This window comes from Psychrobacillus sp. NPDC093200 (assembly GCF_050280345.1).
GTDB classification, from domain to species: Bacteria; Bacillota; Bacilli; order Bacillales_A; family Planococcaceae; genus Psychrobacillus; species Psychrobacillus faecigallinarum.
Genome location: NZ_JBNNVC010000006.1, coordinates 1 through 57,671 on the forward strand (window position 1 = coordinate 1; position 57,671 = coordinate 57,671).

59 protein-coding genes, 2 riboswitches and 1 other annotated feature are annotated in these 57,671 nt (G+C 36.6%); of the genes, 25 read left to right on the top strand and 34 right to left on the bottom strand.

Going from position 1 to position 57,671, the window contains the following annotated elements; translation table 11 throughout:
• Window positions 1-226 precede the first annotated feature (226 nt).
• From ACQKNZ_RS17835 to plsY, 3 genes are all read left to right on the top strand, one after another.
• The gene (locus tag ACQKNZ_RS17835) at window positions 227-448 is read left to right on the top strand and encodes a hypothetical protein (protein ID WP_427660978.1); all 222 of its coding nucleotides are present in this window, start codon (window positions 227-229) and stop codon (window positions 446-448) included.
• A 206-nt stretch (window positions 449-654) separates the two neighbouring features.
• The gene (locus ACQKNZ_RS17840; RefSeq protein ID WP_427660980.1) at window positions 655-915 is read left to right on the top strand and encodes a hypothetical protein; all 261 of its coding nucleotides are present in this window, start codon (window positions 655-657) and stop codon (window positions 913-915) included.
• Between the two features lie 125 nt (window positions 916-1,040).
• On the top strand, window positions 1,041-1,619 hold the full coding sequence (gene plsY / locus ACQKNZ_RS17845) for a glycerol-3-phosphate 1-O-acyltransferase PlsY (RefSeq protein WP_154310010.1): 579 nt from the start codon (window positions 1,041-1,043) through the stop codon (window positions 1,617-1,619).
• Between the two features lie 1,102 nt (window positions 1,620-2,721).
• On the opposite strand, the gene serA is transcribed toward plsY, so the two are convergent.
• Window positions 2,722-4,308, bottom strand: coding sequence for a phosphoglycerate dehydrogenase (serA, locus tag ACQKNZ_RS17850; RefSeq protein WP_144541201.1), 1,587 nt, complete (start codon window positions 4,306-4,308; stop codon window positions 2,722-2,724).
• Between the two features lie 38 nt (window positions 4,309-4,346).
• Entirely contained in the window at window positions 4,347-5,495 is a 1,149-nt protein-coding gene (locus ACQKNZ_RS17855; RefSeq protein ID WP_144541203.1) for a pyridoxal-phosphate-dependent aminotransferase family protein, read from the bottom strand.
• A gap of 57 nt (window positions 5,496-5,552) precedes the next feature.
• Window positions 5,553-5,778 (bottom strand) — a binding site (T-box leader).
• 370 nt (window positions 5,779-6,148) lie between these two features.
• On the opposite strand from ACQKNZ_RS17855, the gene ACQKNZ_RS17860 reads away from it, so the two are divergent.
• Complete coding sequence (locus tag ACQKNZ_RS17860) at window positions 6,149-7,516, top strand: aspartate kinase (protein WP_427660983.1); 1,368 nt, start codon at window positions 6,149-6,151, stop codon at window positions 7,514-7,516.
• A gap of 100 nt (window positions 7,517-7,616) precedes the next feature.
• Here ACQKNZ_RS17860 and ACQKNZ_RS17865 read toward each other — a convergent pair whose 3' ends face one another.
• The 7 genes from ACQKNZ_RS17865 to ACQKNZ_RS17895 all read right to left on the bottom strand — a co-directional run bounded on the left by ACQKNZ_RS17865 (window position 7,617) and on the right by ACQKNZ_RS17895 (window position 13,980).
• Window positions 7,617-8,060 (bottom strand): SRPBCC family protein, encoded by a 444-nt coding sequence (locus tag ACQKNZ_RS17865; protein ID WP_144541207.1) that lies wholly within the window; start codon window positions 8,058-8,060, stop codon window positions 7,617-7,619.
• Between the two features lie 11 nt (window positions 8,061-8,071).
• Window positions 8,072-9,034 (bottom strand): GNAT family N-acetyltransferase, encoded by a 963-nt coding sequence (locus ACQKNZ_RS17870; protein ID WP_427660985.1) that lies wholly within the window; start codon window positions 9,032-9,034, stop codon window positions 8,072-8,074.
• Between the two features lie 502 nt (window positions 9,035-9,536).
• Window positions 9,537-10,811 (bottom strand): MDR family MFS transporter, encoded by a 1,275-nt coding sequence (locus ACQKNZ_RS17875; RefSeq protein WP_427660987.1) that lies wholly within the window; start codon window positions 10,809-10,811, stop codon window positions 9,537-9,539.
• A 211-nt stretch (window positions 10,812-11,022) separates the two neighbouring features.
• Window positions 11,023-11,340 carry a YbjQ family protein gene (locus ACQKNZ_RS17880; protein WP_144541213.1) on the bottom strand — a complete coding sequence of 106 codons (318 nt, stop codon included), beginning with the start codon at window positions 11,338-11,340 and terminating at the stop codon, window positions 11,023-11,025.
• Window positions 11,341-11,417: 77 nt separating this feature from the next.
• Complete coding sequence (locus ACQKNZ_RS17885; RefSeq protein ID WP_151112867.1) at window positions 11,418-12,698, bottom strand: nucleobase:cation symporter-2 family protein; 1,281 nt, start codon at window positions 12,696-12,698, stop codon at window positions 11,418-11,420.
• Window positions 12,691-13,281 (bottom strand): xanthine phosphoribosyltransferase, encoded by a 591-nt coding sequence (locus ACQKNZ_RS17890; protein ID WP_144541217.1) that lies wholly within the window; start codon window positions 13,279-13,281, stop codon window positions 12,691-12,693. Before ACQKNZ_RS17890 ends, ACQKNZ_RS17885 begins: the two co-directional genes overlap by 8 nt.
• A gap of 135 nt (window positions 13,282-13,416) precedes the next feature.
• Window positions 13,417-13,518: riboswitch (purine riboswitch) on the bottom strand.
• Between the two features lie 171 nt (window positions 13,519-13,689).
• Window positions 13,690-13,980, bottom strand: coding sequence for a hypothetical protein (locus ACQKNZ_RS17895; RefSeq protein ID WP_151112865.1), 291 nt, complete (start codon window positions 13,978-13,980; stop codon window positions 13,690-13,692).
• A 74-nt stretch (window positions 13,981-14,054) separates the two neighbouring features.
• Here ACQKNZ_RS17895 and ACQKNZ_RS17900 point away from each other — a divergent pair, with 74 nt between their 5' ends.
• The gene (locus ACQKNZ_RS17900) at window positions 14,055-14,717 is read left to right on the top strand and encodes an HAD family hydrolase (protein ID WP_342577434.1); all 663 of its coding nucleotides are present in this window, start codon (window positions 14,055-14,057) and stop codon (window positions 14,715-14,717) included.
• Here ACQKNZ_RS17900 and ACQKNZ_RS17905 read toward each other — a convergent pair.
• The 3 genes from ACQKNZ_RS17905 to ACQKNZ_RS17915 are packed head-to-tail and all read right to left on the bottom strand — an operon-like array spanning window position 14,710 to window position 17,766.
• Window positions 14,710-15,618: a methyl-accepting chemotaxis protein gene (locus ACQKNZ_RS17905; protein WP_144541222.1), complete on the bottom strand. Its 909-nt coding sequence runs from the start codon at window positions 15,616-15,618 to the stop codon at window positions 14,710-14,712. The genes ACQKNZ_RS17900 and ACQKNZ_RS17905 overlap by 8 nt on opposite strands.
• A gap of 21 nt (window positions 15,619-15,639) precedes the next feature.
• The gene (locus ACQKNZ_RS17910) at window positions 15,640-16,728 is read right to left on the bottom strand and encodes an NAD(P)/FAD-dependent oxidoreductase (RefSeq protein ID WP_427660991.1); all 1,089 of its coding nucleotides are present in this window, start codon (window positions 16,726-16,728) and stop codon (window positions 15,640-15,642) included.
• Between the two features lie 3 nt (window positions 16,729-16,731).
• Window positions 16,732-17,766, bottom strand: a complete 1,035-nt coding sequence (locus ACQKNZ_RS17915) for a S66 family peptidase (RefSeq protein WP_427660993.1) — start codon at window positions 17,764-17,766, stop codon at window positions 16,732-16,734.
• A 111-nt stretch (window positions 17,767-17,877) separates the two neighbouring features.
• Between ACQKNZ_RS17915 and ypfJ the strand changes: the two genes are divergently transcribed.
• Window positions 17,878-18,729 carry a KPN_02809 family neutral zinc metallopeptidase gene (ypfJ, locus tag ACQKNZ_RS17920; RefSeq protein ID WP_144541228.1) on the top strand — a complete coding sequence of 284 codons (852 nt, stop codon included), beginning with the start codon at window positions 17,878-17,880 and terminating at the stop codon, window positions 18,727-18,729.
• Between the two features lie 151 nt (window positions 18,730-18,880).
• On the opposite strand, the gene ACQKNZ_RS17925 is transcribed toward ypfJ, so the two are convergent.
• Complete coding sequence (locus ACQKNZ_RS17925; protein ID WP_427661131.1) at window positions 18,881-19,420, bottom strand: STM3941 family protein; 540 nt, start codon at window positions 19,418-19,420, stop codon at window positions 18,881-18,883.
• A 171-nt stretch (window positions 19,421-19,591) separates the two neighbouring features.
• Between ACQKNZ_RS17925 and dapF the strand changes: the two genes are divergently transcribed.
• The 6 genes from dapF to ACQKNZ_RS17955 all read left to right on the top strand — a co-directional run bounded on the left by dapF (window position 19,592) and on the right by ACQKNZ_RS17955 (window position 25,050).
• On the top strand, window positions 19,592-20,440 hold the full coding sequence (gene dapF, locus ACQKNZ_RS17930; RefSeq protein WP_427660995.1) for a diaminopimelate epimerase: 849 nt from the start codon (window positions 19,592-19,594) through the stop codon (window positions 20,438-20,440).
• Between the two features lie 176 nt (window positions 20,441-20,616).
• The gene (locus ACQKNZ_RS17935; protein WP_427660997.1) at window positions 20,617-21,174 is read left to right on the top strand and encodes a 3D domain-containing protein; all 558 of its coding nucleotides are present in this window, start codon (window positions 20,617-20,619) and stop codon (window positions 21,172-21,174) included.
• A 132-nt stretch (window positions 21,175-21,306) separates the two neighbouring features.
• Window positions 21,307-21,858, top strand: coding sequence for a helix-turn-helix domain-containing protein (locus ACQKNZ_RS17940; RefSeq protein ID WP_144541236.1), 552 nt, complete (start codon window positions 21,307-21,309; stop codon window positions 21,856-21,858).
• A 126-nt stretch (window positions 21,859-21,984) separates the two neighbouring features.
• Window positions 21,985-23,253: a hydroxymethylglutaryl-CoA reductase, degradative gene (locus tag ACQKNZ_RS17945; RefSeq protein ID WP_427660999.1), complete on the top strand. Its 1,269-nt coding sequence runs from the start codon at window positions 21,985-21,987 to the stop codon at window positions 23,251-23,253.
• 1 nt (window position 23,254) lies between these two features.
• Window positions 23,255-23,698: a hypothetical protein gene (locus tag ACQKNZ_RS17950; RefSeq protein ID WP_144541240.1), complete on the top strand. Its 444-nt coding sequence runs from the start codon at window positions 23,255-23,257 to the stop codon at window positions 23,696-23,698.
• Complete coding sequence (locus ACQKNZ_RS17955; RefSeq protein ID WP_144541242.1) at window positions 23,695-25,050, top strand: tripartite tricarboxylate transporter permease; 1,356 nt, start codon at window positions 23,695-23,697, stop codon at window positions 25,048-25,050. Before ACQKNZ_RS17950 ends, ACQKNZ_RS17955 begins: the two co-directional genes overlap by 4 nt.
• A gap of 96 nt (window positions 25,051-25,146) precedes the next feature.
• Here the strand turns inward: ACQKNZ_RS17955 and ACQKNZ_RS17960 are convergent, their stop codons facing one another.
• A complete protein-coding gene (locus tag ACQKNZ_RS17960; RefSeq protein ID WP_144541244.1) occupies window positions 25,147-25,527 on the bottom strand; it encodes an SET domain-containing protein in 381 nt (126 codons plus the stop codon).
• Window positions 25,528-25,614: 87 nt separating this feature from the next.
• Window positions 25,615-26,244, bottom strand: a complete 630-nt coding sequence (locus ACQKNZ_RS17965) for an NUDIX hydrolase (RefSeq protein ID WP_427661002.1) — start codon at window positions 26,242-26,244, stop codon at window positions 25,615-25,617.
• A 108-nt stretch (window positions 26,245-26,352) separates the two neighbouring features.
• Here ACQKNZ_RS17965 and ACQKNZ_RS17970 point away from each other — a divergent pair, with 108 nt between their 5' ends.
• Entirely contained in the window at window positions 26,353-27,147 is a 795-nt protein-coding gene (locus ACQKNZ_RS17970) for a polysaccharide deacetylase family protein (RefSeq protein ID WP_144541248.1), read from the top strand.
• Window positions 27,148-27,269: 122 nt separating this feature from the next.
• Here the strand turns inward: ACQKNZ_RS17970 and ACQKNZ_RS17975 are convergent, their stop codons facing one another.
• The 4 genes from ACQKNZ_RS17975 to ACQKNZ_RS17990 all read right to left on the bottom strand — a co-directional run bounded on the left by ACQKNZ_RS17975 (window position 27,270) and on the right by ACQKNZ_RS17990 (window position 30,954).
• Entirely contained in the window at window positions 27,270-27,455 is a 186-nt protein-coding gene (locus ACQKNZ_RS17975; RefSeq protein WP_427661005.1) for a hypothetical protein, read from the bottom strand.
• A gap of 471 nt (window positions 27,456-27,926) precedes the next feature.
• On the bottom strand, window positions 27,927-29,138 hold the full coding sequence (locus ACQKNZ_RS17980) for a hypothetical protein (protein ID WP_427661007.1): 1,212 nt from the start codon (window positions 29,136-29,138) through the stop codon (window positions 27,927-27,929).
• A complete protein-coding gene (locus ACQKNZ_RS17985; protein ID WP_340863721.1) occupies window positions 29,131-29,646 on the bottom strand; it encodes a sigma-70 family RNA polymerase sigma factor in 516 nt (171 codons plus the stop codon). Before ACQKNZ_RS17985 ends, ACQKNZ_RS17980 begins: the two co-directional genes overlap by 8 nt.
• A gap of 336 nt (window positions 29,647-29,982) precedes the next feature.
• Window positions 29,983-30,954, bottom strand: coding sequence for a tRNA dihydrouridine synthase (locus ACQKNZ_RS17990; protein WP_427661009.1), 972 nt, complete (start codon window positions 30,952-30,954; stop codon window positions 29,983-29,985).
• A 540-nt stretch (window positions 30,955-31,494) separates the two neighbouring features.
• Window positions 31,495-31,539, top strand: a riboswitch (PreQ1 riboswitch).
• Window positions 31,540-31,545: 6 nt separating this feature from the next.
• On the opposite strand from ACQKNZ_RS17990, the gene ACQKNZ_RS17995 reads away from it, so the two are divergent.
• From ACQKNZ_RS17995 to ACQKNZ_RS18010, 4 genes are all read left to right on the top strand, one after another.
• Window positions 31,546-32,037 carry a QueT transporter family protein gene (locus ACQKNZ_RS17995; protein ID WP_427661011.1) on the top strand — a complete coding sequence of 164 codons (492 nt, stop codon included), beginning with the start codon at window positions 31,546-31,548 and terminating at the stop codon, window positions 32,035-32,037.
• 213 nt (window positions 32,038-32,250) lie between these two features.
• Window positions 32,251-32,736: a DUF4358 domain-containing protein gene (locus tag ACQKNZ_RS18000; protein ID WP_144541258.1), complete on the top strand. Its 486-nt coding sequence runs from the start codon at window positions 32,251-32,253 to the stop codon at window positions 32,734-32,736.
• 6 nt (window positions 32,737-32,742) lie between these two features.
• The gene (locus ACQKNZ_RS18005) at window positions 32,743-34,128 is read left to right on the top strand and encodes an MBOAT family O-acyltransferase (RefSeq protein WP_427661013.1); all 1,386 of its coding nucleotides are present in this window, start codon (window positions 32,743-32,745) and stop codon (window positions 34,126-34,128) included.
• A 13-nt stretch (window positions 34,129-34,141) separates the two neighbouring features.
• The gene (locus tag ACQKNZ_RS18010) at window positions 34,142-35,284 is read left to right on the top strand and encodes a DHHW family protein (RefSeq protein ID WP_427661015.1); all 1,143 of its coding nucleotides are present in this window, start codon (window positions 34,142-34,144) and stop codon (window positions 35,282-35,284) included.
• A gap of 188 nt (window positions 35,285-35,472) precedes the next feature.
• Here the strand turns inward: ACQKNZ_RS18010 and ACQKNZ_RS18015 are convergent, their stop codons facing one another.
• The 3 genes from ACQKNZ_RS18015 to ACQKNZ_RS18025 all read right to left on the bottom strand — a co-directional run bounded on the left by ACQKNZ_RS18015 (window position 35,473) and on the right by ACQKNZ_RS18025 (window position 38,972).
• The gene (locus ACQKNZ_RS18015) at window positions 35,473-36,450 is read right to left on the bottom strand and encodes a ring-cleaving dioxygenase (protein WP_144541264.1); all 978 of its coding nucleotides are present in this window, start codon (window positions 36,448-36,450) and stop codon (window positions 35,473-35,475) included.
• A gap of 125 nt (window positions 36,451-36,575) precedes the next feature.
• The gene (locus tag ACQKNZ_RS18020; RefSeq protein WP_427661017.1) at window positions 36,576-37,559 is read right to left on the bottom strand and encodes an ornithine cyclodeaminase family protein; all 984 of its coding nucleotides are present in this window, start codon (window positions 37,557-37,559) and stop codon (window positions 36,576-36,578) included.
• Window positions 37,560-37,631: 72 nt separating this feature from the next.
• Complete coding sequence (locus tag ACQKNZ_RS18025; RefSeq protein WP_154309993.1) at window positions 37,632-38,972, bottom strand: MFS transporter; 1,341 nt, start codon at window positions 38,970-38,972, stop codon at window positions 37,632-37,634.
• Between the two features lie 162 nt (window positions 38,973-39,134).
• Here ACQKNZ_RS18025 and ACQKNZ_RS18030 point away from each other — a divergent pair, with 162 nt between their 5' ends.
• From ACQKNZ_RS18030 to ACQKNZ_RS18040, 3 genes are all read left to right on the top strand, one after another.
• Entirely contained in the window at window positions 39,135-39,647 is a 513-nt protein-coding gene (locus ACQKNZ_RS18030; protein WP_144541270.1) for a helix-turn-helix domain-containing protein, read from the top strand.
• A gap of 228 nt (window positions 39,648-39,875) precedes the next feature.
• The gene (locus tag ACQKNZ_RS18035; RefSeq protein WP_144541272.1) at window positions 39,876-40,265 is read left to right on the top strand and encodes a hypothetical protein; all 390 of its coding nucleotides are present in this window, start codon (window positions 39,876-39,878) and stop codon (window positions 40,263-40,265) included.
• A gap of 409 nt (window positions 40,266-40,674) precedes the next feature.
• Window positions 40,675-40,971 (top strand): phospholipase, encoded by a 297-nt coding sequence (locus ACQKNZ_RS18040; RefSeq protein WP_229654012.1) that lies wholly within the window; start codon window positions 40,675-40,677, stop codon window positions 40,969-40,971.
• Between the two features lie 68 nt (window positions 40,972-41,039).
• On the opposite strand, the gene ACQKNZ_RS18045 is transcribed toward ACQKNZ_RS18040, so the two are convergent.
• The gene (locus ACQKNZ_RS18045; RefSeq protein ID WP_427661020.1) at window positions 41,040-41,714 is read right to left on the bottom strand and encodes a DUF4097 family beta strand repeat-containing protein; all 675 of its coding nucleotides are present in this window, start codon (window positions 41,712-41,714) and stop codon (window positions 41,040-41,042) included.
• 137 nt (window positions 41,715-41,851) lie between these two features.
• On the opposite strand from ACQKNZ_RS18045, the gene ACQKNZ_RS18050 reads away from it, so the two are divergent.
• From ACQKNZ_RS18050 to ACQKNZ_RS18060, 3 genes are read left to right on the top strand one after another with little or no spacing between them, the layout of a single operon-like run.
• Window positions 41,852-41,998 (top strand): hypothetical protein, encoded by a 147-nt coding sequence (locus ACQKNZ_RS18050; protein ID WP_186318264.1) that lies wholly within the window; start codon window positions 41,852-41,854, stop codon window positions 41,996-41,998.
• A gap of 1 nt (window position 41,999) precedes the next feature.
• Window positions 42,000-42,743 (top strand): MerR family transcriptional regulator, encoded by a 744-nt coding sequence (locus ACQKNZ_RS18055; RefSeq protein ID WP_427661022.1) that lies wholly within the window; start codon window positions 42,000-42,002, stop codon window positions 42,741-42,743.
• A gap of 9 nt (window positions 42,744-42,752) precedes the next feature.
• A complete protein-coding gene (locus tag ACQKNZ_RS18060; RefSeq protein ID WP_151112816.1) occupies window positions 42,753-43,409 on the top strand; it encodes a GAP family protein in 657 nt (218 codons plus the stop codon).
• A gap of 181 nt (window positions 43,410-43,590) precedes the next feature.
• On the opposite strand, the gene ACQKNZ_RS18065 is transcribed toward ACQKNZ_RS18060, so the two are convergent.
• Genes ACQKNZ_RS18065 through ACQKNZ_RS18085 form a run of 5 tightly spaced genes read right to left on the bottom strand, consistent with a single transcriptional unit; the run spans window position 43,591 to window position 48,209 of the window.
• Entirely contained in the window at window positions 43,591-44,367 is a 777-nt protein-coding gene (locus ACQKNZ_RS18065; RefSeq protein ID WP_427661025.1) for an alpha/beta hydrolase, read from the bottom strand.
• A 3-nt stretch (window positions 44,368-44,370) separates the two neighbouring features.
• Complete coding sequence (locus tag ACQKNZ_RS18070) at window positions 44,371-45,168, bottom strand: ABC transporter ATP-binding protein (protein WP_154309991.1); 798 nt, start codon at window positions 45,166-45,168, stop codon at window positions 44,371-44,373.
• Window positions 45,169-45,178: 10 nt separating this feature from the next.
• Entirely contained in the window at window positions 45,179-46,210 is a 1,032-nt protein-coding gene (locus tag ACQKNZ_RS18075) for a FecCD family ABC transporter permease (RefSeq protein ID WP_427661027.1), read from the bottom strand.
• A complete protein-coding gene (locus ACQKNZ_RS18080) occupies window positions 46,203-47,210 on the bottom strand; it encodes a FecCD family ABC transporter permease (RefSeq protein WP_144541284.1) in 1,008 nt (335 codons plus the stop codon). Before ACQKNZ_RS18080 ends, ACQKNZ_RS18075 begins: the two co-directional genes overlap by 8 nt.
• An 18-nt stretch (window positions 47,211-47,228) precedes the next feature.
• Complete coding sequence (locus tag ACQKNZ_RS18085) at window positions 47,229-48,209, bottom strand: ABC transporter substrate-binding protein (protein ID WP_427661030.1); 981 nt, start codon at window positions 48,207-48,209, stop codon at window positions 47,229-47,231.
• A gap of 200 nt (window positions 48,210-48,409) precedes the next feature.
• Between ACQKNZ_RS18085 and ACQKNZ_RS18090 the strand changes: the two genes are divergently transcribed.
• Complete coding sequence (locus ACQKNZ_RS18090) at window positions 48,410-49,864, top strand: phospholipase D family protein (RefSeq protein ID WP_427661032.1); 1,455 nt, start codon at window positions 48,410-48,412, stop codon at window positions 49,862-49,864.
• Between the two features lie 117 nt (window positions 49,865-49,981).
• Here the strand turns inward: ACQKNZ_RS18090 and ACQKNZ_RS18095 are convergent, their stop codons facing one another.
• From ACQKNZ_RS18095 to ACQKNZ_RS18105, 3 genes are all read right to left on the bottom strand, one after another.
• Window positions 49,982-50,134 carry a DUF1540 domain-containing protein gene (locus ACQKNZ_RS18095; RefSeq protein ID WP_144541288.1) on the bottom strand — a complete coding sequence of 51 codons (153 nt, stop codon included), beginning with the start codon at window positions 50,132-50,134 and terminating at the stop codon, window positions 49,982-49,984.
• 75 nt (window positions 50,135-50,209) lie between these two features.
• Window positions 50,210-50,686: an NUDIX hydrolase gene (locus ACQKNZ_RS18100; RefSeq protein WP_427661034.1), complete on the bottom strand. Its 477-nt coding sequence runs from the start codon at window positions 50,684-50,686 to the stop codon at window positions 50,210-50,212.
• A 16-nt stretch (window positions 50,687-50,702) separates the two neighbouring features.
• Window positions 50,703-51,173 carry a YbaK/EbsC family protein gene (locus ACQKNZ_RS18105; RefSeq protein ID WP_427661036.1) on the bottom strand — a complete coding sequence of 157 codons (471 nt, stop codon included), beginning with the start codon at window positions 51,171-51,173 and terminating at the stop codon, window positions 50,703-50,705.
• A gap of 280 nt (window positions 51,174-51,453) precedes the next feature.
• Here ACQKNZ_RS18105 and ACQKNZ_RS18110 point away from each other — a divergent pair, with 280 nt between their 5' ends.
• On the top strand, window positions 51,454-52,590 hold the full coding sequence (locus ACQKNZ_RS18110) for a fused response regulator/phosphatase (protein ID WP_144541294.1): 1,137 nt from the start codon (window positions 51,454-51,456) through the stop codon (window positions 52,588-52,590).
• A gap of 145 nt (window positions 52,591-52,735) precedes the next feature.
• Here ACQKNZ_RS18110 and ACQKNZ_RS18115 read toward each other — a convergent pair whose 3' ends face one another.
• The 3 genes from ACQKNZ_RS18115 to ACQKNZ_RS18125 all read right to left on the bottom strand — a co-directional run bounded on the left by ACQKNZ_RS18115 (window position 52,736) and on the right by ACQKNZ_RS18125 (window position 57,450).
• Window positions 52,736-53,593, bottom strand: a complete 858-nt coding sequence (locus tag ACQKNZ_RS18115; RefSeq protein WP_144541296.1) for a CheR family methyltransferase — start codon at window positions 53,591-53,593, stop codon at window positions 52,736-52,738.
• Between the two features lie 12 nt (window positions 53,594-53,605).
• Entirely contained in the window at window positions 53,606-56,416 is a 2,811-nt protein-coding gene (locus ACQKNZ_RS18120) for a CHASE3 domain-containing protein (RefSeq protein WP_427661039.1), read from the bottom strand.
• 482 nt (window positions 56,417-56,898) lie between these two features.
• Complete coding sequence (locus ACQKNZ_RS18125; RefSeq protein ID WP_154309986.1) at window positions 56,899-57,450, bottom strand: biotin transporter BioY; 552 nt, start codon at window positions 57,448-57,450, stop codon at window positions 56,899-56,901.
• Window positions 57,451-57,671 lie beyond the last annotated feature (221 nt).

Consider the following 57,671-nt stretch of genomic DNA (forward strand, 5'->3'; position numbering starts at 1 on the left):
AGGGCTATTTGTCATGCATAAAATAGTATATCATAAGATTAATAATAATTTTAGAGAAAAATATTGACATCCTATTAGCTGGTTTAGCAAAATATAGCCATCATTTCGGGTGTCTATTTTTATGTCTAAACCATTAAGTTGATTCCAGGTATGTATTGTGAAATGTTACACTTCAACTAACGGGGCAGTTTAGTTGAAGATGATATAATTAAGGAGACAAATGTAATTGGAGTGGAACGAATACAGAATGGATAAAATAAAACGCTATTTAACAGAGCGGAAAAAATCATATTTTTTAAATGCTACATTTTTTGTTTTAATATTTATTATTGTTATTTTTATATTTGGACCTCCGAGGTATTATGTTGTACCAATTTTATCCATGATAATAGGTAACGGTAGTGTGGAGTTTGTCGGATATAAGCTTTGGAAAAAAGATAAATTTTGAATTTATCTTTTTTGAACTAACGACGTGCTTTAGCAAAATATGACCATCATTTCGATGGCCTATTTTTTTGTTCATAACATTAAGTTGATCTCAGATATGTATTGTGAAATGTTACACTTAAACTAAAGCTTCAGTTTAGTTAAACAAAGACTAATTTAAAGAAGAGAGAATAAGTATACAGAGATATACAACTGGGGGGAGAAAAATTGAAGAAAAACGATAGAGGCACTTTATATTTTAATATGTCCATTGGTACACTAGGACTTCTCATTATTATTGTAGGATTATTCAAATATGTTCAAACCGTTGATGGGGATTCTTCATTTGCATTGTTAGGTTTTCCTTTAACAATGATTTACTTAAATTATCTTGAAGGGAAAGCTGGTATAAGTAAAAAAATATTATGGATTAAATCTATCATAGCGATTTCTTTACTGTTTATAATCTACATCTTCTTATTTAGCTAACGGGCGCTTTACTTCAAGAAGGAGTATGTTGAACTAACCCAGCAGGTAATGTAAGAAGGATTGCAGGAAATCATGTGCAATAAATAGAAATACTTACTTAACAAACTATGTAAGGAGATAATACTTTGAACATTTTAACTTTGATTCTAAGTTATTTAATTGGTTCAATCTCATTTGCTTTAGTAATCGGTAAAATATTTTATAAAAAAGATATTCGTGATTACGGTAGTGGTAATCTTGGTGCAACTAATGCTTATAGAGTTTTAGGCATAAAAGCAGGAGTAATTGTTGCAATTGCTGATATATTAAAAGGTACATTTGCTTGTTTACTTCCCCTAATACTTGGTTCTACAGTTAACCCTATTGTATCTGGTTTATTAGCCATATTAGGACACATATTTTCTGTTTTTGCTAGTTTTAAAGGTGGAAAGGCTGTTGCTACAGCAACTGGAGTTTTCTTGTTTTTGACTCCATCAGGTGTTTTTGTTGGTTTTGTTGTGTTTGTGTTAACTTTGCTATTTACTAAGTATGTATCACTAAGTTCAATGTTGGCTAGTATAGCATTATTCATTTACAGTCTTATATTTGAAGATAAAGTTATGATAGCACTTTCTCTACTAATAAGCTTATCAATAATCATTCTGCACAGACAAAATATAAAGAGAATTGTAAATGGAACAGAAAACAAAATAGTTGAAAATTAGTGTTTACTTGTTAAGCTAAAGGGCGTTTTAATTTAATATTCGCTTTCCAAAATTAATGTAATTACATAAGATTTTAAAGTTAATACCATAACATTGGGTTACCAACTATAATGTCACTAGACATTTTGAAACAATACGCCAATGATTTGCTAGAAGCTTGTCTAAATAGTCATCTATACTATTCTCCTAATGTATTGGTTCGTAATTTATTATTCATGAATAAATCCACACTACTACTCCCTTACCGCACTCCATGATTGGAGTGGCAGGCGGCGACTCGGGTGGGATCAGTGAGACAGATAAGACATCACTAACGACGCGCAAGCGGCGGTGATGGCTTATCGCTCACCCCACCGAAAGCGTTCGACTAAAGCGGAAATCTACCATTTATTGTTCATACATATCATATAAAATGTAGTGGATTGATTCTAATAATCATGTAATTTGTTCATGAATAAATCCACACTACTTCTCCCTTTACTTCACACTCCATGATTGGAGCGGCAGGCGGCGACTCGGGTGGGATCAGTGAGAAAGATAAGACATCACAGACGATGCGCAAGCAGCGGTGATGGCTTATCGCTCACCCCACCGAAAGCGTCCGACTAAAGAGGAAATCTACCATTTATTGTTCATACATATCATATAAAATGTAGTGGATCGATTCTCATAATCATGTAATTTATTCATGAATAAATTCACACTACTTCTCCCTTTACTTCACACTCCATGATTGGAGCGGCAGTCGGCGACTCGGGTGGGATCAGTAAGACAGATAAGCCATCACAGACGACGCGCAAGCGGCGGTGATGGCTTATCGCTCACCCCACCGAAAGCGTTCGACTAAAGCGGAAATCTACCATTTATTGTTCATACATATCATATAAAATGTAGTGGATTGATTCTAATAATCATGTAATTTGTTCATGAATAAATCCACACTATTTCTCCCTTTACTTCACACTCCATGATTGGAGCGGCAGGCGGCGACTCGGGTGGGATCAGTGAGAAAGATAAGACATCACAGACGATGCGCAAGCAGCGGTGATGGCTTATCGCTCACCCCACCGAAAGCGTCCGACTAAAGCGGAAATCTACCATCTTACAAATCAATTGGAGTTGCATCATATATATCTGCTAGTGCTTTTAATTTCTCAATTCCCTTCACTTCTACATGTTTGTCAATAGTAAGCATCATGATTGCATCACCACCGACCTCAGAACGTCCAACCTGCATAGTTGCAATGTTGATACCTTCCTCTGCAAGCAGCATACCTACACGTCCAATTGCACCAGGCTGGTCTTTATGACGGATAAACAATAAATACCCAGCAGGCACAACATCTACGATGAAATCATCTACACGAACGATACGTCCACCAAGTCCATTTAATAATGTACCAGAAACTTTTCTTGACCCTGTAGCAGTTTTCACTTCTACAGTAATGAGACTAGTAAATCCTTTTGATTTTGGAGTTTTTAATTCATTTACTGTTATTCCTAGACGATCCGCAAGGAACTTAGCGTTTACGTCATTAACAGATTCACCTAGTTTGCTTTTCAACAGACCTTTTACCGCATTGCGGGATAATGGTCGCGCATCAAAATTAGCGAGCTCTCCAGCATAAGTAATATTTATTTCTTCTGGAGGGCCTTCAGTTAAGTCGCTGAGAAATGAGCCCAACTGTTCAGTAAGATTGAAGTATGGCTCAATTTTTGCTAATACGTCTTTCGGTACAGAGGACAAGTTAACTGGATTTTTGACTATTCCTTCTGTTAAAAAGCTTACTACATCATATGACACGTCTATTGCTACAATTTCTTGTGCTTCTACTGTACTCGCCCCTAAGTGAGGAGTAGCGATGACCTGCGGCAATGTTAAAAGTTTATGTTCTACGAATGGTTCTTCTTCAAACACATCTAGTGCTGCTCCGGCAACCTTGCCTGACAAGATTGCATCGTATAAAGCCTCTTCATCAATAATTCCTCCACGAGCACAGTTGATGATTTGTACACCATCTTTCATTTTTGCAAATGCATCTTTATTAATGAGATGGCGTGTTTCTTTTAGTAATGGAGTATGTATGGTGATAAAATCAGCCGCTTTAATTACATCCTCAACCGTACCAAATTGCACACCTAGCTTTTCTGCTTTTTCGGGAGTTAAGAAAGGGTCATAAGCAATTACATTCATACGTTGACCTTTCGCACGAACCGCAACCTCTTGACCGATTCTACCAAATCCAACGACACCTAATGTTTTGTTCTTTACCTCTACCCCAATATAAGTTTTACGATCCCATTTCTTATTTTTCAATGAATGGAATGCTTGTGGAATCTTACGGGCAAGAGACATTAACATTGCAATAGTATGCTCAGCTGCAGAGTTTGTGTTGCCATCTGGTGCATTAACTACAATAATTCCGCGCTCAGTTGCTGAAGGTAGATCAATATTGTCTACACCCACCCCTGCGCGACCAATAATTTTTAAATTTGTTGCTTTTTCGATGATTTCACGGGTAACCTGAGTTTGACTACGTACAAGCAACGCATCGAATTCACCAATTTTTTCTGCTAGTTGATCGGGAGTTAAGTCTGTATCTACTACTATATTAAAGCCATCTGCTTCTCTTAATGGAAAAATACCATCCTCACTAAGTGGGTCACTGATTAAAATATTGTATGCCATGATCTTCTTCTCCTTTATCTTTGAAATGATTAAGTCTTTTATTGAGCCAAATAGACTTGCTGTGCTGCCGCTGTACCTTTTCCAAGCTCGATATTCTTACCTAGTTTCTTAAGAGCTACCTCAATTGCACTAATGATTTGTAACTGGTCTGCTGGAGAGCAATATCCCATATGCCCAATACGGAAAATTTTGCCGGTTAAATGCTGCTGACCTCCTGCTATAGAAATAGCAAATTCTTTTTTCAGAATCTTACGGAACTCCTCTGCATCAAAATCTTCCGGTTGAACCGCAGTAACTGTTGGAGAAGCATCTTCATCTGAAGTCAATAAAGGTATGTCTAATGCTTTGAAAGCAGCGCGTGTCATATCCTTCATTAGTGCATGTCGAGAATATACATTGTTTAGCCCCTCTGCTTCTAATAAACTTAAAACTTGCTCCAGCCCAAATAACAATGACAAAGCAGGTGTAAACGGTGTAGTATCTTTCAATAAATTATCTCTATATTTTTTTAGACTTAAATAAAATCTAGGTTGGTCGTTTTCTTCAATGACTTTCCAAGCTTTTTCGCTAGCAGCTACAAAGGTTAATCCTGCTGGAAGCATGAATGCCTTTTGAGAACCAGTTACCATTACATCGATTCCCCACTCATCCATTTTTGTTTCTACTCCTGCCACACAAGAAACTCCATCTACCACTATTAATGCATCTGAAACCTCTTGAACTGCTAAAGCTAGCTTATCAATTGGATTTAATACTCCAGTAGATGTCTCGCAATAAGTTGAAAAGACTACTTTTATTTCTGGATGCCCTGCTAGAAAAGCCTTTATTTCTTCAGGGTTTAATGCCTTTCCCCACTCAACATTCAATACGTGAACTTTAATGTTAAACGCTTCGCATATTTTAGTGAAACGATCTCCAAAGGAACCTGTTACGACAACAAGCACTTCCTCTCCTGGCTTCACGACATTTACAACTGCCGTTTCTAGTCCAGCTGTTCCACTCCCTGCAATAATGGCGACTTCTTGAGTCGTGCCAAAAACTTTTTTCAAGCCTGGAGCAATTTTCTTAAGCATATCCGAGGTTTCCTTGCCCCGGTGACCAATCATTGATTGGTTCATGGCTCTTTGCACACTTGGTGGAATTGGACTAGGTCCTGGAATACGTAAAATGGTTTGATCTTGAAGCATAATTTTTCTCCTCCTTATTTTAAAAAACAAAAAAGCTCTTCGTCCCCTACATAAAATGTAAGGGGCGAAGAGCTAAAAAACTCACGCGGTACCACCCAAATTTACTGCAAACGTTCTGCAGCCTCTTAGTTCATATGCTTAACGCGCATTCACGGATGAGCCTACTTTCTTCAGTTCACCAATTCAAGAGTGCTACTCCACATACGAAATCACTGATTTGCACCAACCATCAGCTCTCTGTAGATTTACAAAATGCAAAGCTTATCTCTGTCAAAATCGTTTAACGCTTATTGAATTAAACCTATCATACTTAGGTTATTTTCAGTTGTCAATATAGTTTGAAAACTTGGAAACGCTATCATTTTTTTACAACGCTTATAAACCTTGATATAAAGCTATTTTCAAAAATAAAAAAATATTTAATCATTCGTATTTATAATATTTTTTATGTTGTAATTTTGACGTTATTAGTAAAACGCAACCAAAACACGAACTATATTAAGTTGAAAAAATTAATCATACATATTATGAGTGATTATTTTAAAGAAATTAAGCCTTACATATTGACGTATAAGTTTAAAATTTGTACACTGTATAAAATCATTTGTTTTTTCCATAAATACAAACAAACATAAAAGTAAGGATTTGATGAGATGATCGTAAGTAAATTTGGAGGCACTTCAGTAGCTAGCGCAGAACAAATTAAAAAGGTCGCTAGCATCATAAAAGCTGATTCCAAAAGAAAATATGTAGTGGTTTCTGCTCCTGGCAAACGTTTCGAACAAGATCTGAAGGTGACAGACTTATTGATTAACCTTGCCTACGCAGCTTTAAATGGAGAAAATACAGAGCAATGCCTACACGCTGTAATAGACCGGTATAAGGAAATTGCGTTAGGGCTGAACTTAGAATTGCTCATTTGTGATGTGATTGAGAAGGATTTGCAATCCAGGCTTTCTATGGATTATTCAAATAAGGAATTATTTGTGGACTCTATTAAAGCCAGTGGAGAGGACAATAATGCCAAGCTAATTTCTACTTATTTCACTAGTATCGGGATCCCAGCAAGATATATGTGTCCTAAATCAGCAGGATTGGTGATTAATGACTTTCCAGAACGGGCGATTGCCTTGCCCGAGGCTTACGAAAATCTCCAAAATAACTTACAAAATACAGCAGAAGTAATTGTTTTTCCTGGATTTTTTGGCTTCACGAAGGATGGATTGCTCCGTACATTTGAAAGAGGGGGTTCAGATATAACCGGATCAATTTTAGCTGCATCCGTAAAAGCGGAACTTTATGAGAATTTCACAGACGTAGATTCTGTTTTTTGCGCCAACCCGAAGGTAGTGAACTGTCCAGTTGAAATCGAGGAAATTACATATCGGGAAATGCGCGAGCTTTCTTATGCGGGATTCTCTGTGTTTCATGACGAGGCATTAATGCCTGTTTATAAGGCTAAAATTCCCGTTTGCATTAAGAATACGAACAATCCATCGGCACCTGGTACGAAAATTGTTTCTTCCCGAAAAGTTAATCGTCGCCCGATTACTGGAATTTCCGCAGACAGTGGATTTTCTATTCTATATGTAAGTAAATATTTGATGAACCGGGAAATTGGTTTTGGGCGTAAGCTACTACAAATTTTAGAGGAAGAGCATATTTCCTATGAGCATACTCCTTCTGGGTTAGATGATATATCGGTTATCTTCCGAAGCCACCAACTGACACCTGAAAAAGAAAATAGAATCATAAAAAGGGTTACGGAGGAGCTGCATGCAGAGGATGCTCACTTCCGTCACGAGTTTTCCATGATTGTAATAGTTGGAGAAGGAATGAACAATAGTACAGGACTTGCTGCTAGAGCTGCTACTGCAATCGCTAGGACTGGTGCTAATATCGAAATGATCAATCAAGGATCATCGGAGGTCAGCCTTTCCTTTGGCGTTCATCAAAGCAATGAAAACAAAATTCTTCAAGAGTTATATCAGGAATTTTTTGCATCTGTAACAATAGGATAATTATTAAAATGACATCCGGTGAGCGTAGACAAAGTCTTAGTTTCAACATTGTCTACGCTTAAGCTTTGCTTTTAAATAAAGGTGTTCAAATAATTAATCCTTACAAATCTTCCTTGTATACAATTCCCTCTTCCAAATATATTTTAAGAAGCGTCATGGCCTCTCCCCATCCCACCGCACAGTTAATGCATGCTTTTATATCCTTGTCTGAATTGGAATAGCCCACTTCTTTCAACATAATAAGTGTTCCTTTTTGATACGGTTCTAATTTAAATTCCACGGTCGTGACCAACTCGCCCGGAGACCACTGGAAAACAAAGGATTCGTCCCTAACAGCTCTCAAAATTCTACCGCCATCCTCTAGTTCCAGCTTTTCCTGACCAAATCCATCCCATTTTAAGCGAATTTCCCCCGTGCCGTCTTGCTCCATATGAAGAGAAGTTTGATTGGTGAACCAAGCGTTCCAACCTTCTGCAGTTGAAAGAGTTTTATATACTTTATCTATACTTGCTTTGATATACGTTTGATGGTTAATTTCTGGCATCGCTTCTTCTCCTATAATGATTGTAATTGGGCAAGACCAACATGCTTTTCGTAGGAAATAATGGTCATTTTTTCGTTGAGAACCTTTTGTTTACCATTTCGAACATAGCCCATCTTTTCATATAAATAACAATTTCTTTCTTCTTGAAGAATTGTATCAAGCTCCCAGCTGTTCACCTCTGGATAAATCATTTCTAGACGTTCCATCACGTTCTGAGCCAGCCCTCTTCCCTGATAACTATCTAAAATATTAATCATATGTAATCGCATGATATTTGGCGCTGTTTTGTACACATGTACACTACCAGCTAATTTACCAGCCTCTAAAATCTTATAAAATGTCCCTTGAAGTAGGCGCTCATTGAATCTTTCAAAGCTTTGCAATGCAGGGGTTGTTTGATGATCCTCATATTTTGTATAAAGTGGTAAGAAAACTTGTTTTTGAAGTTCATATAGTTCTTCAGCATCTTCCATCTTTGCTTTTCTCAAGGAAATTTTCGATTCAATTATTTCAAAGACATTTTCTAATATGTGATAAGCGATAAACTCTCCTCGGTTAACCATTTCTCTAATTTCCTCTATAGTTGCCCATTTGGCATCTGCCACTTCCTCGTATTGAAGCATTAAATCCTCTATCTTCACGTTCTTTCTTATTAGGTAATTGTCATCAAAGCCTCTAGGAAATTTGACCGTAAATAAAATATCTGCCTGCTCCAAATCTATATCAATTCCTAGCTCTTCCTTTGTTTCTCGCACTGCTGCAATTTCAGTAGTTTCTCCTGTCAAAACTGAGCCTGCAGCTGCGCAATCCCACATATTCGGCCATCCCTTTTTCCATGGCTGACGTTTTTGAATCAAAAGCTGATCTTCATCATTCATAATCCAAACATGGACTACTTCATGAAATGTACCCTCCTCCATTTCTTCACCTCGAATATGAGTCATCCCTGTTCTCTCTCTAAAATTATTTAGCATGTCCCAAACTTCCATATTCCCACCAACCTTGTTATAGTTTAGAATAGTTTATCACAATTTTGTTGACCATCAATAACAAATATGATATATTATAGGTTGTTAACAATTTAGGTAGGACATAAAAGAGAAATCTGGCATTCTACTAACGTGTTTTTGAACATACTTATTCACACTGGAGCGACTATAGGGTCGCAAGGACGTAAAAGCAGGAAGGGTTTACGTTGCTTAGGTTAGAAGACAACCAGTGGAACAATTTACCGCGGCATTGAAAGCTTAAGTCTTTCATGGAAATTATTCCCCGAACATTCGGGATGAAATTTAAAAATTCAAAGATTATGTTTTACCTCATACAAAATCAAGGGCTGGTCTCCAATGGAGACCAGCCCTTGTCCAATTTATCGGAAAATGAAAAAGAGAGAGCGAAAAGCCCTCTCCTTCTCTTACATATTAGTGAAGGCTTATCTTCCTCGCTCTTACCACTATATAACAAGTACCCTTCAACTTAATTATTTTTCGCTTGTCTTTTATAATATTCCTTGAACGTAAGCAGATATATGAACCCACTAAGCAGTGCCAGTACTGCTAGTATAACAAACGTCCAAGTGAAACCGATCCAAGTAACAAGTGGTAAAACAAGCGGGGCAATTGTTCTGCCTATTGTGTATCGTAAGCTAGCTGCCGCAAAGTATTGACCCCGCATATCCTCTGGTGCAAGCTTTGATACAAAGCTTTCCTGCAATCCTACTGTAGCTAGTTCTCCTAATGTAAACACAGCCATAGCAAACAGGAAAACCCAGAAGTTCGCAGTCATTGGGAAGATGAGCATAGCAATAGCATATAAGAGCGACGAAAAAAAGAATACCTTGTGTTCTGGATATTTCGTCATCCAACGAGTTACAAACACCGTGAAAATGACTACTAATAAGCCGTTTTCAGATAACAGAATACCGAAAGAACCTTCTCCAGTAATTGTCCATTCCCTGCCAAATAAATTACCAAGAACCTGGACATCAATGGCATCCTTCATATAAACAGGAATAAGCATATCTAGCTGCATATACGTCTGCGCTAGCAAAATCCCAGCTATTATAAATAGGAAAAACACTTTGTCCTTTACTATCAATCCGTATGCCTTCACTTGGTTGAGCACTACTTGAACCCAGCCGTTTCCGCCACTTTCTTTTAACTGTTGTTTTAACTCATCTGGTAATGTTTCCTCCGTCAGAAAACGTAATGCTAAGCCTACTAAACAGAAGAGAATACCTGATACTAAAAGCAATAAGAAGCGATGATTAAAGAATAGGACTGCCCCTACTATCGGTCCAATTACGACAGATATATTAATAGATGTATAGAATACGGAAAAAACCGTACTGCGATCCTTTTCTGGCACAACATCAGCAACAATTGCTTGACTTGCCGGGTGATAAAATGAACCACACATACCTGCGATAGTGAAGGCTACGAAGCTAAGTGTCGGTGATTCATACCAAGGTGAATTGGCGAAGGCAAATAAAATAAAAGCAAAACCTTCTGCGGTTGCAGAAAAAAATAACATCGTCCTTCTACCAAATCGGTCCGCACAATAACCACCGATTAAATTAGCACCAACGGAAAATATTTGGGATATGACAAGTAGCAATCCTGCCATACTTGCCCCAAACTCATCCGCAAAGTATATAGCTAAAAACGGAAAGACCATCCAAAAGCTTAAATTACTAAAAAATTCACCAAATAAACGAACCTGTAAACTACGATTCCAATCTCTAATTCTCATGATGTTTACCTCTCAAATTATAAATTAAACGCTATCTCCCATATTATTTCGACATACGGAATAGATTTTTATATAGTTCTATAGTATTTTAAAAAATATAGCAGACTATATTCTATTATGTTTGATCTGATTTTATTAGGAAGAAAGAACTCGGCAAAAATAAAAAAGTCATAAACCCTAGGATGGGTTTACGACTTTTGACTGTAACCAATTAGTCTCTGTATGTAACGGCAGTTCCAGTTGCCACACACATCATCATGCCCTCACGGATTGTTTCAAAATCAAGATCTACACCAATTACAGCATTAGCTCCAAACTTGCTAGCAAGGGTCTTCATGTCCTCTATTGCAATTTCACGACCTTGGGATAATTTATTTTCATAGGCAGAGCTTCTACCTCCAACAATATCTGTAACTGAGGCAAAGAGATCTCGTACGACATTTGCTCCCATAATGGCCTCTCCAGACACTATGCCATGATACGTTTCAATTGTTTTTCCTTCAATAGTAGGCGTTGTAGTGACTAACATAAATACTCCTCCAATACATGTTGTTATTTTTATCATACAGCATTATTGGAGGAGAAGCATTGATTATTCTGAATCTATTATATTTTCTTTCTAGTAGGGATCATATTAAATAATATATTCAATACGATAGCTGTGAAGCTTCCTGCCACAATTCCGTTACTCGTCAAAATTTGCACACTGTCAGGTAAGGACACAAATAAGTCAGGTACTACCGTAACTCCTAAGCCGATACCTATTGAACATGCAATAATCATTGCATTATCAGGTGATTCTGAGTCTGCAATAATAGTACTTAGCATCTTAATTCCTTGAGAAACAATCATACCAAACATGGCAATCATAGCCCCTCCTAATACTGCCTCTGGAATAATGGTAGTAAGGGAAGAAATCTTAGGTATAAATCCTAGGAATATTAGCATCCCACCCGCAATGTAAATAATTTTACGTGTTTTAACACCAGAGATTTGCATAAGCCCAACATTTTGTGAAAATGTAGTATATGGAAACGAGTTAAAGATACCGCCTAGTAAAACAGCAATTCCTTCAGCACGATACCCTTTAGTTAAGTCTTCCTTTTGAATTTTTTTATTTAGCATATCCCCTAGAGCAAAATATACCCCAGTTGACTCTACTAATGAAACAATAGCTACTAATGTCATGGTAATAATAGGAGACCACTCAAAAGTCGGCATCCCAAAATATAATGGCTGGATCATATGGAACACATCAGCTTCTTTTACCGCAGTAAAGTCTAAAATACCCATAAAATAAGCAGCAACTGTTCCTCCAATAATACCTATTAATATAGAAATAGCTTTTATAAAACCAGTAGAGAAACGGTATAACAATACAATAAATATTAATGTACCAAATGATAATAGAACGTTTTGAATGGAACCGAAATCCTCTGCCCCATCGCCACCACCCATGTTGTTAATAGCTACAGGGATTAGGGTGATTCCTATAATAGTTACTACTGAACCAGTTACTACTGGTGGGAAGAACCTAACTAGCTTACCAAAAAAGCCGCTGATTAAAATAACAACTATTCCGGAAACAATAATAGCACCATAAATAGAAGATATTCCGTATTCTCCTCCAATTGCAATCATTGGTCCTACTGCAGTAAATGTACATCCTAGCACGACTGGCAAACCAATACCGAAAAATCGATTGCTCATAACTTGCAAAATGGTCGCGACACCAGACATTAGAATGTCAATGGCAACTAAATATGTTAATTCCTCTGAACTAAGACCAAGAGCTCCCCCTACGATTAGCGGAACAATTACTGCTCCGGCATACATAGCAAGCACATGCTGTAATCCAAGTGTAGTATTTTTAAATATATTATTCATATGTAGGTGTTCCTTCTAGAAATTCTACAGTCCCATTTTCCAAGGATTTAATGATAGCAAGAGATTCTACGCGAATACCTTTTTCACGTATTAGTTTTCCTCCTGGTTGGAATCCTTTTTCAATCACAATTCCAACACCAGCTGTAGTTGCTCCAGCCTGATCAATAATCTCAAGCAATCCGAGAACTGCTTGTCCATTAGCAAGGAAGTCATCGATGATTAACACAACGTCACCCTCTTGAAGAAAATCCTTAGATACCGAAATATCGCTTGTCACATTTTTAGTAAAGGAATGAACTTTAGAAGTAAGCAAATTTCCGGAAAGGGTCACAGACTTACTTTTCCTTGCAAATACAACAGAAACACCAAGCTCTAAACCTGCAAACATAGAAGGAGCAATCCCTGAAGATTCAATCGTTAAAATTTTTGTTATTCCAGCTTCTGCAAAGCGATCTGCTATCTCTTCTCCTATAGCTTTAATAATTACAGGATCAATCTGATGATTTAAAAATGCATCCACCTTTAAAACATCTTTCGATAAAACCTTACCTTCTTCTACAATTTTATCCTTTAATAATTTCAATGGAATTCCTTCTTTCCTTATATTTGGGATACAAAAAAACTCGAATGACAAAGCTCCATCCTTACGAGTGGAGCAATGTCATTCGAGTTATTAATCGAATAATAAAAGAAATGGTTACACTATTGTGTCCCAATTCCTTTATCCATTGTCACTCATAGTCGACTTGTTTACGGTAAGTCGGTAGAAACTTGCAGGCCATATTCCTGAGATTATACGAGTAGGTACTATTTGAATGCTCTCATTATAGCACGGAAAAATTCTTTTACAATAATATAAAAAAGTTCTATCATTCTTAAAATTCTGTTCATATATTTCAATTGTTACATGTATTGTTACAGGTGCCAGGCACCTGTAACAATTAAAGGCAATTTAAAAACACATGAATAGGTCATGTGTTTTGGTTGGTTTCTAATGGAATGAAGATTTTAATGTTTTGAAGGCTTCTATAAAGTAAGCGGGGTTCTCTTTAATATTGTAGGAAAAGACGCCTTGATTGGTATGCAAATATAAGATTCCCCCTCCAAATGAAAAGGGCTTGTGGGATATGTCGTGAACATTTTGGAATTTAAATTGATGCTGAGCAGAGACAATCTCCCTACCGTCCATTTGCAACGTAAAGCTAGATTCTATATGCTGCATCTGAAAATAGAAATCAATTTCTCGCTTAACTTCAATATAAATAATGGAGTACTCACTCAAAAACGTCACCTCCTTTAGCACATACTAGTGTATCATGTTTTTATATCATCATTAAACAATAAGGAGTCTATATATTGATCAAAGCCGTGATTTTTGATTTAGATGGTACTATGTTGAATAGAGATGTGTCATTAAAAAGATTTATTTCTTGGCAATACGACGAACTATACACCCATTTTGACCATATTCAAAAGGAAGATTTCTGTACTCGTTTTATAGAATTAGATAATCGAGGTTATAATTGGAAAGATTTCGTCTATGCATCTCTAATTCAAGAATTTAATATTCAGAGCATCTCCCAACAAGAATTATTAAATCATTACATAACTAACTTCCATACATATTGTGTACCCTTTCCCAATCTAATATCCATGCTAGAGCAATTAAAAAAACTGTCCCTATCGCTCGGAATAATCAGCAATGGAAAGGGACAGTTTCAAATGAATAATATTTTTTCTTTAAAAATCAATACTTATTTTGATACTATATTAATTTCTGAATGGGAGAAAATGAAAAAACCCGATCCACGTATTTTTGAAAAGGCACTTAGGCAGCTTAGTGTTAAAGCAGAAGAAGCTGTATATATAGGCGATCACCCTGCGAACGACATAATTGCTGCGAAAACAGTCGGACTCAAAACAATTTGGAAAAGGGATGAATACTGGCCCGCTCCTTCTGCCGATTATGTGATAGAAGATTTAGCTGAAGTTCCTCTTCTTATAAACAAGTTTAAATAAGTTTGCTGAATTCCGCAGTCTGATTTTCGAGTTTTTCAGATGCAGTAGAAATATCCTTGAACTCGTCTAATGCAGTTCGTATCTCCTGTTGGCTTTTTTCTATAACTGTCTGCGAGTAGCTATTGCTCGCAGTTACCTTATCGACCTGCTTCGCTATTCCTTCAATATTTTCTCTTACTTCTACGATGGAAGCCTCAACTCTTCCAGCTAGCTTACGAACCTCTTGAGCCACTACATTAAAACCACGTCCATGCTCTCCAGCTCTTGCTGCCTCAATTGCTGCATTTAATGCTAAAAGATTAGTTTGTGCAGCAATCTCCCTAATGGTCTGAACTATTCCTTTAATCGAATCGGCCTGTTTTTGCAGATTATCTAATGTAGTGGTGTTTTCCTTAGAACCAGCAGCTATTTCATCTATTCTTTCCAGAAGGTTTTCACTTCTTTTAATACCTACTTCTGCTCGGTTGCTCAAATTCTCAGACATATGCTTCAGCTCTTCTGTAACACCCATTAAAATTTGATGGCGCTCCGTTACGTTAGTAGCTACTTTGGTGACGCCAAGCACCTTGCCATTACTACCAAAAATAGGCATATAAGAAGCTTCTAGAAACACACTGTTACCATGCTTGTCTTTTCTTTCTACCTTATTAAAAAATGACTTACCTGCAAACAGATCCTTCCAAAGCATTTCATACGACGGACTGTTCACAAAGCTTGGAAAGCAGAATTCTCGGTGATGCATCCCCATAACTTCACTTACTGTATACTTAAGTTCTTTTGCAAAATTCTCATTTACAAATGCCACTCTTCGATCCATATCAAAACGAATAATTGCCAAGTTTTTTTCCAAAGCTTCCACTACGGTCATGTCATTAACTTCTTCTGTTTGTAAGTAACTCATTTCTCTTCCCCCACGCCTAGTCTAATTAGGTGTATATTTTTCAGGATCCAGCACTGTTTCTTTTCCTAATACTAGTTTAGCTAGTTCCGAACCAACGAATGGTCCAGCCGTTAAACCAGAAGCCCCTAAACCGTTTGCAAAATAAATACCGTCCTGCCCTTTCAATTTACCAAATACAGGTAAAAAGTCAGGTGTATACGGACGAAAACCAACTCTTACTTCCTTTATTTTCTCATCTTTTAGGCTTTTTGCAATACTAAATGCATTTTCTAGCAGTTCTTTTTTACCTTTTTCTGTTACGCTAATATCATAGTCAGTATGCTCTTCATAAGTAGAGCCTGCTACCACTTGTCCATTTTCGAAGGCTAGCATATATTGATTGGTTGGAGGCAGAACTACCGGCCATTCTCCAGTAGACAAATTCTCTAGTTGGAAATGCATTATTTGCGCCTTTTGAAAGGTCACATTTAGATCTAAACCTAATGCAGAGGGAATCTCATTTCCCCAGGCACCAGTGGTGAGTATAATTGCTTCTGCATTTATGGCCATCTCGTCTATAAATAACTTATTGTCCTTCCATACAGCATCGCCATACACGACCTCTGCTCCTAGTTTTTTTGCAGCACTAGTTAAAGCATCTCTCATTGCCATACCATCTACTCGAGCTGCTCCTTCCACATAAAGTGAATGGTAATCCTCTGAGATGATAGGTAATTTTTCTTTCGTTTCTACCGGAGATAGGATTTTCAACTCCCCAATTTCAGGTGCATCTATTCTTTTCTCCATAGCTCTTTCTAACATTTTTTGCAGTTTTTTTTCATCATTTTGTAGAGCAATAGCTCCTACTTGTTTATAACCTGTCGCAGTTTCACCTAGTTCCTCTAACTCTATCACTAGCTGTTTATAATATTTAGCGCCATTTTTCACAAGCTCGTACCATTTTTTATTTCTTCTCTGAGAAATCCATGGACATATAATTCCTGCTGCGGCTGCTGAGGCTTGACCTTTGTCCTGACGATCAACCAAAGTTACTTTCACACCGTATTTTGCAAGATGATAGGCGGTGGAAGCGCCAAGGATTCCACCACCCACAACTACGTAAGAAGACATCTATTACTCAACTCCACTATCTATAATTGAAAACTTAACTTCCTCACAATTAATTTCTGCCATTGCTCCATATGGTATAACAAATTTAGGTTCTGTATGGCCAAAGTTTAAATTATATAAAATCGGCAAATCATTTAATTCAAGCTCATTCATAATGGTAATAATGGATTCTTTGTATTCTTCATAATACTTTTCGTGCTGAGGCTTTGCAAAAATAATACCTTTTACTTCTTGCAGTATCCCTTGGGTTCCATAATTTCGAAGCCAGAATTCGATATTAGATGGAAGAGGTAAATCCTCAGAGGTCTCAAAAAATAGTATAGAATCCTTGAAATAAGATTTATCTGGCCAAAGCGAAGTGCCTTTCGCAAACTCCAACACTTCAATACAGCCACCGATTAGTCTGCCATTTACAATACCTTTACCCTGCAGCAATTCGTAGCCTTTTTCATCTTCATTCATTTCACGGCTTGTATACTTATTTTCAATAGCCCATTCCAATCGTTGACTAGTCCACAATGGTGACGGTTTAATTTCTCCAATCACTTCATTAGAGAATAGCGTCTTTTTCAAAGATTCTATGGTGTATTCATGCATCTCTACATTCTCTGCAAAATCAGTCAGAATAGCTGGCCCATAAAAAGAAGAAATCCCTGCCTTATGACAAAATAAATGGGTCACAGTAACATCGGAATATCCAATAAAAACTTTAGGGTTTTCCCGGATTACATCAAAATCTATGTAAGGTAGCAATCTTATGCTATCACTACCTCCAATATTCGATACAATTCCTTTTATCGATGCATCCTTAAATGCATTCATCAAATCCTCTGCACGTGCCTGTGGACTTTCATATAAATAGTCTGACCCCTTCAAACTATTTGGCATAGCTACTACTTCTAAGCCAAATACCTTTTCTAATCTTTCTACACCTTGCTCATATCTCCATCTTAAATCAGGTTCTCCTGCTCCACCCCACGATAGACTAATGGTTGCAATCTTATCTCCCGGTTGAAGCATTTTCGGCTTTATCAACATAATTATATCCCCCTTTCCTTCATTATAATTCAAACACCATCATTTGGATGCCTATTCTTTTAGCTAAATGGGTATAAGAATATAAAAGAATTTAAATAGGCGGTGAAGGGTATGAAATATAGAGGTCGTACACGGAGTTCAAACGTAGAGGACCGTCGTGGAATGAGTGGCGGAAAAGCAATAGCTGGCATTGGCGGTGGTTTCGGATTAATTATAGTACTATTAGTTACGCTACTCGGAGGAAATCCCGATGAGCTGTTAGGAAATTTAGGCGGTAACGAAACAACTACCAGCTCAGTTCCTTATGAGGAAACTGAAGAGGAAAAAGAGCTTGTTGAATTTGTTTCGGTTGTATTAGCAGACACAGAAAAGGTATGGACGAAAATCTTTCAAGAAAATGGACTCAAATATGAGGAACCAACACTTGTTTTATATACGAATAGTGTAAATTCTGCCTGTGGAACAGCTGGTGCTTCTGTAGGTCCGTTTTATTGTCCAGGTGATCAAAAGCTTTACATAGACTTAAGCTTCTACAAGGAGCTTCAAACGCAGTTCAATGCACCAGGAGATTTTGCAATGGCATACGTTATAGCACATGAGGTTGGACACCATGTTCAAACCCTTCTAGGTAAAAGCAATGAGCTATCCTCCCTTAGACAAGAGTTAAGTGAAGAGGAATACAATCAATATTCTGTTCGCTTCGAGCTGCAGGCTGATTATTACTCAGGGGTTTGGGCAAAGCATGCTCAAGGAATGGAATTACTAGAAGAGGGCGATTTAGAGGAAGCACTTACTGCAGCTAGTGCCGTTGGAGATGACACTATTCAAAAAAGAGCTCGTGGCTATGTGGTACCTGAAAGCTTCACCCATGGAACATCAGAACAGCGGAAGAAATGGTTCTATAAAGGCTTTGAAAATGGAACAATTAAAGGTGGAGACACATTTAGTGTTAAAACTCCATAAATAAAATTCAAGTGCGTTTTCCCCAAGTAAGTAAATGGAGAAAAGATAAAGGTAACGTACCTTTCTTTTCTTCATTTGACTTCAGAGGGTAGGTTCATATATGAAAGCCTCATTTGAGTCTTTAAAATATTATGACCTTACTGTTTCTACATCAACTTCTGGTAATTGCTTTAAAATATGCTAAGTTAAAACCGCTCATCACTTGTAGCAACTCTTCTATTGTTACGCCTTTAGCTGTTGATATATTAATATTAATATGACCAGAGCATAATCTTAGGTTAGCACATATAGCCCCTCTCTTAATGGAAGGCAGTGATTCTATGTAAGCATCTCCATCAAATAAGTGTACTGTAATAAAGGACTGTCCTGATATCGAGAAAATACCTATTTCTCTAACACCTCCCCATTCCACAAGTTGCTTACTAGCAATCGCTGAAGAAAAATCATAAAATCCTTCCTCATTTACAACGACTAGTTTTTTCCCTACGATTAGTTGCTTGATAATAAAGCCCAAGCAAAAGCCAAAAAATATTGTCCCTATACCACCAATTCCCATAAGGACTAACTTTTGAAAATTATCCTCTTCGAAGCTTGTAGTAAGAAGGAATACACAAGCCACAACCATCAGAATTCCCATCAAAACAAACATTAACTGCTTTCTTTTACTTTGATAAACAACAAAATCTTTAATACGAGCACTCCCCTTTCAAACTATCTAATTAACCATATTGGTTATCTCATTCAACTTACCCAAAATATACAATATGAACATTTTACATAAAATGAATATACCAGTCATGTTGACCACTTAACTTCCTCAAACTTATAATAGAACAAATCACAACTGGAAGAAGGCTAAAAAATGATGATACCTTTTACGAAAATGCATGGCTGTGGAAATGATTACATTTATATCAATTGCTTTGAAAATAAAATAGAAAATCCCGAAGCATTAAGCAAGGATATTTCCAATCGTCATTTTGGCATAGGCGGAGATGGAATTGTTTTAATATGCCCTTCTGATGTGGCAGATGCAAAAATGCGGATGTTCAATATAGATGGCAGTGAAGGGAAAATGTGCGGAAATGCCATCCGTTGTGTAGCGAAATATGTGTATGACAACGACATCGTACGAAAAGAAACTCTTCATATAGAAACATTGAGCGGATTGAAAAAAATTGAATTACATATAGAGAATGGGAAAATGAAGACTGCTACTGTAGATATGGGGCAGGCCATATTAGAACCTTTCAATATCCCTATAGTAGTCAAGGACCAGACTATGCAGGTTAATTATCCAATCACCATCGAAGATCATACGTATTCTATAACTCCAGTATCTATGGGCAATCCCCATGGTGTAATATTCAGTGACGACATTCACCTACTAGACCTCCCAACTATTGGACCAAAATTTGAACATCATCCTATGTTTCCAGAGGGTGTGAATACTGAGTTTATTCAAATCGAGAATCGAAATGTTATACAAATGCGAGTTTGGGAGCGCGGAAGTGGAGAAACTTTGGCATGCGGAACAGGAGCTTGTGCAGCAGTGGTTGCTTCTGTGTTAAATGTATATTGCGATAAAAATACTGATATCCTTGTCAAACTAACAGGCGGAGAACTGATTATTCGTTATACAGATGACACTGTATACATGACCGGTCCAGCTACTACTGTATTCACCGGTCTTATTGACTGGTCGAAATAATGAATAAGACCTATTAGATGTACTCGGCAAAAAGGTTTGGTAGCATGATTTTTCCGTCTTTTATATTTTTACTGAAAATACTGTCAATTGTAATGATAATGGTAATCCCTTGTAATACACTTGTAACATTCAACTGATACTATATGTTTAGACTAAATAGCAGGGGGATAGTGTATTTGAAGAAAATATTAGGATCACTTATCATTACAATAGTACTATTGGTCAGTGGAGTAAATGTTGCTTTCGCAGCAACAACTCACACAGTAAAAAAAGGAGAAACATTATACAAAATTTCTAAGACATATAAAGTTTCTATTAAAAACTTAAAAACATGGAATAACTTAACTACAGACGATATTAAGCCAAACCAGAAACTATCAATAACTCCTACATCTAAAGAAAAATCCAAAACACCTTCTAGAACTAATACTAGTGACAAAGTAGTAAAGGAATTCACGGTTTCAGCAAGTGCATTTACTGCCAAGTGTAATGGTTGTACAGGAATAACTAGCTCTGGTATCAATCTTAAGAAGAACCCAGACGTTAAAGTCATAGCTGTTGACCCAGATGTAATTCCGATTGGAACTAAAGTTCACGTGGAGGGCTATGGTTACGCTGTAGCAGGCGATACCGGAGCAGCCATTAAAGGGAATAAAATCGACGTATTTTTCTCGACTACAAGTGAAGCTTATAAATGGGGCCGTAAAAACGTAACAATAAAAATATTAGAATAGTTAATGTAGCCAGCTTCTCACAATAGAAGCTGGCTTTTCTATTTATCCAATTCAATTAATAGGTACGCCCTCTCATATTAAGTTGTTATACTTAAAAAGAGTTTCATTATAATCCAGGAGAAGGTGCCTAATATGAATAGTAAAGATATAGGAAAGAAAATAAAAAGTGTTCGCTCAAAGAAAAAAATGACTCAACAAGTTTTAGCTGATTTAGCTGGGATTACTAAGAGTCATATATCAAAAATTGAAAACGGCTTAACGACCCCAACTCTAGTAACCCTTTCTAACATAGCAAAAGCCCTTGATAGCCCTACTTCTTGGTTTATCGAGCAAGAGGAACATGGGGAATTATCTATTGTTCGAAAAGACAAACGTGAAGCAATAGATGAGAAGAATGAGATCGGATATGAATATGAATTACTTGCCAACAAAAAAAATATGAGCATAATCAGCCCAACTATCGTAACTGTTTTACCAGGAGCCGAAAACATAGAACCCTATATACATGAAAACGATGAATTTATCTTCATCCTTACAGGCTCCATCCATCTACTTTACGATGGAACAAAGTACGAGATGACAGCTGGTGACTCAGCATATTTCTCTGGGAAAAAGCCTCATATTTTTCTTTCCAACAGTAAAAGCCATACAACAGTCTTAACAGTTTACGTTGAAAACCAATGAAATAAATTATTATAAAAATTCAGAACAAATAGCATATTAACTTTACAAAAGATATATATTATTATACATTGAGTATAATGCCATTCAACTTTGTTGAATGGAAGTATATTGAAAGGGGAGTTTTATATGACTAGTTCTAGAATAAGGGGTTTTTATCAATTAATGTTAGAAGAAAGGTTAGAAATCGTTATACATAATAAGGGGTTAACAGATGAGGAAACAAATATACTCACTGGTAATAAAGCATTTCCTATGGCGTTAGCTGATTCTATGGTTGAAAATGTTATCGGTCAATTTAGTATTCCCTTGGGAGTAGCAGCTAATTTCAAAATAAATGGAAACGACGTTTTTGTCCCAATGGCTACAGAAGAGCCTTCTGTAATAGCTGCTGCAAGTAACGCTGCTCGAGCTGCTTATGATTTAGGAGGGTTCTTTACTTCTTCCACTGGAACTATCATGCGGGGACAAATTCAAGTACTGGATATATTAGATCCACACGGAGCTAAAGCCAGAATCTATGAAAATAAAGAAGAAATACTAGCTAACTGTAATCTGCAAGATCCAACATTAGTAAAATTAGGAGGCGGAGCAAAGGATTTAGAGGTTCATCTTATAAATACAGTAAGAGAAACTATGCTTGTAATACATTTAATCGTAGACACTAAAGATGCCATGGGAGCCAATGCGGTTAACACAATGGCTGAGGCTGTCTCTCCCCTAATAGAAAAAATTACAGGAGGACGTGTCGTATTAAAAATAATTACTAACCTTGCGGATAAACGTTTAATTAGAGCAAGAGGTGTGTTCTCTGCAGAGTCTCTTGGAGGACCTGAAGTAGTGAAAAACATTGTAAGCGCTTACGAATTTGCTGATGCTGATCCTTATAGAGCCGCAACACATAATAAAGGGATAATGAATGGAATCACCTCTGTCGTTCTAGCAACTGGCAACGATACTAGAGCAGTCGAAGCTGGCGCTCATTCTTATGCTGCCAGATCTGGAAGATATCGTTCTTTAACAACATGGGAGATGAATGAGGAAGGAAATTTAGTAGGTTCTATAGAACTTCCCATGGCAGTTGGAATAATTGGTGGTGCTACAAAAACACATCCAGTAGCTAAAGCTGCTTTAAAAATAATGAATGTAACATCAGCTGTTGAACTGGCCGGTATCATAGCTTCTGTTGGTTTAGCGGAAAATGCAGCCAGTTTAAGAGCTTTATCAGCAGAAGGAATTCAAACTGGTCATATGCGCCTTCATGCTAAAAACCTAGCCGTAATGGCAGGAGCAAGAAAAGAAAATATTGATTTAATAGTTCAAAAAGCCGTTAGTGAAAAAGATTTACGCTACGATCGTATCTTGCAAATAACTGAAGAAATTCAAAAGGAGGGTTAGAATGGACAATAAAAATAAGGCTAGTTTAGTAGATGAGCACATAAATGTGAAATTCGTTGAGATATTAGGGGATACCATCTCAGGTAAACAACTCATTTTTTCTATTATTCTTAGTGTTTTTGTTAGTCTAGGTGGATATAAATTAGGACAATATATTTTCCCTAAATTTGCTGAAGCTCAAATGGTCAACTCTTACTCTCTTTTGTTAGGCATCGCAGGTACTGTCACAATATTAATCGTTAATTCTGCCGTATTTAGACCTAAGCGTATTCTTGTGGAGGATGAGGTATCTTCTGAAAATTTAAGAGAAGTTTTTCAAGACCTTCAACTGGATTATGAAGAAGAATTGCGTTTAATAGAACAAGATCCTGTTACTAAAAAGGAATTGGAAGAGCTCGGAGTTCTCTCTAATTTTAACAATGCTCACAGGGAGGATCACAAATGAGTATTTATTTAGTTGCACTTTTATTTGCCTTACTTGGAGCAATTGTATTTTCCGTAATTGGTTTAATATCTGGGACTGATGAAACGGCAATTATGGTCCCTATTACATTGCTTGTAATTCTTTTAGGTGCCCCTCCCGAGGGTGTGTTTGCGTTCTTTATGGCAGCAGTTTTATCCAAACATCTCACACACGCAGTTCCCACTGCTTTAATGGGAATTCCAGGTGATACAACAGCCGTACCGTTAATAGATCATGCGAATACTTTAAGACGTATGGGTATGCCTCATATCGCTTTACGTAAAATGATTTCTGGCGGTATCATCGGTGCCTTTATCGCATTACCTACTGCTGTTTTGCTTGGACAATTTTTGGGTCAATTTGCCGACTTCTTTAAATCTTCTTCTGGCCTAATTTTTACAATAGCCGCTTTCTTGATTGCCTATTTTTCAAAGGGTAAATGGGCCAGTGTTTTATTAATCATACCTTTTGCATTTTTTATCAAGAGTTTAGATACATTAAGTTTTTCCATATTAGATAAGCATCTATCGATTACTTTTTTCTTAGGGATTGCGATTGGCCCTATGTTATCTGATATTTTAATAGCAGCATCTTCTAGTGCTCGAAAAAGTCTTCAAAGAGATAAAGCCAATGAATATCATTTAGCACCAGAAACAAAGTCCTGGAAAGGTTATTTTCCAAATCCATTTAAAATACTTACAGGACGACAGACCATATTTACTTCTATCACCACATTTTTATCGTCATTAACATTTGTATTTAGCCCTGTTGGAATGACATCGTTAATGGGAGAAATAGTCGGATCTCGAACGAAGGGTGCCTACAAAAAATCAACTACAAGTCTGACAGTTATGAATGGGGTAACCGAATCTACTTATATCGCAGAAGCTATTATTCCTTTAATAGCATTTGGTATTCCATTAAGTCCAGTGGCATTAGGACCAGCTTCTCCGTTATTCAATGCACCACCAGTGTTTACAGTAGAGCCTATTAATAACTTGCATACCTATTTAACTTCATGGGAATTTTTTATTTTTGGTCTAATAGGAATTACTGTTGCTTCTTTAATCGCTTATCCATTTTCTATGAATTATGCGCGTAAAGCATCTGTATTAGTTTTAAAATATGTTAGTCAAGAAGCGATTGTTGCTATGTTTATTGGGCTGGCATGTCTACTAGCTTATCATGAAGCACAACTCTTAGGAATTGTACTAACATTAACTGTTGCTACTGTTGGTGGTCTATTAAATCGTATTTTAGGTATTGGTGCTGGAGTACAATTTATGGTATTTTACGCTTCTAGCTGGATTATACTTCAACTGTTTGGTTTCTAATTACAAATGCCCATCCAACTTCACATGGAGTTGGATGGGCATTTTATGAACTAATTAAGGTTGATTTTTGATTTGAGTTAATTTTTAACGAATTTCTTAAGATTCCTTATTAAACCAAAGTTCATCTTTGTCATCAACATCACCATTATAATTAATGAGAATCTCATCACCGGCTTTAATATCCGTAAAAGCAAAGAAGTCAAATGTGTGATTTCTAAAATTAATCTCATATGTAGCATTAGGTTCATACGAATGGTTGAATAGCATTCCATAGCCTAAAAGAATGGCAGATTTACCTATCCCATACTCAAAAGCGTAATCACCTATTATAGTTTGCTCAATGTATTGATGCTGTTCGTTTGGATAGGCAATGACAGGTGCTTCATGTAAAAGCTCTCCTTTTTTGATATCGCGCGTAGCAAATACCCCTCTATTGAATTCTCCATTACTTAATGGAGATGTTTTTACTTCTATCATGTTGTTCTCCTTCTCATCTTTAAAAATTTCTATTTAACTGTAACATTAATTTGAACAATGGGCTCCTTTTATTTATAAAAAGCCAAACTACTCCCTCTCTAACAATTCGTCTATCCCCTTAATAATTGCTTCAAAATAAGCTGAAGGATGAGGTACAAAGCTTTCTTTTCCTACAGTTCTTATGTAGGAACTACTATTACCTTGATCATCAAATTTTACTCCTTCAACTTTTATTTCGTCTTCTCTTCCCCTCCATAGGTCTGCAAAAGTACGAAATTCTGTCCGGACAATTCCTGCTACTTCCTCCAATTGAGGGTTGAACTCATCTAAAGATGGAAAACTTCTATAAACAAAAGTATGAGCAAATTCCCTATCAATTAGCTTATCTGAAATGATGGTGTAACCAATAACTCCTATAGAATTGAGTTGATGAAAAGGAACTTTAATACCTAGCTCCTCCTCCACTTCCCGTATGCCATCCTCCACTGTTTCATTGGATAGGATATGACCGGCTGCTGTAATATCCAATAGGCTGGGATAATCTTTTTTAGCATCACTTCGAAGTTGCAAATATATGTAATTCTCACCATGGTCACTCCCTATAAACCAACAGTGAAATGTCTCATGCCAATGCCCCAGCTTATGTATTTCCTCTCGTGTTGCTACTCCCAAGAATTTTTTATCCTCATCAAATATCTTCAAAAGTTCATCTTCCATGTAAACACTTCCTTATATTAAATACACTTTTTTCTTCTAAATAGACTCTCTACTGAGTATATATAAATAATGCAGTCATGGAAAATTCGAAGAAAATAGGTGATTTTTATGAGAAAGCTTTTATTGCTCTTCTGTGTATCGTTGCTAATAAGCGCTCTAACGTTTCCAACGTTGAGTATTGCTGCTTCAGACCACAAGGTGGTAGAAAAACATATAAATAGATTATTAGAACGAAAAAAGGTGACTGCTCCAACTCCAGCACCTGCTCCAAGCTCTAAAGCTAACGTTTACCTAACCTTTGATGATGGTCCTAACAAATTCACGACTACCCATAACAGTATATTAAAGAAATATAATGTCAATGGAACATTCTTTTTTTTAGGAAAGCATATGAAAGACAATGAGGCAATTGTGAAGGCGGTTGCTAGCGATGGGCACTATATTGGAACACATAGTATGACCCACGATAAAGAAAAGGTATATAAAAATGCTCAAGCATTTATTGATGAGATTAATAGCGGTGTAAGTCTCATTGATCAGATGACTGGACACAGCTCTAAGCTTATACGTGTACCTTATGGCAGTAAGCCACATCTAACTACTCCTATGAAAGAAAAATTGAAACAACAGCATTATAAACTATGGGATTGGGATGTAGACTCTAACGATTGGAGATACAAGGATGAGGAATTTAAAGAAATAATAACAAATGTTCAAACAGAAGTGGAGAAGGCATATAATTCTGGAGATCAAGACATTATAGTACTACTACATGATCGAAGCCAGACGACAAAGGCACTTCCATCCATTATTGAATGGCTCCAGAAGGAAGGCTATACGCTGAAAACCTATCAGGAGGACCAGCATATCGTACAGAATTTCTTTCGCGATAAAACTTTATGAAACTTAAGTAAATAAGGATTTTATGTCTTTTTAACTTTTATAAAAACACATAATAAACGAAACGGGACCGTCAGTATTTTTATTTAAAATTCTTTCGGTCCTAATTTTAATGAGTAGGTATCTTATATATTAATAGCCATAAGGACGGTTGAATGGTGGGTTGTAGTATGGATAACGATAGTATGGTGGGTATGGTGGATAAATTGGAAAGAACGGGAATATAGGGAAAAACGGATATTGATAACGTGGACGTCGTCTTCTGCGGCGTCTCCCATAACTGTCATAACCGTATTCATAGTCATTATCATATCGATCGTAATTAAATTGTGTCATTATTTTTTTCCTCCTTTTGATCTCGGTTTAGGTTATGCTATGTTAGGATTGACCGTATGTGCATTCGCCCACATTTAACAATGCTAAACTTCAATTTTACTACAAGTAGAATTATAAAAAAAAGACACCTAAATCCAATTAGGTGTCTTTTATGAATTAACTTATAAATAGAAAATTACATTTTAAAGAATCAAGTTATTTATCTACTTACTTACTAAATTTACTTCTTAAACTCTATAGTTGGTTCCTTTATCATTCTCCTTCCTTGTATCAAATTATGTCCATACGCATTCCAATATAAATTCAATTACTATAAAAATAGACCATTGAAAAATAATGGTCATGTTTAACTAAAGCATCTTTGTTTAATAAGTGAAATTAGTTTATAGCACGATTCATATTGGGCTTTTATTAACAAACTTTGATAGATAAGTTAGCTGTAAATACTATCGAATTGAGCCCGAAAATTCAATCTGTTTACTATTTAATTTATTAACCCATTCACTATCATCCCAAATATTAGGGTTATCAATTGTTAGATTTTCTCCACGTACCATGAAATCATAACTATCTTTTGCATCCGTATACCAATCAACAATGACTAATTTGCCGTTTACATTGCGTACGAGAAATTCAGTGGGCTCACCATAACTACCTACAGTATTTTTAATTTCCGCAGGCAATTTTAAATAGAGAAAACCCCCATCTGCGTCATCAGTATACTCCACTTCCCAATCCACTCCCCGAGTTCCAATATCAACACTCTTCACCGAATCTTCAGTAAGTTTATTCGTTGAATACATGTCAAATTGGTATTGAATTTTCTTTTGCGTATACTGTTTCAGGTTTTCATTATCAATAAATGCACCCAATTCAATATCCGAGCCGTTCCATACCGCTTTATAATAGTCAGTCAGCAATCTCTTACACATTTCATATGCCTCTTCAGAATCCAGAATAGATAGTTCCTCTTCATTTTTAGCTACATATTCCGAGGAATCCTGTAATATACGTTCTGCTTCAATAAAATCTGGATTTTCCATAATTTCTGGTGCTGCATATGTTAGATATAAATAGAGGTCTTTATTTGGAACTGATGTAGTTGCTTTTAATATATGATTAGTCTCTTTCGAAAATATAAAACGATCATGGTCATCTATATCAGAAGAACCAACTTTAAAACCATCATAATTATTAAATAACTTATAGAAATAATTTTTATCTACTTTCTTAAACAAGATCATTTCTACTTTATTTTGATAAATATAGAATCTCATATTATCTTCGTAAACCATGACGTAATCAGACCCACTTCCGTCCTCATGTTCTTTAGTATAATTTTCCCCAAAGATTTTAATAACCTGTGATTGTGGATCACCTAATGTGATTCCCTGTAGATAAAGCATACCTTGTTCATTGGAGATTGCGGGCTTTGACAACCCAATATGTTGTTCAGCTGTAGAAGGAACATTTTCAGTCCGTACTTCGTTTAATACAAAAATCATCAATGACATGGTTAGAATAGTGGCTATTACTACATACCTCCATTTATTTTTTACTGAACTTGAATTGTTTTCAATCGCACTTTCTACATTTTGTATGACACGTTTCTTACTTTCCGTTAAATTTTTTATTTTTGGAGGAATAAAGTCATTCATTTAAAAACACCTCCCATTCAATTTCTTTCAGTTGCCTTCTTAATAGTTCTCTGCCACGACTTAGGCGAGTTTTTACTGTACTTTCTGGGAGAGATAAAACATGCGCCATTTCTGAAATGGACCATTCATTAAAATAAAAATGAATGAGAACCTCCCGATGTTTTAAAGGCAAACTAAGGATGGCGTCTCCAATTATTGCTTGCTCATCTTTTCTAACTAGTTCATCCTTGCTCTCTTTACCTTCTTGTGGAAAAAATTTATTTTGAAGCAGAATTTTTTTATACGCCCAACTCTTCAAATAATCCTTGCTTTTGTTAACAGTCATTTTTGTTAGATAAGCCTTCATTTCACCGCGTTCTTCATAATTATTCTGTTGATGATAAAACTTAATGAATATTTCTTGTACAATATCTTCTGCCGCTTGAAGATCCTTCACGTATCCATAAGCTAAGCGTATTAATGGCTCTGTATATTGAAGCATTAACTCTCTTAAATCATTTATCGACAAACAGACTGCAACTCCTTTCTCTATATTAAACGACTCCCAGACCACTAAAGTTTGTTTTTTCTAAAAAAACTGATTATTATTCATTTAGGGTAAACACAAAAGTAAATTCTAAGTTTCACTTAAGATAAATTCCGTGTATCACGTTACAACATAAAGAAAAAAGAACGAATTTCCTCTTTGGAAATTCGTTCTTTTTAAACTAATTCACGTAACCATTTCGTGTTGAGTGTAACTGCATGCATATATATGCTGTTGATTTCGCTATCTTATTCATTTCTATACATTAACAGCGTAGTATGTTGTTATTTATTTGTAGTTATATCATTCTACCATTTTTCAACAATCAGCATTGTTTGATTCAAAGTTATTGAGCAATGCTCGCACTTCATCAGTTGACTTTGTGCTCATCAATTGATTTCTTAATTCACTTGCCCCTCGGAATCCTTTGACATATATTTTGAAGAAGCGATGCAGAGCTGTGATTGAACGTGGCAATTCTGCTGAATATTGGTCTTGAAGATCCAGTTGCAATCTTAGAAGATCAAGGTATTCCGAAGTACTATGTTCTTTCGGCTCTTTTTCGAAAGCAAAAGGATTTTTGAAAATACCACGCCCAATCATAACCCCATCAACCCCATATTGTTCAACGAGCTTAAGGCCAGTTTGTCGGTCAGGAATGTCTCCATTGATTGTTAATAGCGTATTTGGTGCCACTCGGTCACGTAATTTTTTGATTTCTGGAATCAGCTCCCAATGCGCATCTACTTGGCTCATTTCCTTTCTTGTACGCAGATGGATAGAAAGATTAGCTATGTCTTGTTTCAATATATGTGTTAGCCAATCCTGCCACTCTTCTACCTCCGTGTAACCAATCCTTGTCTTCACACTAACCGGCAAACCTCCCGCTTTTGCTGCTTGTATAATTTCTGCAGCGACATCCGGGCGTAAGATAAGGCCACTTCCCTTCCCTCTAGATGCCACATTTGGTACTGGGCAGCCCATATTAATATCTACGCCTTTAAAGCCTAGCTCGGCCATACCAATACTCATTTGTCGGAAATGTTCCGGCTTATCTCCCCATATATGTGCAACCATTGGCTGTTCGTCCTCTGTAAAAATCAATCGTCCACGAACACTTTTCTGTCCCTCTGGATGACAATAGCTCTCCGTGTTTGTAAACTCTGTAAAAAACACATCCGGTCTACCAGCTTTACTTACTACATGTCGAAAAACAACATCCGTCACATCTTCCATTGGTGCTAGTACAAAAAATGGTCGCGGTAAATCACGCCAAAAATTATCATTCATATTGAAATTCAAATCCTCTCATTATGCATTACGGGATAAAATACTTCTACTTTTTTAACATATATCTCATGTTAAATCAATTAAATTTTAGTTTATAATAGTTAACCAAACTAACCCTTACATTGTGCGTAATGAATGTGGCAATTCAAGGGATGTCAATTAAGTCATTATTATAGTATAACCTAGCTTATTTAATTTATCTTCACACAGGTTTCCTGATCCACTAGAAACGAACATTTGTCACTTTGTTGATTGGAGTGAAAGTCGATTCCTGCGGGATGAGTGAGGCAGAAAAGACACCACAAACGGGGTACAAGCCATCGCGGAAAGTGTCCGACTAGAGTGGAAATCACTTATTCTTTACTCAAAGTATATAAAAATGATTATGCTCTCTTCTATTGTTTGTGTTTTTTATAAAAAGTAGAAGTTATGAAATGGAATAACAATAAAAAAATAAGACTATTTTTCAAACTATCATTCTATTGGGACTTCTTGACATCCTACCTTTATTAGACTAATATTATGGATTGTTCGATAAATTATAACGTGGTTCGAGAACCTCCCACGTAAAAAAACTAAGGAGAAATGAATATGAAGATTAAAACGATGGCTACAAGTGGAATTATTGCAGCTTTATATGTAGCTGTATCTCTGCTAGTGGCGCCTCTTGCATTTGGTGCTTTTCAATTTCGGATATCCGAAATGTTTAATCACCTTATTGTGTTCAACAAAAAGTATTTCTTTGGAATTGTGATCGGTGTATTTATCACAAATCTATTCTCACCAATGGGTCTCTACGATTTAACCTTTGGTGTAGGTCATTCCATTCTTACACTTTCTATTAGTATATTTGTAGGAAAATTTATTAAGAGTGATCTTTGGCGGATGATTATAAATACGCTTATATTTACCTTCACTATGTTTATTATAGCCATTGAGCTTCATTTATATTTTGACTGGCCGGCCTCTATCTTTTCATACACATGGTATACTGTTGCTCTAGGCGAATTTGTCGTGATGGCAATAGGTATTCCATTAATGCTTGCATTAAATAAGCGTTTAAAATTTAAGGAACTTCTATAAATTTAACCTTACAGTGACCCAAAAGTTAAACTAATAGGTTAAAGCAACTACCAAGACCTAAGTTCAGTATTTTACTGGACTTAGGTCTTTTTTCTTTGCCTTCTTTCTCTATGAATTAACCTTGACTAAAAAAATTATGTAACTTAAATGAACTCCTTACGTCTAAATGCATTGACGTCAAAATTAATATAAAAAAAGGGAGTTTACATAACAATGAAAAAGATAATGAGTTTTCTTATGTTAACAATCGTATTAGGATTATTAATCGCGGGCTGTTCAAAAGATCAGTCCTCTACAATAGAACCGGAGCTATCAGCTAATGAAATGGCAGATAAAATGTTGGAGAAAGTTGAACAACCTAGTCTAATGGAATTAGAACCAGATCAAATAAAGGATTTATATAATCTAGATCCTGAGAAGCTCGAAGAATATTCGATTAGAATACCAATGATGAACGTAAAAACAAATGAAATTGCAATTTTGAAAGTAAAAGATGCTAAAGATGTACCTGACGTAGAATCAGCAATAAAACAAAGAGCAGAAAATGTACAAAAGCAATTCGAAACGTATCTTCCAGACCAATATGAGAATGCCAAAAACTATAAACTTGTTACGAAAGGCAACTATATATTATTAGTCATCTCAGAAGATGCAGACGAACTTCTAAAAGTCTACGATAGCTTTTTTGAACAAAAATAAGCCACTATGGTATTTAGTAGCTTGCTTTTCTTATTCCTGTTCCTGCCAGCCGTTCTAGCACTTTACTATTGTTCGCCAAGACGGATTAGAAATCTGATTTTGTTTTTAACTAGTCTTGTCTTCTATGCTTGGGGAGAGCCGATTTACATTGTTATTATGTTGGTGTCGACTCTGACGGATTACAGCTTCGGGTTGTTACTAGATAGACCTAATTTGACTTCTTTGAAACGTAAATGGATTGTCGCATGCTCTATTATAGTCAACCTGGCGCTGTTATCTTATTTTAAATATGCTGATTTTCTTATCCAGAATGTAAATACGTTACTTGGTACAAGTATTCCTTTAACGGATCTTCCTCTGCCCATAGGGATTTCCTTTTATACGTTCCAATCGATGTCCTACATCATAGACGTATATAGAGGGACAGCTAAAGCACAACGAAACTGGATTGACTTTGGAACGTTCGTTGCCTTATTTCCTCAATTAGTTGCGGGTCCAATCGTGAAATATAGCACGATTGCTGAACAGCTCCATAAGCGAACGGAGAATATCAAAATGTTTGCGGAGGGCGTTCGGCGATTCACTATTGGGCTTGCAAAAAAGGTGTTACTTGCTAACAATATTGGATTGCTTTGGGACACCATTTCAAATACCAATCCAGATTCACTGACTGTATTAACTGCTTGGCTTGGTATTATTGCATTTGCCTTTCAAATATATTTTGATTTTAGCGGTTATTCCGACATGGCTATTGGTCTTGGCCTTATGTTTGGCTTTCGATTTAACGAGAATTTCAACAAGCCGTATATTGCTCAAAGTATAACTGACTTCTGGAGAAGATGGCATATCTCTTTGGGTAGCTGGTTTCGAGAATATGTCTACATTCCTCTTGGAGGCAATCGTCGAGGTTTAGTCATTCAAATGCGTAATATACTCATCGTTTGGCTGCTTACAGGATTTTGGCATGGAGCTAGCTGGAATTTTATCGCATGGGGTTTGTATTTCGGTGTCATTCTCCTTATGGAGAAATGGTGGGGATTAACACTTCTTTTCCGCTTACCTCGTTGGACGAGACATGTGTACGCACTAGTTCTTATTCTCATAGGGTGGGTATTATTTGCTTTTGATCAGCCTTCTTTAATACTTAGTTACTTGAGTGCCATGGCGGGATTAAATCACCAGGCGCTATGGAATAATGACACGTTGTACTTTTTTTATACAAATATAATTTTGCTTTTGATATTGATTATTGCCTCTTTACCTAAGAAGCAATGGCCAAGAAAGAATGAATTATCGTTTTTACATCTCGTTTGGTACGGATTTCTATTTTTTCTTTCCGTTTCCTATTTAGTAGATGCAACTTTTAACCCATTCTTATATTTTCGTTTTTAGGGAGGTAGAAATCATGGAGAAGAATGCAGAGAAATTATTGGTCTTGGGGTTTGTAGGAACGCTGTTTCTATTTGCTTTCTTCTTTTTTATTTTACCTAAAGAACGTTTCTCGAATTTAGAGAACAGATATTTACAAGCTACACCGCTTCTTACATGGGATAATTTATTATCTAAGCAATATGCAGAAGAGACTGAGAGTTTCGTAACAGACCACTTTCCATTTCGAGATAAATGGTTATTCATAAAATCAGCTGCAGAACAATCTAGGCTGCAGCAAGAAAATAACGGAATCTATCAAGGGAAAGATGGCTATTTATTTGAAAAATTTTTAGAGCCTGATTATACAAAGATTCAGCAATATATAGATTCGGTGAATAAATTTGCCACGAATCATCCGACAATAGACATGACTTTCATGCTAGCGCCAACATCGATTGGTCTTTATCCTGATCGTTTACCGTGGTTGGCACCGTCGTATTCTCAACAGAAGGTAAATAAATTTATCGGCGAGCATATGTGGAAAGGCTTAACCTTTATGAATGGCTTTGATTTCCTAGGCCCGCATGCTTCGGAATCGATTTATTATCGTACGGATCATCATTGGACGACATATGGAGCTTATTTGGCATATGTTGCATATGCAGAGCAGAAAAAGTGGGATTTCCTTTCGAAAAAAGATTTCCTAATCCAAACTGTAAGTAATTCATTTTTAGGAAGCTATCATACAAGAGGGCAGTTTGTTGGTTTATCTCCAGATGATATCCAAGTCTATATTCCTCGTGATTCCACGTCTACAAACACGTATATCGCAGATACAAATCAAACGATGACGAGTATGTACGATAACAGCTTTCTTGCCAAGAAGGATCAGTACTCCTATTTTCTTGGCGGTGTTCATGCTCTAATGACGCTTACAACCGACCTTGACTTGCAACAGATTGAACAAGAAAAGCTACTAGTCATTAAGGACTCTTATGCGCATAACGTAATTCCTTTTCTTACAAGACACGTTCCAGAAATTCATGTGATAGACATTCGATACTATAATGGCAGCATTGATGAGTATATGTCTGATAATGATATTAAAGATGTTTTGTTTTTATTCAACACTTCCACGTTGGTTGACGAACCATCTATCTTAAAACTAAATAACTAGGAAATCGGCAAATAAATTAAGTAATTTGCAATGAAAATAGTTTTATGACCGGATAGAAAAATTTATGATCGTTCAACAATTTCATTGGCAAAACAAAAGACATTACCAATTTGTAGAGTAATGTCTTCCACTCGATATATATTCTAGTTTAAAAAAGTCCACTTCCAATAGGAAATGGACTTTTTACATTATTCCTTCACAAACTCAATGGTACTTCTTACTGTATCTATAGGTCTTACCATGCTTTCAATCTGAGCACGTTTCGCCTCTAAGAATGGTGGCAGTGAAAGTTTTTCTCCTAAGGTTTCGTAAGGTTCGTCACCCATAAAGCCAGGTCCATCAGTAGCAAACTCAAATAAAATGCCATTTGCCACTCTAGCATATAAAGACTGGAAGAAAAAGCGATCTACAAAACCAGAAGTCTGGAATCCAAAGCTTTCCATACGCTCTGTCCACTCATCTAATACTGCTCTGTCTTCCACGCGGAATGCGGCATGGTGCACTGTTCCAAAGCCTTGACGACCTGGAGGGAGAACAACATTTTTCTCAACAATGACCTGTGCTCCATTTCCACCCTCTCCGACCTCAAACAAGTGAATATCTCCCTCTTGAGCAATCTCCTTAAATAGTAACACTTTCTCCAAAACTTCCTTCATATAGTCAAATTGAGCAATACGAATATGAATTGGACCTAGCCCAGTGATGGCATGCTCTAATGGAATTGGTCCCTTTTGCCAAGGAGTTCCTGATTCTACGCCTTTATTATACTCGTCGGAAATTAATTGGTATTGTTGGTCGTCAAAGTCTACAAACGATAGTACCTTTACTCCGAACTGCTCTTGAATACCAGTATGCTTAACGTTTAGACGATCAAAGCGCTTCACCCAATAATCAAGGGACGCATCAGTTGGAACGCGAAAGGCTGTTTTATAAATCTCATTCGTTCCGTGGGAACCTTTTGAAATCCCCGGGAAGTCAAAGAATGTCATATCTGTTCCCGCTCCTCCTACATCATCTGCAAAGAACAAATGATACGTTTGAATGTCGTCCTGGTTAACTGTTTTCTTAACAAGTCGCATCCCTAATACATTCGTAAAAAATTTATAATTTTCTTCTGCACTACTTGTAATAGCTGTTACATGGTGCATACCTTTTAAGTGATTCATATTATACTCCTCCAGTTTTTTATCTTTAATTAATATATCTTTAATTCGAGATAATTTTATCATGTAAAAAAATAGAAGTCAATTCAAAAAGTCCGAATAGCATATTTTGCTACTCGGACTCCTTTTCATACATCTATTTCCGTTCCGATTTTCTGCGCCTTCGCTTTTACATAGACACCTTTTGCCACAGCTAAGTCATAATATGCTGCACCAACTGATTTGAATAAAGTTATTTCCTGTTCCTGCTCTCGGCCATTCAATTCCCCCGTCACAAGCTTACCAATTTCTCCATGAACTTCTTCGAATGACCATTTACCAATCTTATCTGCATACATAAGTTCCCCTGCTTCATCCTTAACGCCAGCAATATCATCTACTACTATTTTGGATGACTTGGTTATGGTCGCTACATCCATCTCAAGCATATGAGGTAAATACGAGCCAACTCCATTTATATGAGTACCTGGCTTTAAATCATTCCCATTGAAAACCGGCTCATTAGATCTCGTTGCACAACAGACAATGTCTGCCTGACTAACTGCAGCAGATACATCCACAAACACCTCATATGGAATGTTGACTCCAAAGTCTGCTAGCTTTTGACCAAACCTTTCTGCTTTTGAGGAAGTTCTATTGACGAGAATAATACGCTCGATGCTACGAACAGCAAGTACTGCAAGCACTTGTTCAAAGGCCATTGCTCCTGTCCCAATTACTGTTAATACCTTTGAATCCTTTTTAGAGAGGTAATCTGTGGCAATACCACTAAGTGCTCCAGTTCTTAGCCTTGTTAAATAGGAGGCGTTTAGCATTGCCAAGTGTTCTCCATTTTTTGCATCTGAAAGTAAAACAACCCCCTGTGTAGTGGGCTTTCCTTGTAATGGATTATTCGGGAAGATAGTGACTATCTTCACTGCTGTAACCTCCCCAACTAAATCGGCGCTTGGCATATATAAAGCTGAAGCTTCGTGTTGTGGAAATTCAATTACTGTTCTATGTGGATTTGCTATTTTATTTGCTGCCTTTGCTTTTAGGACATCTTTGACATCCCTTATCGCATCTTGCATTTTATATGTATGCATTATTTCTTTTTCATTTATCACTAACATTGTAAGGACCTCCTTCAAAATAAAAACTCGTCTTGCCACCTTAGCGTAAGACGAGCTTTATGTTCATGCGAATTACACTTTACTTAATTCTTTTTTAGCTGTCTTTGTTACTGGTGTATCAGCTTGTATTGCCGTCACATCATCTAAATTCTGCTGGCTTCTATCCTTAACTGCCCAAATTGCTAATAAAGAAATAACAGCCGTGAAGATAATATAGAATGCTACTGGGACATAGGAACCGTCAAATTGAAGCATGAGACTTGTCGCTACTAACGGTGCTGTACCCCCTGCTAAAGCCGCCCCAATTTGATAACCTAATGTGATTCCCGTGTAACGTACTTTTGCATCAAAGATTTCCGAGAACATCGTCCCGAGCACCGCAGTAATTGGCGCCCAGATGATTCCAAGTCCAACTACTGTAGCCACAACCAATAACACAAGCGATTGCTGCTGAAGCATCCAGAAATAAGGGAAAGCAAACACAATCATCCCAATTGTTCCTGCTACATAAATCTTCTTACGACCAATTTTATCTGAGAGACTTCCCATTATCGGTATAAGGATAGTGGTGATTATTGTGGCAACCATTACAGTATTTAATACCGCAGTTCGAGAGAAGCCAAGTTCAGCAGTAGCATAAGAAACAACAAAAGTTCCAAAAATATAGAATGGTGCTGTTTCAACTACCTTGGCTCCTACAGCTATAATAACCTCTTTCCAATGATATTTTAGCGTATCTGCAATCGGTAGTTTTGGAATCTCTCCAGACTTTTGTACCCTTTTAAACGAAGGTGTTTCTTCAATTCCTTTACGAATCCATAATCCAAAAATAACTAACAAAGCGCTCATGATAAACGGAACTCGCCAACCCCAAGTCATAAAGGAACCTTCTGGAAGTAGAGTCATAATAGATAATGCAACTGTACCCATTACCATACCGATTGTTACTCCCATTTGTGGGATTGCTCCGTATAAACCACGTTTTTCTTTTGGTGCATATTCAACTGCTAGTAGAAGTGCACCACCCCACTCTCCTCCAATACCTAAACCTTGGATTAATCGTAGCGTAATTAAAAGAATTGGAGCCCATACTCCGATTGCCTGATACGTTGGTAATAATCCCATACCAAACGTTGCAACTCCCATTAAACTCAGTGTAATAACTAAGGTTTTCTTTCTACCAATCCGATCACCAATATGACTGAATATGATTCCCCCGAATGGACGGATAAAAAATGCTAAAGCAAATGATGCATATGAGAGCAATAACCCTACAGTTGGTTCCTCTGTTACGAAAAATAGCTGATTAAAAACAAGGGCAGCCACTGTCCCATATAGAAAGTAATCAAACCATTCAATTGAACTTCCTACTAAGCTAGCAATCCAGACCTTTCTCATTTGTTTTGGATCCATTTACATCTCCCTTTCTAAAATTGAAGTGATACTTTAATTTCTCCCTCAGTTTCATTTTAATAGTTTTAAATTTTCTGTCAATAAAAATTTAATATAGCTACCGTTGAGGCATTTCCATTTAATAGGTATGATGGTTAATAGAGAAAAAAAGGAGAGATACATATGTCTTCTAATTCAATAGGAACCATTTTAAAAGATTTAAGAAAAGAACGTAAGCTCACCTTAAAAGAACTCGCAGAACTAACAGAGGTTTCGATTAGCTTCCTCTCTCAAGTGGAAAGAGGAAAATCTAGTGTAACTTTAGAATCCCTAAAAAAAATAGCAGATGCGCTAAAAGTCAATCCAACCGTTTTCTTTTCAGATGTCTCATCCAACGATCAATTAGCTGAAATAAGACAGCAGTTTTATTACAAGGATTTATCTAATGGTTTACAGGATGCTTCATACACCCCTATATTAGTGACTCTTCAACCAGGGGAAGACAAAGGAAAGGCCTTTTCACATAGTGGTCACGAGTTTCTTTTTGTTGTGGAAGGAACATTAACTGTAGTAGTAGATGGCAAGGAAGAAGAATTGAAGGAACAGGGCTCCACGATGTTTGACGCAAATCTATTACATTATTGGTACAACCTCACGGACAAGCCGGTTCGATTCTTAGTAGTTTCTTCTAGATAGGGAAAAATAATAAGTTCAACTGTAGGAAAAAAGTTTGAATTGAAATCTTTTCGAAAGAAATAATTATTATCTTAATTAAAATATTAATAGCTTAAAACCAAGCAAATGCTATAAACTTCTCTCTTACTCTAATTAAATATCCCATTTTCCATTATTTGGATTATTAAAGTTTCTATGAATTAATAGTAAATTAAATGGGAAGGGATTTTATGATAAGGGGGAAAGACAATGGATCAAATATTTTCAGAGCAAGTGAAGGAATTAGAAGTAACTGTTTCAATCACTGAGGAGTATATCGAAAATATAATGAATGCTGTGCTAGAAGGGGGCCAATGGGTTATACATAAAGAGGAACAGGCACAGTGGGTGGAAAAGCCTGCTGGGGTATATCAAGATGAATGGGCAGCCCGTCTTTTACTCACTGGAGAAACACTGAAACTAATAGACAAAAGAAATGAGAATACTATATTTCTCATGACTTTAGATGACTTGTATAACGGCATATCATTAATTTTCAAGAATGGACACCATAACGGCTTTTCAAATACAGTAACTAAAACTGAAGCAGACGCAATTATTCAATATTCGTTATTTAAAAAACTTCCATATTTAACTTAATACTATTAATCGATACAGCAGCCTTTCTTAGGGCTGCTTTTTTTAAACAGATAACATCGCAATAACTTATTGAAAATATTTAATGTCTCCCTCGAGGTCAAATGGAAAAAAGCTCAGGTGGCTGGAGAGCTGCCTCCTCACTTTCCTCCATTTGCTTGTCGGGGCAGACATAGGTGCGTGCGCTTTTCTATTTGTCTAGCTCCCACACCTTGCCCCTCGAGGTCAAATGAAGAAAAGCTCCGGCGGCTGAAGAGCTGCCTCCTCGCTTTCCTCCATTTGCTTGTCGGGGCAGACATAGGTGCGTGCGCTTTTCTTAGAACATAAATAAACTTTGGACAGCTAGGTGCTTGTATTTGTTCGTATATAAAAATGAGAATACCTTAACTAATAAAGGGAAGGGGGTGTTAGTTTGCGACAAAGAAGAAAAAGAAAACGCGGCTTTTGCGTTCCTGGCTATAATTGGTGTGGCCCTGGGTGCAGCGGACCTGGAGCACCAGTAAACGAAGTAGATGCTACATGTATGATGCACGACTTTTGCTACGAAAGTGGGCGAAGTCAATGTGAATGTGATCGCGAATTTATAGAAAGACTCCGCCCACTTGTTAATCGTCATACCGAATCGGGGAGGCATGCCCGTTTAATGCACAATTATATGCGCTTCCAAAGCAACTTTACCTGTAAACCCCCTCGAAATAGATTATTTTAAAATTACAGATGTTTAAACTACCACCAACTTAAGGCGGTAGTTTTTTATGGCAATTACACTATCCTTTTTTACTCTAGCCGTATATTTCCTGAGGAAGTTTTCAATTCTATAAGATATTTTCCACTTCCTAATACTCCTTTTGTTTCTTGTTTCTCTTTTTCTTTCACAACAAACATTTTGCTTGTGTTCCTATTACCACTATTAGATTGAAGAAACCAAGCTACATCAGGATTGGCATCGTCCAACTTAATGTCTATATTACCGCTTGTCGCTTTTACAAAGAGATTGCTTTGAAAATCTTGAAAATCCAGATTAACACCTCCACTGCTCCCATTCACCTCTAAATGATCGGCGGATAAGGATAAGTTCTCCCCTCTCAATTTTCCTGAAGACCCTTTAAATATAATGTCCCCTTTATATTCTGAAGGGATTTTTACATGAAGCTTAGGCATTTTATTTATTTTTAATAGACGAGTAATATCACTACGTACACTTATCATAAGCTTTTCTTCCTTCTCCTCCAAACGGATACCCGGTCCATTGTCTTTCAGCAATAGCATCACTTCTATAAAATCTGTTTCAACTGATTCCAATGTAATATCTGTGCTTCCATAATCAATTTCAATACTCCTTATATTGTCCAGTTCTCTACTTTCGTAGTCCTCCGTTCCCTCTTCTTTAAAACAAGCAATCAAAATAAGAAGCACTAAGATAATAATTCCTGTTAATACTAACTTTTTCATCTATTACCCTCCAATCTATTTAGAATCACCTTACAAGATGACGTTGGGTCATTTACAACTATTTAAATTTTCACTCAAAACACTTGAAACTGACGCAACGTCATTTTATATAATTAAGGAGAATTGGAGGAGATTTGATGAAACAAGGGGATATCATCCTTTACGGTTGCGTTATTATAGGTGCAGGAGTTGGTTTAGTTTTCGATGCTGCGTTTCCAGGGGTATTGATAGGCTTGGGAGTAGGCTATGTTATACAATACTTAACCAAAGGGGAGGATGGATAAATTGCTTCATATCAACAAGGTCGCTGAACTCACTGGTACTACCGTAAGAACATTACGCTATTACGATAAAATTAATCTGCTAAGCCCCGCTTCTAAGACGGAGGGCGGTCATCGTTTATATAACGAGGAAAAACTACAAAAGCTATTACAAATTCAATTTCTTAAAAAAGCAGGTTTTTCACTAGAGGAAATTAAACAAATGCTCTACTCCAACACATGGAGCTGGTCCACTAGTTTAAAAGAACAGCTGAATTATGTCATAAATGAACAAGAAAAATTAAAAACAATTGAGCTTTCCTTAAGAGAATTAATAAATTCATATGAAATGGAAAGAGAAGATAACGCAGTTGTTTTGCAAAAGCTAATGCACCTAGCAGCAACAGACAAAGAAAGCAAAAGAATGTTTCGAGAATCTACGTTTTCTAAAACAGATTTAAAGCAATGGGATCAACTCCCCCATATGTCAAGTAATGAAGAAGCATCTCTTGAATGGATTAGCTTGATTGGATTATTAAAGGATTCTATGTCAGAGGAACCCCATTCTCCTACCGTCCAACATATTATTTTACAAATGGAAGAAAAACGAATACAAGAATATGGTCAACAGAACGATTTTCTCGATAAACTTTGGGAGATTAGAAAGTCAGAAAAAGAATCTGAAAAGCTAGGGCTCTATCCCCTTGACCAAGATTTACTTGAATTTCTGGAGAGTGCCTACGCTATCTACCTAGCCAAGAAGGAATGAGGGGATGTTATGAATATGGAAATTCTTCTAACGATTATGGGATTGGCAGTATTGGACACGCTTAGCCCTACTATAATTGGCGTAACTCTCTATTTATTAGTGATGGAAAAGAAAAGGCTTATTAGACTTCTATCTGTATATCTAATTACAATAGCTATTTTATATTTCTTTTTAGGTTTCTCTCTTATGTTTGGTATAACTTTATCCTTTGATTTTTACAAGGAGCTTTTTAAGCATCAGATTCTTAGCTGGGCAATATTTTTAATAGGAATGATTATGTTTATCGTAAGCTTTTATATGCCAAAGAAAAAAGCCGCCATTCCTTCGGTTCCGAGCAAAAAAAACACTTTCACCATGTTTTTGCTTGGTTTTACCACTTTCTTAATTGAAGGGGGAACAGCGTTTCCTTATTTTGCTGCCATCGGCTTGATGAGTACGTCTAATCTAACATTACTGGAGTGGACATCTATTCTCGGGATCTACAATACAATTATGGTCTTGCCATCCATTATATTGATGGTTATGTATACACTATTTGGTCGTTGGCTACATCAGCCTTTTCGAAAATTAAACGATAGGCTATCTAAAAGTAAAGATTCTGCTCTTTCTTGGGTTATGTGTATTGTAGGGATAGTCTTGATATTTGCTAGCTTAGACTATCTTTAACAATAAAAGATCTCATAGCTAGCAAGCTGTGAGATCTTTGCAAATTAATTTACTTCTTTAGGTCCGGTCCAGTACATTTCTCTCCTGTAGCGTTTTTGGAAGTGCCTCTACAAAATCTATTGCTTTTGGAGCTTTAAAATGAGCCATGTTTGAACGACAATATTCACATCCACAACCTAGTTTAATTTAAATATCGGAATGCCCTGCTTAAAACAGATGGTACCACTGATGCATGGTTTTCATCCTGTGCAATAAATATTTCTGTTTTTACACTGTCTTTTAAAGCTGTGTACAAATGATTTGCGTCTTCTACCATAAAGCCTTCTTTGCTACCGGCTGATATAAACAATTTTTTATAATGAAGATTTTTTGGGAAACGGACAAAATTCTCTGCTTCCTTATATAGCTCATATTCATTCCACCAGGCTGAAGGGCTTATGGAAAGATAACATGAAAAAAGATTAGGTTGCTTAAACAAAGACCAAATGACAAAAAGGCCACTTAAGGAGTGACCAAAAAGAGCCTGCTTCTGTAGGTTAACCTGATACCTTTTCTGCACTCTTGGCATTAGCTCCTTCTCTAAAAAAGCAAGGAACTTCTCTGCTCCCCCATGTTTTCCTATATCCTTCCCATTTAATCTCTTTGGATAGATATAGCCTTCTGCCTCTGGTGTAAAGTCTAGAAACCTTCTTTTGCGCGCTACATCTTCTTTTCCAGAATGTCCAATTCCAACTACGATAGAAGGTACTATAAGAGTTTTTGGTGCGTTCTGTGATTGTAGCTTCACCACATCCCTTGCAAGCTGAAAATACCAATTTCCATCTAGTACATAATAGATTGGAAAGCCCTCCTTAGGAGGTTCACTCGTTGGGATAGATACCTTTATGTCATACAGATAATTCGTATGCTCGGAATCTATTTGCCAATGCTCTGTACCCTCTAGTAACACCTTATCCATCTATTACACCTCCTCTAACGTTTCGTATCCATAGCATACAGGTGAAGCTGTATCCTCATCGAACATAATCTTCGCGTCTATTTGGAAAACCTTTTTCATAACTTCCTTTGTTATAATTTCCTTTGGTGTTCCAGTCTCTATGATTTCTCCGTTTCTCATAGCTATGAGCTCATGAGAAAAGCGAGCAGCATGATTTATATCGTGTAATACCATCACTATGGTACATTGGTGCTTCTTATTGAGCTCTTCCACAATCTTAAGCATTTCTAGCTGATGCGCCATATCTAAGTATGTCGTTGGCTCATCTAACAATAATATTTCAGTTTCCTGTGCGAGCGCCATTGCTAGCCAAACCTTTTGGCGTTGTCCTCCGGATAGTTGGTCGATTTCTCTTGAGCGAAATTCGATTGTCTTTGTGACCTTCATTGCCCATTCAATAATCTCTATATCTTTTTTTGAAAGAGTTCCAATATTTTTTCTATGTGGAAAGCGCCCATAAGAGATTAACTCCTCTACTTTCAATTGAGCTGGGGCTACAGGACTCTGCGAAAGTAACGCTAGACGTTTGGCAATATCTTTCGTTGACAGTGACTTCATATCTAGCTCTTGTAAATAAACCCTACCACTCTTTTGATGAAGAATACGCCCAATCGTTTTTAACAACGTCGATTTTCCACATCCATTTGGCCCAATAATTGTAGTTATTTTCCCCTTTTGAATGGACGTATTTAAATTTGTGAAAACAGTTTGCTTTTCATAGCCTGAACTAAGCTGTTCCACTCGTAATATACTTTCTATCATAGGTATCCTCCTATGCTCTTGTTTTGACTAATAAATATAAAAAGTACGGAATTCCAATAATTGAAACGATAATTCCTACCGGTAGCTCTGATGGCTCGAATACGGTCTTAGCAATATAGTCAGAGAAGACCAATAAAAACATACCTACTGCAGCACTCATCGGCACTACATATCGATGCTTAATGCCTACCAACCTTTTAGCAATATGAGGAGCCATTAAGCCAATGAAGCCAATTCCACCTGATACTGATACACATGCACTAACTAGTCCTATGCTACTTAGCAGTAGGATAGATTTTTCTTTTTCCACAGATATTCCAAGACTCTTTACACTTGCGTCCTCTAGCTGAAGATAATCCAGCAAATGACTTTTGCGATAAATTGCATAGCCAAGAATAACAACCCAAGGCAAAACTGATAAAACAAAAGACCAATTTGCATTATATATACTGCCAGAGATCCAGACAGCAGCCATTTCATAGTCGCTCGCATTCATCTTGAGCGATATATATAAGGATACCGCACCAAAACCGCTACTTATCGCAATACCAGTTAGGATTAGTCTTTGCATATCCAGCACGCCATTTCTCCAGGAGAACATATATATAATAGCTGCAGCAAGTGCTCCTCCCACGAAGCCAAATAGTGGCATGATAAACACAGAATACCAGCTATCGATACTAATATTGGTAGCAGTCATTTGAAAGAAAAACATGAATATAACAATGGAAGCTCCTGCTCCCGCATTAATCCCTAATATGCCGGGATCAGCTAAACCATTTCTTGTCACTCCTTGAATAACAGTTCCTGCAATTCCTAGGCCAATTCCTACTAATGCAGCAATTACAATTCTTGGTAATCTAAACTCAAATATAACCAAATCTTGTTTTTCATTTGGATCTATTCGTAGAAAGGTTTTGATGATATCCATGACGGTTATATCAAAGGCGCCGTTAGTAATATGAAAATAAAAGGCGATAATAGTTAGACCAATAAAGATAGACAGCATTGTAATAAATCGTATGAAAGGACCTTTATGCACGCTGTGCTCCCCCTCTCGTCCGGATTAGGTAAAGGAAGAAGGGTACACCAATAATTGCGGTCACTACACCGACTGGCGTCTCAAACGGGAAGTTTATAAAGCGACTTAGCACATCACACAAAGCTAAAAAGACCGCTCCAATAGCCGCGGAGCATGGTATTAGGAATCGGTAGTCTACTCCAACTAGAAAGCGTGTAATATGTGGAATAATTAAACCAACAAATCCTATTTTACCAACTAAGGCAACCGCAGTTCCTGTTAAACAGACTACTGCTAGAATACTGATGATTTTCACCCATTTTGTCCGTTGCCCCAAACCTACTGCAATCTCATCACCTAATGAGGCAATTGTAATCGACTTGGCAACACCTAATGCTAAAAAGAGGCCAACCAAACCAAAAGGAATAGACAATAATAGCATGTCAGGATTTACTGTATGTAATTTTGCGTTATACCAAACGCTGACACTTTGCGACACTTGAAAGTACATTGCAATAGCCGAAGCTAAGCTACTCAGAAATGTTCCAATGACTGTACCGATAATAGCCAATCTTACCGGAGATAAACCACCCTTTATCAAGGAACCAAAACCAAAGACGAGACCTGCTCCAATTGCAGATCCAATCATTGATAGAATAATCATTTGATAATTAGGAAGCCCCGGAAAAAAGACCATAGCTATTGTAATAACAAACGCTGAGCCATCATTTACTCCCATAATCGAAGGAGATGCCAAATAGTTTTGGGTAATACCTTGCATAACCGCTCCAGCAACAGCTAGAAAAGCTCCAACCAATAAAGCAGCGATTACGCGTGGTAACCGCGATGTCATAATAATGTTATGGTCCACATTATTTTCATCGAATTGCGTAATCGCCTGCCAAACTGTTAGTAGACTAATATCTTTAGCTCCATATAATATAGATAAAACTATTGCTAGCGCGATGAACAGAGGAGAAACTATTAAAATAATGGAAGCTAACGTATTTTTGTTTTTCATTATTCATCGCACCTAACTTTACTTCGATAAATTTTCAATCGCTGCGTCTAAGAATTTTACTTTAGACCAAGCCGTACCACCTTGCGCTAATGGATCAATTGCGTTTACAAATACATGATCATTTTTAGCAGCTTCTATGCTACCAAAAATCGGATTTTCTAAAAGCTCATCTAAGGCTGCTGCATTATCAGTATTTTCACTTGCTTCAAATTGAAGGAATATATAGTCTGGATTTGCATCTGCTAAAGCCTCTAGAGATAATTCTGCTTGAGCCTCTGCTTTTGTAACTACTTCTGGAACTTTCAGCCCCAAATCCTCATAGATAACAGGGTTTAAGTAAATAGATTCAGGATAAGCATTGATGCTTCCTTTACGTATACGTAATACGAGTACTTCCTTATCCTTTAATGATTCTCCTAATTCTACCTTAGCCTTCTCAGCCTTTTCTTCATAGTCAGTAATTATTTTTTCTGTTTCTGATTCTTTGTTTGTTAATTGACCCAGTAACGTCAAGTTTTCTTTCCAATTCGTTGCAACATGAGAGTAAGGAATCATTGTTTGAATTTTATTTAATGCAGTTACAACCTCTTCACCGTGCTTAGATGAGCCTAAAATCACATCTGGATTTAACGCTAGGATAGCCTCATTATTAGGAGCAAATTTATCTCCAACGAGTTCCGCTCCCTCTAATTCATCCGAAAGGTATGTAGGAATAGCATTTGCTATTGCAAGAACGCCTACTGGCTTAACTCCTAAGATTGCTGAATCCTCCATAGATTCTAGACTAGCTGCCACAATATTATTTACTTTTGCGGGTACCACGTAGTCTTCGCCTAAATATGTAAGTGTTTGTTCTGTAGCTGCTTCTTCAGTCGAATTTTCTTTAGCTTCTACCTCTACCTTCTCAGTGGAATTTCCCTCTTTATCTCCACAAGCAGCTAAGCTTAACGCTAGCATTGCTGTTGCACCCATCATCCAATACTTTTTAGTTTTCATCATGTTTCAACTCCCTATTTTAATTTTTCTAATTGATAACGATTATCATTTTCATAATATCTCAAAAATAAATTTATTACAATAGCATTTTTAAAATATATAATAATAAATTATTGTATAAATCTGATGTAATTATCGGTTTGTAGATTTTAAAAGTGGGAATATTATATGTAAAATAGAAGTTTAATAGGAGGAGTTTTTTCATGGCTAAAAAAACTAAAAAGCCATGGAGCAAAAAAAAGAGGATTGTCGTATCCTTTATTACCGCTTTTGCTCTTATATACATAGCTGTGATCTTATGGCATACATATAAGCCACTTCCCCAAGGCGTTTCCTATGCAGGAGATTTACATAAAACAAACAATATACAATTTCTAACGGATTTAACTTATGCGCAGGATAAAAAAGGGACAAATACAGTGCATGAAAATCACATTTTTGATGAGGTATATAAAACTATTGAAGAAGCTGAGGAATTTGTAGTATTAGATTTTTTCCTAGTAGATGGTTATTACGATGAGGATCAGGACTTTCCTAATATAGCGGATACACTTTCCTCCACAGTAGCAGCAAAGAAAAGAGAAAACCCGGAGATGCCAATTGTATTTATCACAGATCCTCTTAATCGTGGGTATGGCTCCTATGAAAGCGAATGGTTCAAAAAAATGCGAGATGCTGGAGTAGAAATTGTCTATACAGATTTAGATGCCTTAAGAGATTCAACCCCAGTCTATTCAGGAATTTACCGTATTTTTTTTCAATGGTTTGATATTGGTGGCAAAGGCTGGATTCCCAATGCTATGGCTAGCGAAGCTCCGAAAATGACAGTTGCTTCTTATATGACGCTTCTAAACGTAAAAGCTAATCATCGAAAAGCGTTGATAACGGAAAAAGCTGCAATTGTTACCTCCTCCAATCCACACGATGCTAGTGGTTTCCATGGCAATATAGCTATAAAATTAGATGGACCAATTATTAATGATATTTTAGAGGCAGAGGAAGCTGTTTCTGTATTTTCAGGAGGACCGAAGCTTCCTAGGATACAGGCTAAGAAACAAGAAGGAGAATATCAGGCACAATATTTAACCGAGAAGAAAATATTTGATGCATTAATGAACGATATAAATGACACTAAAAAGGGAGATAAAATTTGGTTAGGAATGTTCTTTGTCGCCGAACGTAACATCGTTAATGCACTAGTCGATGCCGCAAATCGCGGAGTAGAGGTAAATTTGATATTAGACCCTAATGAGAATTCCTTTGGTCGAGAAAAGTCTGGATTGCCAAATCGCCCAGTCGTACAAGAACTACTTGAGGATACAAATGAGAAGATTAATATACGATGGTATAACACCGTGATTGGCCAATATCATACAAAAGCTATATGGATTCAGACCCCTAAAAATACAATCATTTCAAACGGTGCGGCAAACTATACGGAGCGTGCTTTAGATAATTACAATTTAGAGAACAACGTAAGAATCATTGCCCCAAATGACAGCGAGCTAGCTATTGAAATGGAGGAATATTTTAAACGACTATGGAACAACGAGGATGCTATGTATACGGTAGAGGTGAATGAGTTTCAAAATGACTTTACTTGGTGGCAGCGTTGGATTTATACCTTCCAAAGCTATACAAAAATTACGACCTATTAAATCCATACTCCCCTATTTAAGTACAGCTAGCCCTCTATGAGCCACTAGCTGTACTGTTTTTTACACATTATTTTTTTAACGTGTGATTAGGTGAGTAATAATAGACATGCAGATATATTACTTCGGTTCAAATGTTTTACAATCTGTTTCATCACTGTTGGAAGCTTGGTTTCCTTTACGGCTTACTACATAAATAGCTTTTGCATTACATTTGTTTCCTTGTCTCCAAAACTTACAGTTGTTCACTTCACAAAGTACATCTTTAGCCATTAGTATCACACCTCCTCTTTTCTAGCATGAACGTTTTCAATAAAAGTCATACTAAAAAAACGAGATTTCCCTACACTATTTAGTCTCTACAAAATGAGTTAGATGTTCTGGCAGCTGGGAACATCTATCCTTTAAAAATAATGGATATACATTTAACTCTTTCAATTCGTCAAAGGTTTTCCAATAATACGTATGAATTTTCCCTTCTTCATTCTCTTCAAATTCATTTCCTTTTGTTAAAAGCCTATCGTCTTCTAGCGATAGAAGATAAATGAAGCAAATCTCATGAAATTTCTCTTTTAATACTTCCTCTTCAAAAAAGTTTTCGTTGATCCATAGTAACCGTTCGATGGCAGCATCTACTGAGAGCTCTTCTCTAATTTCACGAAGAATAGCATCCTCACTTTTTTCATGCATGCATACTCTCCCACCAGGAAAATAATAGTATGGAGAATTCTCATCCTTCATAATTAATACTTTATTTTCATTTATAATTAATCCTGCAACACGATAATTAAATCTGCCTTCATCAGTTTTAAATGATAAATCCATTTTACACCCCTCTTTTCTATTCCCAAGCCTTACAAACGTCTACCCATTCCACACCTTTTGCATATGTATATATTTCCTCACAAGTAAGCTCTATAGCACTATTACTACTTCCGCACGCTGGGAATACTGTATCAAACCTTTTCAAGGAAATATCTAAATACACTAATACATTCTCTGGTATACCAAATGGACAAACTCCTCCAATACCATGGCCAACTTTTTCTTCCACCTCATCCGATGAAAGCATCTTAGCCTTTACTCCAAAGGTTCTTTTAAATTTAGCATTGTCGATTTTAGTGTCTCCAGCTGCAACTACTAGCAGGCAATCCTCCTCTTTTTTGAAGGATAATGTTTTAGCTATTCTTGCAGGCTCTACATTTAGAGCACTTGCAGCGAGCTCTACTGTAGCACTTGAAGCTTCATATTCTAGAATCTTGTCTTCCATACCAAATCTTTTAAAATACTCCTTAACTAATTCGATTGCCATTTACTTCACCTCGTTTGCTTCTTTTTCTCATTTTATTATATAGATAATTCAAATAAATTAAATAGAAGCTTGCTAATTAATATTTACATTAAGCTACCGAAATAACTATTTTAGTAAGATTAGGATAAGAAGTTAGATATTAAACATTGAAGCAAAAGGCTTATAAATACACTATTCATATATTCTTTTGTATAATAAATAAGAAGAGTTATCATAGAAATTTAATAGATAGAGATAACTTAACTACACTATCTTTAAACACTACAGGGGGAAATAAGCGATGACGATTTTACTGGTAGATGACAACACGGTCAATCTATTTGTAATAGAAAAAATATTAGATAGCGCTGGTTATAAAGATACTGTATCTCTTACATCCGCACAGGAGCTATTTGACTATTTACAGATCGGCGAACAAAATCCAACCTGTAATTCAGTAGATTTAATATTATTAGATATTATGATGCCTGAAATAGACGGTCTTGAAGCTTGTAGGAGAATTAAGCAGCAAGAACGATTTAAGGATGTACAAATAATATTCGTGACAGCATTAGAGGATAAAAACAAATTAGCAGAAGCACTAGATGTAGGTGGAAGTGATTATATTACTAAGCCTATAAATAAGACAGAGTTACTGGCACGTATAAGAGTTGCTCTTCGCTTAAAAGCAGAGTTAGATTGGCATACTCAGCATGAAAACAAAATCCAATATGAATTAGATTTAGCAACTCATGTCCAAAGAAGTCTTCTAAACCCACCATTAAATGAAAAAAACATTCAAATTGAGGTTTCATATTTACCATCCTTCAATCTGGCTGGCGATATGTACTATTGGCATAAAATAAGCGAGCATCGTCATGCCGTGATTTTACTAGATATGATGGGACATGGAATTTCTGCTTCCCTAGTCTGTATGTTTATATCTTCTGTATTAAGAGAGGCTATTAAACAATTAGTGGAACCGGAGCTTGTTATTAAAGAGCTAAATCGCTATATGGTTTTAATACATAACGAAAAGGTTGGTATACCATATTATTTCACAGCCATCTATATGATTGTGGATACAGAGCAAAAAACGATAGAATATGTTAATGCTGGTCATCCACCTGGATTTGCTCTAATTGATGAAGAAACGGTTGTTCCGATTAACAAAGGCTGTTGTGCAGTAGGGTTCTTTGATGAAATTGAAGTTAAGAAGGAAGTAATTTCCTACGAGAAGAATATCCAAGTTGTTTTATATACAGATGGGGTTCTAGAGGCTATGGGGCCAAATGAGATACAATCTGAAAAACAAATTGAAACTTTAACCTCTAAAAAATGGGATCATTCTCAAGGTATAATTGATAATTTATTATCTAAAGAAAAACAACTGGATCAGCCCGACGACATGTGCGTCTTAATGGTTCAGTGTAATTAAGAATAGAAAAAGCGACTTTATATATTACTGAAAATTTTAGAGAGGATGGCTGTGATGACCTATGTCACGACCATCCTCCTTTTCATAAGAAATACTTTGAATTGAAAAAAGCAGGATTCTTATTTTAATATAAGAATCCTGCTTTTTATTTATATCTTTGATAAATACGTTCACTACCTACAACCTCTTGAAAGTTATCCATCACCTGACAAAATTTTAAAGTTTCCTTGTCTCCTAGCCCAAGGAAACCTTGGGGGCTTAAGCTCTCATAGAATAAATGTTGTACTTGATCCTGAAGTTCAGGAGTAAAGTAAATAAGTACATTACGGCAAATAATTACATGAAATTCATTAAACGACTGATCTGTAACAAGATTATGCTGTGCAAATATAATATTTTCTAAAAGAGAAGGATGGAAATATGCATATTGATAATCCGCCTTATAGTATTCAGAAAATGCTTTGTTTCCACCTGCAAGCATATAATTTTTAGTATATGCCTGCATCTTTTGTATAGGAAACGCACCCTTACTTGCCTTTTCTAGCACTTGCTCATTCATATCGGTTGCATAGATAACGGTTTTATCCTTTAGCCCTTCTTCTTCTAATAAAATGGCCATCGAGTAAACTTCTTCTCCAGTAGCACAACCAGCATGCCAAATACGAATTTCAGGATATTCTCTCAAAATCGGCACAACTTCTTCTCTAAATGCTTTAAAAAAACTTGGATTTCGGAACATCTCGGTAACATTGATCGAAAAATCATTTAGTAATTGCTCTAGAAAACCGTCTTCATGAATAACCTTTTCTAGTAAACCTGTAATGGTTGAAATTCCATTCATCTTCATCCGATTATGAATTCGACGAGAAATGGAAGATCGATTATATTGCCGAAAATCGAACCCTGATAAGCGATAGACTGCTTCCAGCAGGAAATCTACTTCTAAGTCTTCATGTTGAATATTAACGCCCTCTAGCTCTCCACTTTCATATTGACTGTCCATTTCCATACTCCCTTAAGATGCTAACCAAACTCGAAGAACAGAGAATAATTGATCTAGATTTAATGGCTTACTAATATAATCAGAAGCACCCGCCTCTAGACATTTATCTCGATCATTTTTCATCGCCTTCGCTGTTAAAGCTATAATCGGTAATTCTGTCATATTCAATTCATTTCTGATTTTAGACATTGTCTCATATCCGTCCATATTTGGCATCATGATATCCATAAGCACAACATCTATTTCTGCATTACTTTGTACAATATCTAAGCATTCCAAACCATCTTTAGCAACAAGGATATTAATTCCTCGTCTTTCTAATGCCGTTTTGAGTGCATAAATATTTCGATAATCATCATCAACGATTAAAATATTTTTATTGGAAAATATATTAGCATCCTCAGGAAGAGCTTCAAGTTTTTCCTCTTGCTCTTTTATCTTTTGCTCCTGTTCCTCATGAGTTGGGTGCTCTTGTTCCTCATGTACCTCTTGTACTTCCTCCACTTTCGCTTGAGTAGAGGCAACCTCTCCAAAGCTCAAATCAATCTGATCTAAAATTGGACCTTTTGGCAGGCTAGGAACAACTAAAGTAAAGGTACTTCCCATTCCCTCTCGGCTTTGAAGAGTAATCCAACCACCTAGCAGCTTAGCAAACTCACGGCAAATAGATAAGCCAAGACCAGTTCCTCCGTATTTACGTACAGTTGCACCATCTGCTTGTTGGAACGATTCAAAGATCAAATCGTGCTTGTCCGTTGGAATCCCTATTCCGGTATCGGCAATAGAGATCTCAATCCACTCTTTACTAATATCTAACATTTGTTCCGTTTGAAGATTACTATCTAATTGCTTTATCGTTAAAGCAACGGAGCCTTTTTCCGTAAATTTAATAGCATTAGATAATAGATTTTTAATAATTTGTTGGAAGCGTTTTTCGTCTGTAAAGAAAATATCAGGAACATTCTCTGCCTTACTTATAAGAAAATCTAAGTTTTTCTTCTGGGCTACTGGTGAGAATATATGCTCCATCTGAACAGGTAATTCGCTTAGATTAACCTCTTCAAATAAAACCTCTAGCTTTCCTGCCTCTACTTTAGAAAGATCTAAAATATCATTGATCAAGGATAATAAATCTTCCCCTGAAGAATGAATTACTTTTGCAAACTCTGCCTCATCCTCAGATAAATTACCTTTTCCGTTCTCTGAAAGCATTTCGGAAAGAATTAATATACTGTTTAAAGGAGTACGTAATTCATGTGACATATTCGCAAGAAATTCTGATTTATAATTAGAGTGAATGGTAAGTTGTTCTGCTTTTTCCTCTAATTCTAGACTAATTTTTTCTAGTTCTTCTGTTTTAGCTTCTGCATCTTTTGTTCGTTCTTCTAATTGTTCATTAATTTGAGTTAGTTCCTCTGTTTGCATTTGTAGCTCTTCTGACTGTGTTTGAAGCTCCTCTGATTGTGTTTGCAACTCTTCAGATTGTGCCTGCAACTCCTCTGTCATTGCTCTGGATTCGTTTAGAAGTCGAACAATTTCCATACGGCCCATAACACTGTTGATAGATAAGCCGAACGTTTCCACAATCTGTGTTACGAGGTCTTGCTGTAGCTTGCTATACTCTGACATTGTCGCTAGCTCTACTACTGCAATTACTTCATCCTCGAACAAAATAGGAACTATAAATATGCTTCGTGGCGGAACCTCACCTAGTCCTGTAGAAATATAACGATAATCCTTTGGAATCTCATTAAAGACAAAAACATTTTTCTCAAGGGCACATTGACCAATTAGTCCTTGTCCCAATCGGAAGCTTTCTCTTCCAATCTCATTTTGAGAATTCGAGTCAGCAAAAGCCGCTTTTTTTATAAAATGAACTTCTTGATTGTTTGTCTCTCTCACATAAAAAGCGCCATAAGACGAGTTTGTCATTTTAGAGATTTCAGACATAAACACACTAGCGAGCTTATCAATCGAGCCTACTCCTTGATATTTCGTGACAATTTCTGCAAGACTTGTTTGCAGCCATTCTCTGTCATCGAGATTATCTAATAGTTCGTTTGTTGCTATTGCTAAGTCCTTAATCTCATCGTTAGTAGTAACATGAATTCTTTCCTTACGATCACCATTTTCTGAAGCAATCTTTTTAATAGTTTCCGTTACATCTTTGACAGTACGAACAATCGATTTGGAGACCTGACTAGCCATTGCTATTGCAATAGCAGAAACGATCACTAAAAGACCAAATAATCCTATAGTCAACATATTATTGCGATCATCTAACTCTTGCGCTCTAGTTTGTGCATCATTTCTTTCGTATTCTCTAAAATCGTTAAACTGACTACGGATAGATTGCATATACTCACGACCACGATCATTTGCATAGAATTGCTGAATCCCTTGCTCATTGTTTTGTCGCTTAAAATCAATTGCACGCTCACCTGCCTCTGCTATCCAAAGGTCGATTGTGCCTTTTACCTCCACAAGCTTTTCTTGCTGTTTTGGCTTGTCCTCTAAAAGGTCAAACAGTTGATCAAACTCTACCTGCCATTCATCGGCAGCTTTATAATAAGGTTCCAAGTAACTCTCGTTGCCTGTAATGACAAAGCCTCTCTGACCAGCTTGCATGTCCATTACATATTTTTCTACATTATTTGTAAATGTTTCCACTTCGGTATTATATTTTATTAAATCATTTCTTTCTTGCTGTAGTGAACGGATTTGACTGTTCAATATTATAACGGAAGCAAATAAACAAAGAATAATGATAATGTAGCCAACGGTAATTTTGGAACGTATGCCAAACTTAAATTTATCCTCCATTTTGATTCCTACCTTTAATTCGGATTTTACTATACTAATAGTATATGAATTGGTTATAAAATAACAGTGTTTGCCCCTATAAAAAATTTAACTAATTACCTATTTTTATGCATGTGAAAATCAACGTGGTTATTAAATAGCTATTAAGTAGTTTGAGGCAAGAAAAGCGCATTCGCTTCCTTACATAGATAGGTCTCCATATATACTTTAAAAAAAGTATATATGGAATTAAGTATTATTGTTTTCCGCTATAAGGGGCGGTTAGCGATAAGCCTCCATAGCCGCACTAAATCAATGTTGCCACTTCAAAATATGTCATGACTTCTGAAATACACTTAAAACTGCAGGAAAAAACGATGCTAAGGATGATTCCCTAGCACCGTTTCTTTTTGAAAAATTATAACTTTAAGGTTAATGTTAGTAAATTTATTCACCTACTCCCTAGCTGTAAATCTTAAAACTATCACGGTAACTCCGCTCATTTATGCCGTTGCCACGATTAAATGAGCTTTTTCTAAGCGACGTCGAACGACAACACCAAACCATGCAGCTAGTACTGCTTTTATTACACCTACGATAACAAACGGTGCTACGCCACCCATAAATGCTGCTGACCATGTCAAGTCAGCTATGATTTTTAACCAAACTGTACCAAATACCAATGTGACAACCATACCGATTAAGTTTGCTACAATGGCTTGTGAAATTGTGATACCAAATTTTTTCATGTAAAGTCCCATAAGTATCGCTGATGGCAAGAATCCAACAATATAGCCTCCTGTTGGTCCAATAACAACCCCTAATCCGCCCGACATACCACTGAATACTGGCATCCCTACTGCACCGATTAATATATATACTATCACTGATAATACACCTGTTCTCATACCTAAAATGGTAACGACTAAACCTACTGCTAAGGTTTGTCCTGTAATTGGTACGAGTGGTAGCGGAATCGTCACTTGTGCAAGTATTGCTATAATTGCTGCCCCAATTGCTGCTAAGACGTACTGATATGTATTTCCCTTTTTCAAAATTATTTCCCCCTTATATGAGTTAACCTTATTTTTATATTGGTTAACACAAATATAAAGTAATTCAGCTTATATTGTCAATCCCCTTTCTAATCTTGCAAACTAGGTCGTTTCGTCCGTGAGATTCGTGGTTTGTTGCGTAACGGAAGAAAGTGGATATATGCTAGCTTGCTTTCCTAAAAGCAATAAAAATACCGTGAACTCTTGTTCACGGCATATCT

Excerpts from the sequence above, each read along its gene's own strand:
- ACQKNZ_RS17965 (WP_427661002.1), bottom strand. The coding sequence starts at position 26,244 with ATGGAAGATGAACTTTTGAAGATATTTGATGAGGATAAAAAATTCTTG.
- ACQKNZ_RS18110 (WP_144541294.1), top strand. The coding sequence starts at position 51,454 with ATGACGATTTTACTGGTAGATGACAACACGGTCAATCTATTTGTAATA.
- ACQKNZ_RS17870 (WP_427660985.1), bottom strand. The coding sequence starts at position 9,034 with ATGCTAAATAATTTTAGAGAGAGAACAGGGATGACTCATATTCGAGGT.
- ACQKNZ_RS17995 (WP_427661011.1), top strand. The coding sequence starts at position 31,546 with ATGAAGATTAAAACGATGGCTACAAGTGGAATTATTGCAGCTTTATAT.
- ACQKNZ_RS17975 (WP_427661005.1), bottom strand. The coding sequence starts at position 27,455 with ATGATAATGACTATGAATACGGTTATGACAGTTATGGGAGACGCCGCA.
- ACQKNZ_RS18105 (WP_427661036.1), bottom strand. The coding sequence starts at position 51,173 with ATGGCAATCGAATTAGTTAAGGAGTATTTTAAAAGATTTGGTATGGAA.
- ACQKNZ_RS18000 (WP_144541258.1), top strand. The coding sequence starts at position 32,251 with ATGAAAAAGATAATGAGTTTTCTTATGTTAACAATCGTATTAGGATTA.
- ACQKNZ_RS17910 (WP_427660991.1), bottom strand. The coding sequence starts at position 16,728 with ATGTCTTCTTACGTAGTTGTGGGTGGTGGAATCCTTGGCGCTTCCACC.
- ACQKNZ_RS17955 (WP_144541242.1), top strand. The coding sequence starts at position 23,695 with ATGAGTATTTATTTAGTTGCACTTTTATTTGCCTTACTTGGAGCAATT.
- ACQKNZ_RS17865 (WP_144541207.1), bottom strand. The coding sequence starts at position 8,060 with ATGCCAGAAATTAACCATCAAACGTATATCAAAGCAAGTATAGATAAA.
- ACQKNZ_RS18090 (WP_427661032.1), top strand. The coding sequence starts at position 48,410 with ATGGCTAAAAAAACTAAAAAGCCATGGAGCAAAAAAAAGAGGATTGTC.
- ACQKNZ_RS17980 (WP_427661007.1), bottom strand. The coding sequence starts at position 29,138 with ATGAATGACTTTATTCCTCCAAAAATAAAAAATTTAACGGAAAGTAAG.
- ACQKNZ_RS17905 (WP_144541222.1), bottom strand. The coding sequence starts at position 15,618 with ATGAGTTACTTACAAACAGAAGAAGTTAATGACATGACCGTAGTGGAA.
- ypfJ (WP_144541228.1), top strand. The coding sequence starts at position 17,878 with ATGAAATATAGAGGTCGTACACGGAGTTCAAACGTAGAGGACCGTCGT.
- ACQKNZ_RS18050 (WP_186318264.1), top strand. The coding sequence starts at position 41,852 with ATGAAACAAGGGGATATCATCCTTTACGGTTGCGTTATTATAGGTGCA.
- ACQKNZ_RS18080 (WP_144541284.1), bottom strand. The coding sequence starts at position 47,210 with ATGAAAAACAAAAATACGTTAGCTTCCATTATTTTAATAGTTTCTCCT.
- ACQKNZ_RS18095 (WP_144541288.1), bottom strand. The coding sequence starts at position 50,134 with ATGGCTAAAGATGTACTTTGTGAAGTGAACAACTGTAAGTTTTGGAGA.
- ACQKNZ_RS17945 (WP_427660999.1), top strand. The coding sequence starts at position 21,985 with ATGACTAGTTCTAGAATAAGGGGTTTTTATCAATTAATGTTAGAAGAA.
- ACQKNZ_RS18010 (WP_427661015.1), top strand. The coding sequence starts at position 34,142 with ATGGAGAAGAATGCAGAGAAATTATTGGTCTTGGGGTTTGTAGGAACG.
- ACQKNZ_RS17885 (WP_151112867.1), bottom strand. The coding sequence starts at position 12,698 with ATGAATAATATATTTAAAAATACTACACTTGGATTACAGCATGTGCTT.
- ACQKNZ_RS17990 (WP_427661009.1), bottom strand. The coding sequence starts at position 30,954 with ATGAATGATAATTTTTGGCGTGATTTACCGCGACCATTTTTTGTACTA.
- ACQKNZ_RS17855 (WP_144541203.1), bottom strand. The coding sequence starts at position 5,495 with ATGCTTCAAGATCAAACCATTTTACGTATTCCAGGACCTAGTCCAATT.
- ACQKNZ_RS17915 (WP_427660993.1), bottom strand. The coding sequence starts at position 17,766 with ATGTTGATAAAGCCGAAAATGCTTCAACCGGGAGATAAGATTGCAACC.
- ACQKNZ_RS18045 (WP_427661020.1), bottom strand. The coding sequence starts at position 41,714 with ATGAAAAAGTTAGTATTAACAGGAATTATTATCTTAGTGCTTCTTATT.
- ACQKNZ_RS17940 (WP_144541236.1), top strand. The coding sequence starts at position 21,307 with ATGAATAGTAAAGATATAGGAAAGAAAATAAAAAGTGTTCGCTCAAAG.
- ACQKNZ_RS18060 (WP_151112816.1), top strand. The coding sequence starts at position 42,753 with ATGAATATGGAAATTCTTCTAACGATTATGGGATTGGCAGTATTGGAC.
- dapF (WP_427660995.1), top strand. The coding sequence starts at position 19,592 with ATGATGATACCTTTTACGAAAATGCATGGCTGTGGAAATGATTACATT.
- ACQKNZ_RS17880 (WP_144541213.1), bottom strand. The coding sequence starts at position 11,340 with ATGTTAGTCACTACAACGCCTACTATTGAAGGAAAAACAATTGAAACG.
- ACQKNZ_RS18030 (WP_144541270.1), top strand. The coding sequence starts at position 39,135 with ATGTCTTCTAATTCAATAGGAACCATTTTAAAAGATTTAAGAAAAGAA.
- ACQKNZ_RS17875 (WP_427660987.1), bottom strand. The coding sequence starts at position 10,811 with ATGAGAATTAGAGATTGGAATCGTAGTTTACAGGTTCGTTTATTTGGT.
- ACQKNZ_RS18015 (WP_144541264.1), bottom strand. The coding sequence starts at position 36,450 with ATGAATCACTTAAAAGGTATGCACCATGTAACAGCTATTACAAGTAGT.
- ACQKNZ_RS17960 (WP_144541244.1), bottom strand. The coding sequence starts at position 25,527 with ATGATAGAAGTAAAAACATCTCCATTAAGTAATGGAGAATTCAATAGA.
- ACQKNZ_RS18065 (WP_427661025.1), bottom strand. The coding sequence starts at position 44,367 with ATGGATAAGGTGTTACTAGAGGGTACAGAGCATTGGCAAATAGATTCC.
- ACQKNZ_RS18035 (WP_144541272.1), top strand. The coding sequence starts at position 39,876 with ATGGATCAAATATTTTCAGAGCAAGTGAAGGAATTAGAAGTAACTGTT.
- ACQKNZ_RS18100 (WP_427661034.1), bottom strand. The coding sequence starts at position 50,686 with ATGGATTTATCATTTAAAACTGATGAAGGCAGATTTAATTATCGTGTT.
- ACQKNZ_RS18020 (WP_427661017.1), bottom strand. The coding sequence starts at position 37,559 with ATGTTAGTGATAAATGAAAAAGAAATAATGCATACATATAAAATGCAA.
- ACQKNZ_RS17970 (WP_144541248.1), top strand. The coding sequence starts at position 26,353 with ATGAGAAAGCTTTTATTGCTCTTCTGTGTATCGTTGCTAATAAGCGCT.
- ACQKNZ_RS17950 (WP_144541240.1), top strand. The coding sequence starts at position 23,255 with ATGGACAATAAAAATAAGGCTAGTTTAGTAGATGAGCACATAAATGTG.
- serA (WP_144541201.1), bottom strand. The coding sequence starts at position 4,308 with ATGGCATACAATATTTTAATCAGTGACCCACTTAGTGAGGATGGTATT.
- ACQKNZ_RS18120 (WP_427661039.1), bottom strand. The coding sequence starts at position 56,416 with ATGGAGGATAAATTTAAGTTTGGCATACGTTCCAAAATTACCGTTGGC.
- ACQKNZ_RS18085 (WP_427661030.1), bottom strand. The coding sequence starts at position 48,209 with ATGATGAAAACTAAAAAGTATTGGATGATGGGTGCAACAGCAATGCTA.
- ACQKNZ_RS18005 (WP_427661013.1), top strand. The coding sequence starts at position 32,743 with ATGGTATTTAGTAGCTTGCTTTTCTTATTCCTGTTCCTGCCAGCCGTT.
- ACQKNZ_RS18115 (WP_144541296.1), bottom strand. The coding sequence starts at position 53,593 with ATGGACAGTCAATATGAAAGTGGAGAGCTAGAGGGCGTTAATATTCAA.
- ACQKNZ_RS18070 (WP_154309991.1), bottom strand. The coding sequence starts at position 45,168 with ATGATAGAAAGTATATTACGAGTGGAACAGCTTAGTTCAGGCTATGAA.
- ACQKNZ_RS18025 (WP_154309993.1), bottom strand. The coding sequence starts at position 38,972 with ATGGATCCAAAACAAATGAGAAAGGTCTGGATTGCTAGCTTAGTAGGA.
- ACQKNZ_RS17860 (WP_427660983.1), top strand. The coding sequence starts at position 6,149 with ATGATCGTAAGTAAATTTGGAGGCACTTCAGTAGCTAGCGCAGAACAA.